Origin of the sequence: Billgrantia endophytica, assembly GCF_002879615.1 — a bacterium.
GTDB lineage: Bacteria > Pseudomonadota > Gammaproteobacteria > Pseudomonadales > Halomonadaceae > Halomonas > Halomonas endophytica.
In genome coordinates this window covers 1-54,069 of record NZ_PNRF01000009.1, presented here as the reverse complement: position 1 = coordinate 54,069, position 54,069 = coordinate 1, and the positions used below count along the sequence as shown (strand labels likewise).

Annotated in this window: 58 protein-coding genes and 2 pseudogenes; 32 read left to right on the top strand and 28 right to left on the bottom strand. The window is 62.7% G+C overall.

Annotated features, from left to right (window positions below; translation table 11 throughout):
- Both C1H69_RS03825 and C1H69_RS03820 read left to right on the top strand, forming a co-directional pair.
- Positions 1-156 (top strand): TAXI family TRAP transporter solute-binding subunit, encoded by a 156-nt coding sequence (locus tag C1H69_RS03825; RefSeq protein WP_276308744.1) that lies wholly within the window; start codon positions 1-3, stop codon positions 154-156.
- A 91-nt stretch (positions 157-247) separates the two neighbouring features.
- The gene (locus C1H69_RS03820) at positions 248-2,407 is read left to right on the top strand and encodes a TRAP transporter permease (protein ID WP_102652084.1); all 2,160 of its coding nucleotides are present in this window, start codon (positions 248-250) and stop codon (positions 2,405-2,407) included.
- Between the two features lie 72 nt (positions 2,408-2,479).
- Here the strand turns inward: C1H69_RS03820 and sodC are convergent, their stop codons facing one another.
- The 5 genes from sodC to C1H69_RS03795 all read right to left on the bottom strand — a co-directional run bounded on the left by sodC (position 2,480) and on the right by C1H69_RS03795 (position 5,449).
- On the bottom strand, positions 2,480-3,016 hold the full coding sequence (gene sodC / locus C1H69_RS03815; RefSeq protein WP_102652083.1) for a superoxide dismutase family protein: 537 nt from the start codon (positions 3,014-3,016) through the stop codon (positions 2,480-2,482).
- A gap of 79 nt (positions 3,017-3,095) precedes the next feature.
- Positions 3,096-3,935 carry a methylenetetrahydrofolate reductase [NAD(P)H] gene (gene metF, locus C1H69_RS03810; RefSeq protein ID WP_102652082.1) on the bottom strand — a complete coding sequence of 280 codons (840 nt, stop codon included), beginning with the start codon at positions 3,933-3,935 and terminating at the stop codon, positions 3,096-3,098.
- Positions 3,936-4,260: 325 nt separating this feature from the next.
- Positions 4,261-4,467: a hypothetical protein gene (locus C1H69_RS03805; protein ID WP_133154951.1), complete on the bottom strand. Its 207-nt coding sequence runs from the start codon at positions 4,465-4,467 to the stop codon at positions 4,261-4,263.
- Between the two features lie 29 nt (positions 4,468-4,496).
- Positions 4,497-5,060, bottom strand: a complete 564-nt coding sequence (locus C1H69_RS03800; protein ID WP_102652080.1) for a CBS domain-containing protein — start codon at positions 5,058-5,060, stop codon at positions 4,497-4,499.
- A 95-nt stretch (positions 5,061-5,155) separates the two neighbouring features.
- Positions 5,156-5,449 carry a hypothetical protein gene (locus C1H69_RS03795; RefSeq protein ID WP_133154950.1) on the bottom strand — a complete coding sequence of 98 codons (294 nt, stop codon included), beginning with the start codon at positions 5,447-5,449 and terminating at the stop codon, positions 5,156-5,158.
- Positions 5,450-5,737: 288 nt separating this feature from the next.
- On the opposite strand from C1H69_RS03795, the gene C1H69_RS03790 reads away from it, so the two are divergent.
- The 3 genes from C1H69_RS03790 (at position 5,738) to C1H69_RS03780 (ending at position 7,632) form a co-directional block, all read left to right on the top strand.
- The gene (locus tag C1H69_RS03790; protein WP_102652078.1) at positions 5,738-6,676 is read left to right on the top strand and encodes an AEC family transporter; all 939 of its coding nucleotides are present in this window, start codon (positions 5,738-5,740) and stop codon (positions 6,674-6,676) included.
- Positions 6,677-6,806: 130 nt separating this feature from the next.
- Positions 6,807-7,163 (top strand): DUF6152 family protein, encoded by a 357-nt coding sequence (locus C1H69_RS03785; RefSeq protein WP_165789411.1) that lies wholly within the window; start codon positions 6,807-6,809, stop codon positions 7,161-7,163.
- Positions 7,164-7,170: 7 nt separating this feature from the next.
- Complete coding sequence (locus C1H69_RS03780) at positions 7,171-7,632, top strand: hypothetical protein (RefSeq protein WP_102652077.1); 462 nt, start codon at positions 7,171-7,173, stop codon at positions 7,630-7,632.
- Between the two features lie 50 nt (positions 7,633-7,682).
- Here the strand turns inward: C1H69_RS03780 and ahcY are convergent, their stop codons facing one another.
- Together ahcY and metK are read right to left on the bottom strand one after the other, a co-directional pair.
- On the bottom strand, positions 7,683-9,092 hold the full coding sequence (gene ahcY / locus C1H69_RS03775; protein WP_102652076.1) for an adenosylhomocysteinase: 1,410 nt from the start codon (positions 9,090-9,092) through the stop codon (positions 7,683-7,685).
- Between the two features lie 317 nt (positions 9,093-9,409).
- The gene (gene metK, locus C1H69_RS03770) at positions 9,410-10,630 is read right to left on the bottom strand and encodes a methionine adenosyltransferase (protein WP_102652091.1); all 1,221 of its coding nucleotides are present in this window, start codon (positions 10,628-10,630) and stop codon (positions 9,410-9,412) included.
- Positions 10,631-10,942: 312 nt separating this feature from the next.
- On the opposite strand from metK, the gene tkt reads away from it, so the two are divergent.
- Entirely contained in the window at positions 10,943-12,946 is a 2,004-nt protein-coding gene (gene tkt, locus C1H69_RS03765; RefSeq protein WP_102652075.1) for a transketolase, read from the top strand.
- A 79-nt stretch (positions 12,947-13,025) separates the two neighbouring features.
- Here the strand turns inward: tkt and C1H69_RS03760 are convergent, their stop codons facing one another.
- Complete coding sequence (locus tag C1H69_RS03760) at positions 13,026-14,078, bottom strand: class I fructose-bisphosphate aldolase (protein WP_102652074.1); 1,053 nt, start codon at positions 14,076-14,078, stop codon at positions 13,026-13,028.
- A gap of 318 nt (positions 14,079-14,396) precedes the next feature.
- Between C1H69_RS03760 and C1H69_RS03755 the strand changes: the two genes are divergently transcribed.
- The 7 genes from C1H69_RS03755 (at position 14,397) to C1H69_RS03725 (ending at position 21,027) form a co-directional block, all read left to right on the top strand.
- Complete coding sequence (locus C1H69_RS03755; RefSeq protein ID WP_102652073.1) at positions 14,397-14,753, top strand: CidA/LrgA family protein; 357 nt, start codon at positions 14,397-14,399, stop codon at positions 14,751-14,753.
- Positions 14,746-15,468 carry an LrgB family protein gene (locus C1H69_RS03750; protein ID WP_240609799.1) on the top strand — a complete coding sequence of 241 codons (723 nt, stop codon included), beginning with the start codon at positions 14,746-14,748 and terminating at the stop codon, positions 15,466-15,468. Before C1H69_RS03755 ends, C1H69_RS03750 begins: the two co-directional genes overlap by 8 nt.
- Positions 15,469-15,529: 61 nt before the next feature.
- Entirely contained in the window at positions 15,530-16,555 is a 1,026-nt protein-coding gene (locus tag C1H69_RS03745; protein WP_102652072.1) for a type I glyceraldehyde-3-phosphate dehydrogenase, read from the top strand.
- A 37-nt stretch (positions 16,556-16,592) separates the two neighbouring features.
- Positions 16,593-17,756, top strand: a complete 1,164-nt coding sequence (locus C1H69_RS03740) for a phosphoglycerate kinase (protein ID WP_102652071.1) — start codon at positions 16,593-16,595, stop codon at positions 17,754-17,756.
- Between the two features lie 87 nt (positions 17,757-17,843).
- Complete coding sequence (gene fba, locus C1H69_RS03735; RefSeq protein WP_102652070.1) at positions 17,844-18,908, top strand: class II fructose-bisphosphate aldolase; 1,065 nt, start codon at positions 17,844-17,846, stop codon at positions 18,906-18,908.
- 208 nt (positions 18,909-19,116) lie between these two features.
- On the top strand, positions 19,117-19,470 hold the full coding sequence (locus C1H69_RS03730) for a hypothetical protein (RefSeq protein WP_102652069.1): 354 nt from the start codon (positions 19,117-19,119) through the stop codon (positions 19,468-19,470).
- A gap of 168 nt (positions 19,471-19,638) precedes the next feature.
- Entirely contained in the window at positions 19,639-21,027 is a 1,389-nt protein-coding gene (locus C1H69_RS03725) for an SLC13 family permease (RefSeq protein WP_102652068.1), read from the top strand.
- Between the two features lie 251 nt (positions 21,028-21,278).
- Here C1H69_RS03725 and C1H69_RS03720 read toward each other — a convergent pair whose 3' ends face one another.
- A complete protein-coding gene (locus C1H69_RS03720; RefSeq protein WP_102652089.1) occupies positions 21,279-21,551 on the bottom strand; it encodes a hypothetical protein in 273 nt (90 codons plus the stop codon).
- Positions 21,552-22,026: 475 nt separating this feature from the next.
- Entirely contained in the window at positions 22,027-22,296 is a 270-nt protein-coding gene (locus tag C1H69_RS03715) for a hypothetical protein (protein WP_102652088.1), read from the bottom strand.
- A 475-nt stretch (positions 22,297-22,771) separates the two neighbouring features.
- Between C1H69_RS03715 and C1H69_RS03710 the strand changes: the two genes are divergently transcribed.
- The 3 genes from C1H69_RS03710 (at position 22,772) to C1H69_RS03700 (ending at position 24,459) form a co-directional block, all read left to right on the top strand.
- Complete coding sequence (locus tag C1H69_RS03710) at positions 22,772-23,470, top strand: HAD family hydrolase (RefSeq protein ID WP_102652067.1); 699 nt, start codon at positions 22,772-22,774, stop codon at positions 23,468-23,470.
- Positions 23,471-23,645: 175 nt separating this feature from the next.
- Positions 23,646-24,020 (top strand): translation initiation factor Sui1, encoded by a 375-nt coding sequence (locus C1H69_RS03705; protein ID WP_102652066.1) that lies wholly within the window; start codon positions 23,646-23,648, stop codon positions 24,018-24,020.
- A gap of 52 nt (positions 24,021-24,072) precedes the next feature.
- The gene (locus C1H69_RS03700; protein ID WP_165789410.1) at positions 24,073-24,459 is read left to right on the top strand and encodes a YbaY family lipoprotein; all 387 of its coding nucleotides are present in this window, start codon (positions 24,073-24,075) and stop codon (positions 24,457-24,459) included.
- On the opposite strand, the gene C1H69_RS03695 is transcribed toward C1H69_RS03700, so the two are convergent.
- Positions 24,416-25,285: an NAD-dependent protein deacetylase gene (locus tag C1H69_RS03695; RefSeq protein WP_102652064.1), complete on the bottom strand. Its 870-nt coding sequence runs from the start codon at positions 25,283-25,285 to the stop codon at positions 24,416-24,418. The two genes, C1H69_RS03700 and C1H69_RS03695, sit on opposite strands and share 44 nt — an antisense overlap.
- A gap of 181 nt (positions 25,286-25,466) precedes the next feature.
- On the opposite strand from C1H69_RS03695, the gene C1H69_RS03690 reads away from it, so the two are divergent.
- Positions 25,467-26,381 carry a nuclease-related domain-containing protein gene (locus C1H69_RS03690; RefSeq protein WP_102652063.1) on the top strand — a complete coding sequence of 305 codons (915 nt, stop codon included), beginning with the start codon at positions 25,467-25,469 and terminating at the stop codon, positions 26,379-26,381.
- Between the two features lie 41 nt (positions 26,382-26,422).
- Here the strand turns inward: C1H69_RS03690 and C1H69_RS03685 are convergent, their stop codons facing one another.
- Both C1H69_RS03685 and C1H69_RS03680 read right to left on the bottom strand, forming a co-directional pair.
- Positions 26,423-27,202, bottom strand: coding sequence for a ribonuclease T2 family protein (locus C1H69_RS03685; protein ID WP_102652062.1), 780 nt, complete (start codon positions 27,200-27,202; stop codon positions 26,423-26,425).
- A 4-nt stretch (positions 27,203-27,206) separates the two neighbouring features.
- The gene (locus C1H69_RS03680) at positions 27,207-28,541 is read right to left on the bottom strand and encodes a deoxyguanosinetriphosphate triphosphohydrolase (RefSeq protein WP_102652087.1); all 1,335 of its coding nucleotides are present in this window, start codon (positions 28,539-28,541) and stop codon (positions 27,207-27,209) included.
- 180 nt (positions 28,542-28,721) lie between these two features.
- On the opposite strand from C1H69_RS03680, the gene C1H69_RS03675 reads away from it, so the two are divergent.
- Positions 28,722-28,901 (top strand): hypothetical protein, encoded by a 180-nt coding sequence (locus C1H69_RS03675; RefSeq protein ID WP_102652086.1) that lies wholly within the window; start codon positions 28,722-28,724, stop codon positions 28,899-28,901.
- Between the two features lie 99 nt (positions 28,902-29,000).
- Here the strand turns inward: C1H69_RS03675 and glnG are convergent, their stop codons facing one another.
- The 4 genes from glnG to glnA form a co-directional block, all read right to left on the bottom strand.
- Complete coding sequence (glnG, locus tag C1H69_RS03670) at positions 29,001-30,410, bottom strand: nitrogen regulation protein NR(I) (RefSeq protein WP_102652061.1); 1,410 nt, start codon at positions 30,408-30,410, stop codon at positions 29,001-29,003.
- The gene (gene glnL / locus C1H69_RS03665; protein WP_102652060.1) at positions 30,403-31,449 is read right to left on the bottom strand and encodes a nitrogen regulation protein NR(II); all 1,047 of its coding nucleotides are present in this window, start codon (positions 31,447-31,449) and stop codon (positions 30,403-30,405) included. Before glnL ends, glnG begins: the two co-directional genes overlap by 8 nt.
- A gap of 148 nt (positions 31,450-31,597) precedes the next feature.
- Positions 31,598-31,768 (bottom strand): hypothetical protein, encoded by a 171-nt coding sequence (locus tag C1H69_RS23520; protein WP_165789409.1) that lies wholly within the window; start codon positions 31,766-31,768, stop codon positions 31,598-31,600.
- A 62-nt stretch (positions 31,769-31,830) separates the two neighbouring features.
- Complete coding sequence (gene glnA, locus C1H69_RS03660) at positions 31,831-33,237, bottom strand: glutamate--ammonia ligase (protein ID WP_102652059.1); 1,407 nt, start codon at positions 33,235-33,237, stop codon at positions 31,831-31,833.
- Between the two features lie 582 nt (positions 33,238-33,819).
- Between glnA and C1H69_RS03655 the strand changes: the two genes are divergently transcribed.
- The 4 genes from C1H69_RS03655 (at position 33,820) to C1H69_RS03640 (ending at position 38,023) form a co-directional block, all read left to right on the top strand.
- Entirely contained in the window at positions 33,820-34,278 is a 459-nt protein-coding gene (locus C1H69_RS03655; RefSeq protein ID WP_102652058.1) for a hypothetical protein, read from the top strand.
- Position 34,279: 1 nt separating this feature from the next.
- On the top strand, positions 34,280-35,800 hold the full coding sequence (locus C1H69_RS03650) for a tripartite tricarboxylate transporter permease (RefSeq protein WP_102652057.1): 1,521 nt from the start codon (positions 34,280-34,282) through the stop codon (positions 35,798-35,800).
- 136 nt (positions 35,801-35,936) lie between these two features.
- Positions 35,937-36,902: a Bug family tripartite tricarboxylate transporter substrate binding protein gene (locus tag C1H69_RS03645; protein WP_102652056.1), complete on the top strand. Its 966-nt coding sequence runs from the start codon at positions 35,937-35,939 to the stop codon at positions 36,900-36,902.
- Between the two features lie 149 nt (positions 36,903-37,051).
- A complete protein-coding gene (locus C1H69_RS03640) occupies positions 37,052-38,023 on the top strand; it encodes a Bug family tripartite tricarboxylate transporter substrate binding protein (protein ID WP_102652055.1) in 972 nt (323 codons plus the stop codon).
- 69 nt (positions 38,024-38,092) lie between these two features.
- Here C1H69_RS03640 and C1H69_RS03635 read toward each other — a convergent pair whose 3' ends face one another.
- The gene (locus tag C1H69_RS03635; protein ID WP_102652054.1) at positions 38,093-38,626 is read right to left on the bottom strand and encodes a glycosyltransferase family protein; all 534 of its coding nucleotides are present in this window, start codon (positions 38,624-38,626) and stop codon (positions 38,093-38,095) included.
- Positions 38,627-38,977: 351 nt separating this feature from the next.
- Here C1H69_RS03635 and typA point away from each other — a divergent pair, with 351 nt between their 5' ends.
- The 7 genes from typA to C1H69_RS03600 all read left to right on the top strand — a co-directional run bounded on the left by typA (position 38,978) and on the right by C1H69_RS03600 (position 46,754).
- Positions 38,978-40,831, top strand: coding sequence for a translational GTPase TypA (gene typA / locus C1H69_RS03630; RefSeq protein ID WP_102652053.1), 1,854 nt, complete (start codon positions 38,978-38,980; stop codon positions 40,829-40,831).
- 178 nt (positions 40,832-41,009) lie between these two features.
- On the top strand, positions 41,010-42,266 hold the full coding sequence (locus tag C1H69_RS03625; protein ID WP_102652052.1) for a glutamate carboxypeptidase: 1,257 nt from the start codon (positions 41,010-41,012) through the stop codon (positions 42,264-42,266).
- A gap of 112 nt (positions 42,267-42,378) precedes the next feature.
- On the top strand, positions 42,379-42,702 hold the full coding sequence (locus C1H69_RS03620; RefSeq protein WP_102652051.1) for a hypothetical protein: 324 nt from the start codon (positions 42,379-42,381) through the stop codon (positions 42,700-42,702).
- Between the two features lie 167 nt (positions 42,703-42,869).
- On the top strand, positions 42,870-43,640 hold the full coding sequence (locus tag C1H69_RS03615; protein ID WP_102652050.1) for an ABC transporter ATP-binding protein: 771 nt from the start codon (positions 42,870-42,872) through the stop codon (positions 43,638-43,640).
- Between the two features lie 67 nt (positions 43,641-43,707).
- Entirely contained in the window at positions 43,708-44,412 is a 705-nt protein-coding gene (locus C1H69_RS03610) for an ABC transporter ATP-binding protein (protein ID WP_102652049.1), read from the top strand.
- Between the two features lie 30 nt (positions 44,413-44,442).
- A complete protein-coding gene (locus C1H69_RS03605; RefSeq protein WP_102652048.1) occupies positions 44,443-45,447 on the top strand; it encodes a branched-chain amino acid ABC transporter permease in 1,005 nt (334 codons plus the stop codon).
- A complete protein-coding gene (locus C1H69_RS03600; RefSeq protein WP_102652047.1) occupies positions 45,447-46,754 on the top strand; it encodes a branched-chain amino acid ABC transporter permease in 1,308 nt (435 codons plus the stop codon). The genes C1H69_RS03605 and C1H69_RS03600 overlap by 1 nt, the downstream gene beginning before the upstream one ends.
- Positions 46,755-46,851: 97 nt before the next feature.
- On the opposite strand, the gene C1H69_RS03595 is transcribed toward C1H69_RS03600, so the two are convergent.
- Positions 46,852-48,060, bottom strand: coding sequence for an ABC transporter substrate-binding protein (locus C1H69_RS03595; protein WP_102652085.1), 1,209 nt, complete (start codon positions 48,058-48,060; stop codon positions 46,852-46,854).
- A gap of 229 nt (positions 48,061-48,289) precedes the next feature.
- On the opposite strand from C1H69_RS03595, the gene C1H69_RS03590 reads away from it, so the two are divergent.
- Both C1H69_RS03590 and C1H69_RS03585 read left to right on the top strand, forming a co-directional pair.
- Positions 48,290-49,051 (top strand): dienelactone hydrolase family protein, encoded by a 762-nt coding sequence (locus tag C1H69_RS03590; RefSeq protein WP_102652046.1) that lies wholly within the window; start codon positions 48,290-48,292, stop codon positions 49,049-49,051.
- Positions 49,048-50,130, top strand: coding sequence for a C45 family autoproteolytic acyltransferase/hydrolase (locus C1H69_RS03585; RefSeq protein WP_102652045.1), 1,083 nt, complete (start codon positions 49,048-49,050; stop codon positions 50,128-50,130). Before C1H69_RS03590 ends, C1H69_RS03585 begins: the two co-directional genes overlap by 4 nt.
- 9 nt (positions 50,131-50,139) lie before the next feature.
- On the opposite strand, the gene C1H69_RS03580 is transcribed toward C1H69_RS03585, so the two are convergent.
- Positions 50,140-50,400 (bottom strand): hypothetical protein, encoded by a 261-nt coding sequence (locus tag C1H69_RS03580; protein WP_102652044.1) that lies wholly within the window; start codon positions 50,398-50,400, stop codon positions 50,140-50,142.
- Positions 50,401-50,561: 161 nt separating this feature from the next.
- Here C1H69_RS03580 and C1H69_RS24515 point away from each other — a divergent pair.
- Positions 50,562-50,867, top strand: a pseudogene (locus C1H69_RS24515) (DUF6746 family protein); the annotation flags it as partial.
- A gap of 53 nt (positions 50,868-50,920) precedes the next feature.
- Here the strand turns inward: C1H69_RS24515 and C1H69_RS03570 are convergent.
- The 8 genes and pseudogenes from C1H69_RS03570 to C1H69_RS24510 all read right to left on the bottom strand — a co-directional run bounded on the left by C1H69_RS03570 (position 50,921) and on the right by C1H69_RS24510 (position 53,729).
- Positions 50,921-51,505, bottom strand: a complete 585-nt coding sequence (locus C1H69_RS03570) for a DUF4202 domain-containing protein (protein ID WP_102652043.1) — start codon at positions 51,503-51,505, stop codon at positions 50,921-50,923.
- Positions 51,506-51,549: 44 nt separating this feature from the next.
- Positions 51,550-51,813 carry a NapC/NirT family cytochrome c gene (locus C1H69_RS03565; RefSeq protein ID WP_102652042.1) on the bottom strand — a complete coding sequence of 88 codons (264 nt, stop codon included), beginning with the start codon at positions 51,811-51,813 and terminating at the stop codon, positions 51,550-51,552.
- A 91-nt stretch (positions 51,814-51,904) separates the two neighbouring features.
- Positions 51,905-52,348, bottom strand: coding sequence for a molybdopterin-dependent oxidoreductase (locus tag C1H69_RS03555; protein WP_102652041.1), 444 nt, complete (start codon positions 52,346-52,348; stop codon positions 51,905-51,907).
- Between the two features lie 34 nt (positions 52,349-52,382).
- A pseudogene (locus C1H69_RS24575) lies at positions 52,383-52,475 on the bottom strand (type I-F CRISPR-associated endoribonuclease Cas6/Csy4); the annotation flags it as partial.
- The gene (locus C1H69_RS23170; RefSeq protein WP_422666878.1) at positions 52,439-52,708 is read right to left on the bottom strand and encodes a type I-F CRISPR-associated endoribonuclease Cas6/Csy4; all 270 of its coding nucleotides are present in this window, start codon (positions 52,706-52,708) and stop codon (positions 52,439-52,441) included. The gene C1H69_RS23170 and the pseudogene C1H69_RS24575, both read right to left, overlap by 37 nt.
- 228 nt (positions 52,709-52,936) lie before the next feature.
- Positions 52,937-53,350, bottom strand: a complete 414-nt coding sequence (locus C1H69_RS03545) for a type II toxin-antitoxin system HicB family antitoxin (RefSeq protein ID WP_102652040.1) — start codon at positions 53,348-53,350, stop codon at positions 52,937-52,939.
- A 46-nt stretch (positions 53,351-53,396) separates the two neighbouring features.
- A complete protein-coding gene (locus C1H69_RS24365; protein ID WP_102652039.1) occupies positions 53,397-53,549 on the bottom strand; it encodes a type II toxin-antitoxin system HicA family toxin in 153 nt (50 codons plus the stop codon).
- 30 nt (positions 53,550-53,579) lie between these two features.
- Entirely contained in the window at positions 53,580-53,729 is a 150-nt protein-coding gene (locus C1H69_RS24510; protein ID WP_338066160.1) for a hypothetical protein, read from the bottom strand.
- Between the last annotated feature and the right edge of the window lie 340 nt (positions 53,730-54,069).

Below are 54,069 nucleotides of genomic sequence, written 5' to 3'. Positions count from 1 at the left end.
ATGGAAAACCACGACCGCATGGTGCAGATCCACGGCGCCGCGGTCGAGACGCTGCCCGAAAACTTCGAATACAACTCCTTCCTGCCTTGGCACCCGGGCGCCGTGCGCTGGTTCGAGGAGCAGGGCTACGACATTCCGGAAGACCTGCGCGGCTGATCCTCCGCAACGCGACATCGACGCCGGTCTCCGGGCCGGCGTCAACGCCTCGCTTCTGCGCAGGCATCCGTAACCTCCTAGGCATTCCGGTATGACTCACGAAACCCAACCCAACGAAGCCGCTGCCAAAGTCGGCACTGATGGGGTTGCCGACATCCCCATCGCCCACAACGAGCGCGTGCTCTCGGGCCTGCTCGGCCAGACGGTGTTTGCCGCCTGTGTGCTGTTCACGGCCATGCACCTCTATGCGCTCAACGTCTCACCCATCGAGACCTGGACATTCCGTATCATTCACGTCGCGGGCGGCCTTGCCGTCGGCTTCGCCATCACCGCGGCCATGACGCTCGATCGCAGCCCCGGTGAGGTTCGTATCAACCGCGTCGAATGGTTCGCCCTGATTCCCGCGGTCGCTGCCATCGGCTACGCCGTCTTTTGCACGCTTTACGCCTGGTACATGCGCGAAACCGGCACGCCGCCCGCCAACTGGCTCGTCGTGCACCTGAGCTGGTCGCTGGCCGGCGCCACCGCCATCGCCCTGGTCAGCAGCTGGATATGGCGCAGCTCCAGCCGCTCCATCCACTGGGCCGACGCGATCCTGATCATTGCCTCGATCCTCGTTGCCGCCTATCTGGTTCTGGTACTGAATCGCTGGCGCATGGCCGCCGGCACCCCCTTTGCCGGGCAGACCGAATTCATGATCGCCGCCGTGGGTGTGGCCCTGATCATGGAATTGACCCGTCGTGTGGCTGGCTTGGCTCTGATCCTCATCACCGGCGTCTTCCTGATCTATGCCTTTGCCGGGCCCTACCTGCCGGGCCTGCTCGAACATCGCGGGTACTCCTTCTCGCGCTTCTTCACCTATCTCTACACCGACAACGGCATTCTCGGCCCGACCACCGCCGTGTCGTCGACCTATATCATTCTCTTCATCACCTTCGCCGCCTTCCTGCAGGCTTCCAGGGTCGGCGACTACTTCATCAACTTCGCGTTCGCCGCCGCCGGCCGTGCACGGGGCGGCCCGGCCAAGGTGGCGGTCTTCGCCTCCGGCCTGATGGGCATGATCAACGGTACCTCCGCCGGCAACGTGGTGGCCACCGGTTCACTCACCATCCCGCTGATGAAGAAGGTCGGCTACCATCCGCGCAGCGCCGGCGGCATCGAGGCCGCCGCCTCCACCGGTGGCCAGATCGTGCCGCCGATCATGGGTGCCGGCGCCTTCATCATGGCCGAGATCACCGGCATTCCCTATACCGAAATTGCCATTGCCGCACTGATTCCCGCCGGGCTCTATTTCCTTTCCATCTACATGATGGTCGATCTGGAAGCGCGCCGTGATGGCATGCTGGGCATGTCCAAGGATGAACTGCCGGTCTTCCGCAAGATGGTCAAGCAGGCCTACCTGTTCCTGCCCATCGTCATCCTGATCGGTACCCTCTTCATGGGTTACTCGGTGATTCGCGCCGGCACCCTGGCCATGATCAGTGCCGCCGTGGTCTCCTGGTTCACCCCGCACTGGATGGGCCCCAGGGCACTGCTCAACGCGTTGTCCCTTGGTGCGCGCATGGCGATCCCGCTGATCGCGGTATGTGCCTGTGCCGGTATCATCGTCGGGGTCATTTCGCTGACCGGTGTCGGTGCCCGCTTCGCCTCCATGCTGCTGGGTATTGCCGATACCAGCCACCTGATGGCACTGTTCTTCGCCATGTGCATCAGCATCCTGCTCGGCATGGGCATGCCCACCACCGCGGCCTACGCCGTCGCCGCCTCGGTGGTCGCACCCGGCCTGCAGCAGATCGGCATCCCGCCGCTGGTCGCCCACTTCTTCGTGTTCTACTACGCCGTGCTCTCGGCGATAACGCCACCGGTCGCACTGGCGGGCTATGCCGCCGCCGCCATCGCCAACACGGACCCGCTGAAAACGGCCCTGACCTCCTTCAAGTTCGGCCTGGCCGCCTTCATCGTGCCCTTCATGTTCTTCTACAGCCCGGCCCTGCTGATGGAAGGCACCTGGATGCAGATCCTGCGGGTTGTCGTCACCGCCGGGATGGGCATCTATCTGCTGGCCGCCGCCGTGCAGGGGTGGTTCCTCAACGGTGCGGCCAACCTCGTGCAGCGTGTCCTGCTGTTGGCAGCGGCCCTGTCGATGATCGCCGGCGGCTGGATGACCGACCTGGTCGGCCTGGGCATTGGCGGGCTGGTCTTCCTGTGGCAGTCGGCTTCCCTCAAGGCCAAGTCCGGGGTCTCTGGCTAGGTACTGCCCTGGTTCATGCTGCGGAAAGCAACCGCCGGCCTTCGGGCCGGCGGTTTTTTCTTTACCGTCACGTCAGAACTCGATGACTCCACAGGCCATGCGACCGCCGCCGCCGCCATCCTCAGGCTCGTCCGAGTAGGTGTCACCACCCTCGTGCACCATCAGGCTACGACCATCGACATCATCGAGACTGAGCCGCGGTGCCAGCACGGGTAGCGTTGCCTCACCGTCCTCATTGACTGCCAGCACCGGCAGGTCGCCAAGATGCCCTTCACCGTAGGGGCCCTGGTGAGTGTCGGTATCGTCGGGGTCATGATGCCCGCCCGCCTCACCGGCAGCGGACATCTCGCCATCTTCGTCCTCCCCCGCCTCACAGCTCGCGTTTTCATGTACGTGGAAGCCATAGATGCCGGGCGGCATGCCGCTCAGGTCGGGTTTCAACAGCAGGCCATGATCACTGTCTTCCAACGTGATAGTGCCGATGGAATCCTCGATACCATCGGCACTGACCCAGTTCATCTCGACGTCATGGCGTTCGTCGGCAAGGCTGCTGGCAGCGGCCAACAGCAGGGAGGCGGCCGCGACTCCCGGTAAGAATGCATGGCGCATAATAGCGTCTCCTGTTCCTGATTCCATGGACATGCAGGCATCAGGCTAGACGCTGACTCGTCAGGCCGCCAGCGGCCGCTCAAGACAGGTTGTCGAGGACTTTCAGGCTCGGCTCGGCCTGGTTGAGGGTATAGAAGTGCAGACCGGGCGCCCCGCCTTCCAACAGGCGCTCGCACAGCCGGGAAATCACCTCCTCCCCGAAGTCTGCGATGGCATGGCTATCGTCGCCATAGGTCTCGAGCTGCTTGCGGATCCAGCGGGGAATCTCGGCGCCACACGCATCGGAGAAACGCGCCAGCTTGGTGTAGTTGGTAATCGGCATGATGCCGGGCACGATGGGCGCCTCGACACCCAGCGCCCGGGCACGCTCCACGAAGTGGAAATAGGCATCGGCCGTAAAGAAATACTGGGTGACGGCCAGGTTCGCACCGGCCCTCATCTTGCGGACGAAGTTCTCCAGGTCCTTCTCGAAGCTCGGGGCCTGCGGATGGGATTCCGGATAGGCGGCCACGGCGATCTCGAAGTGGTCCCCCGTTTCCTCACGGATGAATTCGACCAGTTCATTGGCATAGCGCAGCTCACCGATGCCCCCCATGCCTGAGGGCAGGTCGCCACGCAGTGCCACCAGGCTGTCGATTCCCTCCTCACGATACTGACGGAGCAGGTCGCGAAGCTGGGACTTCTCACTGCCGATACAGGAGAGATGAGGCGCGGTCGTGATGCCCGACTCGCGAACCACCCTTACGGTATCGAGGGTACGGCTCTGGGTGGAGCCACCGGCACCGTAGGTCACCGAGAAGAATCGTGGATTGCGGCAGGCAAGGGCATCACGCACGCCTACCAGTTTCTCCCGCCCAGCGTCGGTATTGGGGGGAAAGAACTCGAAACTGATGCCCAGCGGATGTTCCTGCGTGCTCATCGATGAAACCCTCTTCGTTGCCTGGCGAGGCCTGCCACGGCGGCGCCTGTTTCAATGCACTCTGCTACGAGGCTCTTGGATAGTCTGCATTCTGCCGCCCCACCAATCGCCTGACCAATGAAAGTTTCGAGCCACCCCTATTAGTAACAATCATATAGACGGTATTTTGGGTATCGGAATATAAGGTTGATACCTTCTAGACATCACGTTGAGCCTGTCACGCTCTCACCCGATTGGTTGCTAGGGGTGGAGTGTTGTCGCTCATACGAGGCATACCGTGAATTCGGGCCTTGCTGCGTCTTCCCTCGAATAGAGGGAGGTGAACTCAGCAGAGTCGACTGCCGAGTCTCAGCTGGGCGGCGTCCAGGTTGTGCCAGCCCCACCACACCAGGGCCAGGGCCGCCGCGGTGAATGGTAGCAGGATGCCTCGACTCATGCCTCGGCACCACGGGGGTGCCGTACGCTCGACCGGCGCTTCGCTAGCGAGGCCGGCGAAGAAGCGGGCATGGAGGTGGGCGTTCATCCGGTCCATTGATGAACGCCCCTATCGAGGGAGCGTGCTCAGCCCCGGGTCCGCTTCAGCACCTCGAGAACGGAGTCCTTGGGCTTGAGCGACACGTTCTGGTGCAGCCGCTCGGAGAGTTCGTGCACCGAGATCAGCCCACGAATCTGCTGCTGGGCCCGATCCCGCACCAGGCTGTACGGCTCCCCGGCCTCGCACAGCGTGGCCACCAGATCGGCGACGGTGGCAGCCGTCAGGGTGTCATAGTCCAGCACGGGCATGGCGGAACGTGGCAACATCAGGTCGGACGCGGTCAGGCTGTCGAGGTCGATGCCTAGGGACGACCGGGCCGTCAGCAGGTTCTGCTCCGAGAGGCGCTCCCGGGTCAGCAGGCCGATGAGCTCCCGGCCGCTGTCGACCACCAGCTTGCCATCCACGCCCTCCGTCATCATCAGCTTGGCGACCCACTTGGCCGGAGCCGAAGCGATGACGGTATGGGGTTGATGCATCCGGAAGTCGCTCATCAGGCTCAGCGCGGGAGAGTGCATGTCGACGTCGGAGAATTCCTGGGGGGTAACCAGATGATCCGCGTGATCGAGTCGGGACAGGGGTAAGGTTTTCATAGGGTCAAGCCTCTGAAATATGCCCGTATAGGAATTGTATCGGGCAACGAGTCATGGCGGCTCACGGCGAGCCGAAACGTCAAATCGTCGAAGATTCAGAGGCGGTGCGGAGGCGCCCGCACGGGAGGCTGTTCGGCATGACGGCGGACGAATGCCGGAGCCGCCGGCACGATGCTGGTCGTCTGCGCCACCCAAGTCGTGGGAAGGCGCATGAGCTCGGCATCGTCGGCATCCGCGTCGAACAGGGGGGAAGAGAGGGGGATGGCATCCTGCGAGATGCCGGACGGCGCCTTGACGAGCTCATGCGCCCCTTCGCCGACTGCGCTGGCGGTCGACAGCTGAACCCCGCAGAGCAGGGTGATCAGAAAGGCAAGAAGGAGTCGTTGCATGAACACCATCTGAGAAGAGTGACAGGTCCGGATAGCTCGCGTATCCAATGACCTCCAAGCTAGCGCAATGGCTCCGGCGTCACAAGAACCGACGATGCGAAATATCGGCGCGGAATCTCTCCCCCGACGCTCAAGTGCCATCCTGCCAGGATGCGATGCCCCACAATCTGTGATCCGAAGGTTACAGCCCTGCTCTGCATCGGCTTCTACAACAACCTCCTTAAATATGATCGGAAAATCCTGCGGAAGCGGGCATGATAGTCATCTTTACATGCGGAAAACCCGATAGTGGAACTCGAACTCGGTGCCACCCTGCTGGCTCCCCTGTGGATGCTGCTTGCCTTCGTCGGCCTGGGCTGGCTCTGTGCCCGGCCGCTGGCCATCGACCCGCGACCCATCGCTACCCTGCTGATCTATATCATCGCCCCGCTGACCTTCTTTCGGGGCCTGACCCTGGGTGGACCCACTCCGAGCCATCTGCTGCTGACCCTGGGGCTTTTCCTGGTGGCCAGCTTGCTTGCCATTGCGGTAAGCCGCCTCGTCCGCCCCTTCTTTCCCGCCGAGGAGGCTGCCGTACTGGCCTTTTCCGCCGGCACCGGTAACACCGGCTACTTCGGGCTGCCCATAGCCATGGTATTGCTGCCCCCGGAAGGGGTGACCCAGTACCTCTTCTGCCTGCTGGGCATTACGCTCTACGAGTTCACGGTAGGTTTCTATATCAGCGCCAGAGGGCAGTTCTCGGTGCGCCAGAGCCTGGTCAAGATCACCCGGCTGCCACTGATCCATGCCTTCCTGGCGGCACTGCTGGTCAGTGGCCTCGGGGTCACGATGCCAGCCATGCTGATGGATAGTCTCGAGGTGTTTCCCTCGACCTATACCCTGCTGGGCATGATGATCATCGGCATGACCCTGGGGCGAGTCTCCATCAGGGAGATCGATGCACGCTTCGTCGGCGCTTGCGTGGCGGTGCGGTTCGGGCTGTGGCCACTGCTCGCCCTGGCGGCAGTGCTCGGCCTGCAGGCTCTTGTCGCACTGCCCGACGAACTGGCCATGGTGCTGTTGCTGTTGGGCGTGGTGCCCATGGCCGCCAACGTGGTGGTGGTGGCCATGGAGCTCTCGATTCGTCCGGAGAAAGGGGCAATAGCCGTATTGCTGACCACCCTTGCCGCGCCGCTGGTGATACCGCTCTACCTGGGTGGGCTGACGCGGCTCACCGGCCTGCAGTGAAGCATTCACCATCAACGGGTAAAGCCAGGCAGCCCTCATGGGTGGAGCGATAGCTTGCGTTGTCGGAAACCTTGCAGCCAGCGAAGCCATGACTAGCCTGATAGAGAAACCCCGGTGAAAGGAGTCGATCATGCGACGGCAAGTCTCATGGCTGGTAGCCGCCTTGGGCGTCTTGTTACTGGCCTGCACCTCGGCACAAGCACACCATGGCTGGGTCGGCGGCGAAACCATCGAAATCAGCGGTACCGTTACGGCAGTACGGCTAGGCAACCCCCACGGCGAACTCACCCTGGAGGTGGAGGGCGAAGAGTGGACGGTGGAGGTGGGCCAGCCCTGGCGTAACGAGCGCGCAGGGTTGGAGGAAGGAGACCTGGCCGAAGGCGTCGCGATTCGTGCCTCGGGCGAACACGCCGGTGAGCGCCTGCTGAAGGCCGAGCAGCTATGGATCGGTGAAGCGCACTTCGTCCTCTATCCCGGCCGCATCTGAACCATCAATGGAAGAGCTACTGACGAGACTGGCTGAAACGTCACTGGCACAATGGATGCGCCTGTCACGCTGGGGCTATGCCATCGTCAATACCCTGCATGTCGTCGGCATATCCCTGTTGATAGGTGCGATCACCGCCCTCGACCTGCGACTGCTGGGGTGGCGGCGCGAGCTTCCCCTGGCGGCCTTGGGACGTCTGCTGCAGGCGGTAGCAATCGGCGGGCTGCTGCTGGCAATCACCATGGGCGGCCTGTTGTTTCTCGCCGACCCTGCCGGCTACGCCGCCATGACGCTGTTCCAGCTCAAGCTGGGGTTGATCGGCCTGGCGGTGGTCAATGCCATGCTGATCAACCTGGGACCGGGGCTGGCCAATAGCTCGCCTCGGCGACTGCGTATCACGGGGGCGCTGTCGTTGGCGCTCTGGCTCTGCGCTCTGGCGGCCGGGCGCTTTCTCGCCTTTGTTGGCTGACCCGGCCGGCCTGAGTCGAAACCGTCACTGGGCCCTCATCCCGATTCCCGTCAATAGCGGTAGGTATCCGGCTTGTAGGGTCCTTCCACCGGCACGCCGGTGTAGTCGGCCTGGGCTTCGGTCATGCGAGTCAGTACACCACCGAAGCCTTCGACCATGTAGCGGGCGACCTCCTCGTCGAGATGGCGCGGCAGCACCGTGACTTCCAGCGCACCCCCCTTCTCTGCATCCGGCAGTTCGGCAAAACGCTGCCCGTATAGATGGATCTGTGCCAGTACCTGGTTGGCAAAGGAACCATCCATGATTCGTGAGGGATGGCCTGTGGCATTGCCGAGATTCACCAGGCGCCCTTCGGAAAGCAGTATCAGATAGTTGCGGCTTTCCGGGTCGAAGTGCCCCGGCTTGCTGTCTCGATAGACCTTGTGCACCTGGGGCTTGACCTCCTCCCAGTGCCAGTGTCGGCGCATGTAGGCGGTATCGATCTCGTTGTCGAAGTGGCCGATGTTGCATACCACGGCACCCTGCTTGAGAGCCTCGAGCATGGCGTCATCGCAGGCCCTGATGTTGCCGGTACAGGTCACCACCAGGTCGATCCTGCCAAGCAGGTCGCGGTTGACGCTCTCCTTGCCCCGATTGATGCCCGCGACATAGGGCGAGACCAGCTCGAAACCGTCCATGCAGGCCTGCATGGCACAGATCGGGTCGATCTCGGCGACCTTGACGATCATACCCTCCTGGCGCAGCGATGCGGCCGAGCCCTTGCCCACGTCCCCATAACCCACCACCAGCGCCTGCTTGCCGGCCAGCAGGTGATCCAGGCTACGTTTGATGGCATCGTTGAGCGAGTGGCGGCAACCGTACTTGTTGTCGTTCTTCGACTTGGTCACGGCGTCGTTGACGTTGATTGCCGGGACCTTGAGCGTGCTGTTGCGCAGCATTTCCTGCAGCCGGTATACCCCGGTCGTGGTCTCTTCCGAGATGCCGTGAACGGCATCGAGCCGTTCGGGTCGCTTGTCGTGCAGCAGTGCCGTCAGGTCGCCGCCGTCATCGAGCACCATGTTGGGGGTCCAGCCATCGGGCCCTTCCACCGTCTGCTCGATGCACCACCAGAACTCCTCCTCCGTCTCGCCCTTCCAGGCGAATACCGGTATGCCAGCCGCGGCGATGGCGGCGGCGGCATGATCCTGGGTAGAAAAGATGTTGCATGAAGACCAGCGCACCGTCGCGCCCAGGTCGATCAGGGTCTCGATCAGTACCGCCGTCTGGATGGTCATGTGAATGCAGCCGGCAATGCGGGCACCGGCCAGCGGCTGCTGTGCATGGTATTTCCTGCGGATTGCCATCAACGCCGGCATCTCGGTCTCGGCGATGCGGATCTCGCGCCGCCCCCAGTCGGCCAACGTGATATCGGCAACCTTGTGATCCTGGTCCTTCAAGGCAGATACGACAGCCTGGTTCATGCGTCACCCCTCCTTCGGAAATCGGTGACCTTCACTATAGGCCCAGCGACACCGCCCACGCCAAGTCTAGGCTCTGTCCGAAAACTGGCTACGCTCGGCCAGAAGGCGTTAAAAATCGACTCAAAGTACTCATTTACACCCCGTAAACTCCGTCTTTTCGCCGATTTTTGCCTTGTCTGACCTTCGCTCGCCGACTTTTCAGACAAAACCCAGCCGTCCACGCAAGGTACCGGACCATTCCCATGACCGTGACGGACGACGCCCGGCACAGGGCCGGGCGTCGTAGGCTGCGGGCAGTGCGTCCTGCCTGGGTCGTATTACAGGCCGGCGGCCTGGCGCAGCGCCTGGGCGCGGTCGACCCTTTCCCAGGGAAAGGCCGTGAACGTCTCGGTCTGCTCCTGCCCCCTGTCGTCCTTCCAGGTGTAGGAGGTCTCGAAGGGCTCGCGACCAAAGTGCCCATAGGCCGCCGTGAGCTGGTACATGGGGTGAAGCAGGTCGAGCATGCGGGTGATGGCGAAGGGGCGCAGGTCGAAGTGCTCGCGCACCAGCTCGATGATGTGCGCCTCGTCGACCTTGCCGGTACCGAACGTGTTGATCGCCACCGACGTGGGCTGGGCCACGCCGATGGCATAGGAGACCTGGATCTCGCACTTGTCGGCGAGCCCCGCGGCGACGATGTTCTTCGCCACGTAACGACCCGCATAGGCGGCGCTGCGGTCGACCTTGGAGGGATCCTTGCCGGAGAAGGCCCCCCCACCATGCCGCGCCATGCCGCCGTAGGTGTCGACGATGATCTTGCGCCCGGTGAGGCCGCAGTCCCCCACCGGCCCACCGATGACGAACTTGCCGGTCGGGTTGATGTGGTACTGAGTGGCATCGGTGAGCCACTCCTCGGGGATGACCTGTTCGATGATCTCGTGCTTGACCATCTTGCGCAGCTCTTCCGGGTCGATCTCCGGGTCGTGCTGGGTCGACAGAACCACCGCCTCGACGCCGCAGGGCTTTCCGCTCACGTCGTAGCGGAAAGTGACCTGGCTCTTGGCGTCCGGGCGCAGCCAGGGCAGCAGGCCGTGCTTGCGCAGCTCGGCCTGACGCTCCACCAGCCGATGGGCATAATGGATCGGCGCCGGCATGAAGGAATCGGTCTCGTTGGTGGCATAGCCGAACATCAGCCCCTGGTCGCCAGCCCCCTGGTCCTCCGGCTTGCTGCGATCGACGCCCTGGGCGATGTCCACGCTCTGCTTGCCGATCAGGTTCAGCACGCCGCAGGTTTCGCCGTCGAACCCCACTTCGGAGGAGGTATAGCCGATTCCGGTAATCACATCCCGTACCAGCGCCTCGAGATCGACCCAGGCGGAGGTGGTGATTTCGCCGGCGACAATGGCCACGCCGGTCTTGACCAGTGTTTCGCAGGCCACACGGGCATGCTTGTCACGGGCGATGATCGCGTCCAGCACGGCATCGGAAATCTGGTCGGCTATCTTGTCCGGATGCCCCTCGGACACGGACTCGGAAGTAAATAGGGAGTATTCGCTCATGGCATCCTCGACCATCTGTGTAACGGCAAAGCGCTGCAGCGCAGTTGAAGCCAGGATAACAGCCCCTGTCGGTACAGGTGGAACCGATACGGCGGGAAAATGCAATCAACCGTTTTCGGGGGCACGAGTTTACACGCTGGTACCTTTGGAGACACCCGTCATTTGATGACCGGGGGCAAGTCGGCGACAATAGGCGGCCGAATTCCACCGCGCCGCGCTCTACCTGCGGCGCCCAGTCAGGAAGCACACCCGGCAGGCCCTTGGGCGCCGCGTGGACTTGCCCCATTCTGCCGCAGGCGAGGAGCTAACCCAATGCCGTCCCGTTTCGAACTGGCCAATGCCATTCGCGCCCTGTCCATGGATGCCGTCCAGAAGGCCAAGTCCGGCCATCCAGGCGCTCCCATGGGCATGGCTGACATCGCCGAAGTGCTGTGGAACGACTACCTGAAGCATAACCCCAACGACCCGAAATGGCCCGACCGCGACCGCTTCGTGCTCTCCAACGGCCACGGCTCGATGCTGCTCTATTCGCTACTTCATCTAACCGGTTACGAGCTCGATCTCGAGCAGCTCCAACTCTTCCGTCAGCTGCACTCCAAGACCGCCGGTCACCCGGAATTCGGCTACGCACCCGGTATCGAGACCACCACCGGTCCACTGGGCCAAGGCCTGGCCAATGCCGTGGGCATGGCCATTGCCGAGAAGACGCTGGCGGCGCAGTTCAACCAGCCGGGACACACCATCGTCGACCACTACACCTACTGCTTCCTGGGTGACGGCTGCATGATGGAGGGGATTTCCCACGAAGTCAGCTCGCTGGCCGGCACCCAGGGGTTGGGCAAGCTGATCGCCTTCTACGACGCCAACGGCATCTCCATCGATGGGGAGGTGGAAGGCTGGTTCACCGACGATACCGCCAAGCGCTTCGAGTCCTACGGCTGGCATGTGGTGCCCAACGTCGATGGCCACAGCCCCGAGGAAGTGAAGGCCGCCATCGAGCTGGCCCGCAGCGACGAGGATCGTCCTAGTCTGATCATCTGCAAGACCATCATCGGCTTCGGGGCTCCCAACAAGCAGGGCAAGGAAGAGAGTCATGGCTCGCCGCTGGGTGATGACGAGGTTGCCGCAGCCCGCAAGCAACTCGGCTGGCCCCACGCGCCCTTCCACGTGCCCGAACCCATCTACCAGGGCTGGGATGCTCGCACGAGGGGTCAGTCCGCACAGGACGACTGGCAGACCCGGTTCGATCGTTATCGCGAGGCTCATCCTGAGCTGGCGCGGGAATTCCAGCGCCGCGTTCAGTGCAAGCTTCCCGCGGAGATCACCAGCGAAGCGATGGTCGAGAAGGCTCAGCAGCAGGGCGAAAGCATCGCCTCACGCAAGGCATCCCTGGCTTGCCTCAACGAGCTGGGCCCGCAGTTGCCCGAGCTGCTTGGCGGCAGCGCCGACCTAGCCCCCTCCAATCTGACCTTCTGGAGCGGGGCCAAGGCGATCTCCAAGGAGAACCCCGGCGGCAACTACCTGCACTACGGCGTTCGCGAGTTCGGCATGGGCGCGATCATGAACGGCATCGTGCTGCACGGCGGCTTCATTCCCTACGGTGCCACCTTCCTGATCTTCATGGAGTACATGCGCAACTCCGTGCGCATGGCGGCGCTGATGGGCAAGCGCGCCATCTACGTCTTCACCCATGACTCCATCGGCCTGGGCGAGGACGGCCCCACCCACCAGCCCATCGAGCAGCTGACCAACCTGCGCACCACGCCCAACCTGTGCACCTGGCGCCCCTGCGATGCGGTGGAGACAGCGGCCGCCTGGGACGCCGCGATCAAACGCAACTCCGGCCCCACCGCGCTGGTCCTGTCGCGCCAGAACCTGCCACACCAGGAGCGCACCAAGCAGCAGCTGGCCAGCATCCAGCGAGGGGCCTACATCCTCAAGGATTGCGACGACACACCGGAGCTGATCCTGATCGCCACCGGCTCCGAGGTCGGCCTGGCCATGGGCGCCGCGGCCGAGCTGGAAAGCCAAGGGCATGCGATTCGCGTGGTCTCCATGCCTTCGGCCTACCGCTTCGACGGCCAGGATGCGGAGTATCGCGACAGCGTACTGCCGAAGGGCGTGACCAAGCGCATCGCCATCGAAGCCGGCCACGCCGACTACTGGTACAAGTACGTCGGCCTGGACGGCCGGGTGATCGGCATGCGCACCTACGGCGAATCCGCCCCCGCGGAGGACCTGTTCAAGCACTTCGGCTTCACCGTCGACAACGTGGTCAAGCTGGCCGGTGAACTGCTGGGCCGAGAGTACGCGTAGCCGACTCTCGGGTTCAGCCAAAAAGCGAAGGGCACGGCAATGGCCGTGCCCTTCGCCTTGCCTGGCCATCCGCCGCCGTCTAAGCCACCGTCACCTTGTCGTCCAGATAGACATCCTGGATGGCCCGCAGCAGCTCCACCCCTTCGGAGACCGGCTTCTGGAAGGCCTTGCGGCCTGATATCAGGCCCATGCCTCCGGCACGCTTGTTGATCACCGCGGTGCGCACCGCCTCGCCGAGATCCGAGTGGCCCTTGGAACCGCCGCCGGAGTTGATCAAGCCAGCGCGTCCCATGTAGCAGCACGCCACCTGATAGCGGGCCAGGTCGATGGGGTGATCGGAGGTCAGCTCTTCGTACACCTTGGCGTGAGTATGGCCAAAGCCGACATCGCTGTAGCCACCATTGGTTTCCGGAAGCTTCTGCTTGACGATATCCGCCTTGATCGTCGAGGCCAGGTGATTCGCCTGCCCGGTGAGGTCGGCTGCCACGTGGTAGTCGCTGCCATCGTGCTTGAAGGCCGGGTTGCGCAGATAGGCCCATAGCACCGTGACCATGCCCAGTTGATGGGCCCGCTCGAAGGCCTCGCTTATCTCCATGATCTGCCGGCGGCTTTCCGGTGAACCGAAATAGATGGTCGCCCCAACCGCGGCACACCCCATGTCATGGGCCTGCTCCACCTCGGCGAACAGTGTCTGGTCGTAGATCGCCGGGTAGGTCAGAGTCTCGTTATGGTTGAGCTTGAGGATCATCGGAATGCGGTGGGCATAGCGCCGCGCCACCGATGACAGAACGCCAAGCGTCGAGGCGACCCCGTTGCAGCCGCCTTCAATGGCCAGCTCGACAATGTTGGCCGGATCGAAGTAGCGCGGATTGGGCGCGAATGAGGCGCCGGCGGAGTGCTCGATGCCCTGGTCTACCGGCAGCAGGCTCAGGTATCCGGTGCCCGCCAGACGGCCATGGTTGAATAGTGCCTGCAGATTGCGCAACACGGCGGGGCTGCGATCGCTGTCGGTCACCACGCGATCGATGAAGTCGGGGCCGGGCAGGTGGAGCTGCTCGCGGGGAAATCCACGACAGCGGTGATCCAGCAGGTAGTCGGCGGCGTCACCCAATAATTGGGGAATATCGGTCATGTCTCTCCTCTCCTTGGTTTCTCGGTATCAATTCCCCTAGCGTAGTGGAAACCGTACCGAGCGAGTGTCTCGCTTGCAAACCCGGGGCAAGCGCCCCGGGTACGGTATTCGAATCTCCGCCCGAGCCGCTTCAATCGGGGCGCAGGGCACCGCTCTTCCTGGCGTCGGGACCCCGGCCCAAAGGCAGGCCTCCACGTCATCGGCTGACAGGGCTGCCGCAAAGGCCTAGACTCGCAACGCATCATCGATACGAACGCAAACGCTACTGCTCTGGGCAAGCAAGCCCTTCGATCCCGCTGTCTGTTACCAAGGTTCGATATGTCATCCGTGCGTGGTTTTCTCTGGCTGGTGGGCTTTCTGCTGTTGGGTGAAGCGCTGGTATGGCTGCTGCCGCTGCCGGTCTCACCGGGCGTGGTGGGAATGCTTACCATGACCCTGTGGCTGATGCTGAGAGGCCGGGTCGGTGAGGATATCCAGGCCGCCAGCCAACCGCTGATTGCCGTACTGGCAATGCTGATCATGCCCGGCGTGGTGGGGGTGTTCTTCGTCACCGACGAGTTTGCCGGTCAATGGCTCATCATCGGCGTGGCCCTGGTGCTCGGCACCCTGCTCAGTGTCGCCACCACGCTGTGGTTGATGCAGCGCTTCATGCCGAAGGCCGATCCCGGTGAGTGACGGCCTGGCCGGGCTGCGAGCGGAATTGCTCAGCACGCCGATGCTGGCCATCGGCCTGACGCTAGCCGCCTTCCTGACCGGGAGCCGCCTTTTCGTCCGGCTCGGCAGGCCAGGCTGGTGCCCGGCGGTCCTGATCGCCGCCATGATGCTGGCCGCGACCCTGGCAATCACCGGCATCGACTATGACGACTACCGCGCTGGCGCCGGGTGGCTGATGCTGCTGCTAGGCCCTGCCACGGTGGCCCTGGGCGTACCGCTCTACCAGCAGTTGCCACGCATCAGGGAGCTGTGGCGACCGATCCTGTACACCCTCCCCCCGGCGGCCATGCTGGCCTCGCTCTATTCGGTCGGCCTCGCCTGGCTGCTTGGTGCCTCACCGGACGTGCTCGCCTCGCTGGCCCCCAAATCGGTGACCGCGCCGATTGCCATCGGCATTACCGAACAGCTCGGCGGTGTGATCCCGCTGATGATGGGGGGCTTGCTGATCACCGGTGTCATGGCCACCGCCTTCGTCGGGTTGTTGTCTCGCCAGTTGGGAATCCGCGATGAGCGCATACTGGGCTTCGTCCTGGGAGTCAACGGCCACGTGATCGGCACGGTACGCGCCTTCGAACACGGCGCTACCGCCGGTGCCTTCGCGTCGCTGGGCATGAGCCTGACCGGCATCTTCAGCGCGCTGTTTCTGCCGCTCGCCTGGCGACTGGTGGGCCTCTAAGCCACAAATGCGCTAGAATCGCGTGCTTGTGTTTCACGCTTCAGGAGTTTCAGGCAGCCCCATGGCCCATCGCATCGCCATCAATGGTTACGGCCGTATCGGCCAGTGCGTGCTGCGTGCCCTGGAGGAACGCAATGCGCCCGAGCTGGAAGTCGTGGCGATCAATGAGCTGTCCGACCTGGACACCATCGCCTACCTGACCCGCTACGACACCACGCATGGCCGCTTCCCCGGCAGCGTGACGGCGGAAAGCGGGCGGCTCGTGGTCAATGGCCGGCCGATACGGATTCTCTCGGAAGCCGATCCAACACGCCTGCCCTGGCGGGCGCTGGACATCGATCTGGTTCTCGAATGCTCCGGCAGCTTCAAGGATCGTGCGACCGCCGAGCGACACCTCGAAGCCGGCGCCAGCCGCCTGTTGTTCTCCCAGCCAGCGGAGAGCGACGTGGACGCCACCATCGTCTGCGGTATCAATGACGATACCCTGGCACCGCGCCACCGTATCGTCTCGGCGGCCTCCTGCACCACCAACTGCCTGATCCCGGTGCTCACCGTGCTCGACGAAGCCCTGGGCATCGAGCACGGCGTCACCACCACCGTGCACTCGGCGATGAACGACCAGCCGGTGATCGACGCCTATCACCAGACCGACCTGCGGCTGACCCGCTCGGCAATGCACTCCATCGTCCCGGTGGACACCAGCCTGGCACGCGGCATCAACCGCTTGATGCCCCACCTGGCAGGCCGCTTCGAGTGCCTGCACATGCGGGTGCCGACCATCAACGTCTCGGTCATGGACCTGTCGATCTGCGTCAGGCGCGATACGTCGGCGGCCCAGGTCAACGCCCTGTTGCGCCACGCCTGCCAGGAACGATTGACCGGTCTGCTCGGCTACACCGAGGAGCCCATGGCCTCCAGCGACTTCAACCACGATCCGCGCTCGGGTATCGTGGACGCCACTCAGACCCGGGTGGCGGGTGGTCGTCTGATCAAGCTGCTGTGCTGGTTCGACAACGAATGGGGCTTCGCCAATCGTATGCTCGACGTGAGCGAACGCCTGGCCGCCTTGGCCCCGGCCACCCCATGAGACCTGCTTCGGTTCTCCAGATGAGGAAGACGCTCCGATGAACGTGCTCAAGATGACCGACCTCGACCTGAGTGGACAGCGCGTGCTGATCCGCGAGGACCTGAACGTACCCGTCAAGCACGGCAGGGTGAGCAGCGACGCCCGCCTGCGGGCCTGCCTGCCCACCATCCAGGCCGCCGCCAAGACCGGCGCCAAGGTGATGCTGATGAGCCACCTGGGCCGCCCCACCGAAGGCGAGCCCGCCAACGAGTTCTCGCTGGCCCCGGTCGCCGAACACCTGGGTGGGCTTCTCGGCCGCCCGGTAACGCTGATCCGGGATTACCTGGAAGCATCGCTGGACCTGGCCGACGGCGAAGTCGTACTGCTCGAGAACGTACGCTTCAATGTCGGCGAGAAGAAGGACGACGAGACCCTGTCCAAGCAATACGCCGAGCTGTGCGATGTCTTCGTGATGGACGCCTTTGGTACCGCCCACCGCGCCCAGGCCTCCACCCATGGCGTGGCACGCTTCGCCCCGACGGCCTGCGCCGGCCCGCTGCTGGCCGCCGAACTCGACGCCCTGGAGCAGGCCCTGGCCACGCCGAGGCGCCCCATGGTGGCGATCGTCGGCGGCTCCAAGGTTTCCACCAAGCTCGATGTGCTCAATGCCCTTTCCGAGAAGTGCGACCAGTTGATCGTCGGTGGCGGCATCGCCAATACCTTCATCGCCGCAGCCGGCCATAACGTCGGCAAGTCACTTCATGAAGCCGATCTCGTCGGCCAGGCCAAGGCATTGATGGCCAAGGTGGACATTCCCACGCCCACCGACGTGGTCGTCGCCACCGAGTTTTCCGACTCGGCGGAGGCCGTGGTCAAGCCGGTCGACCAGGTGGAGGATGACGAGATGATCCTCGACATCGGCCCCGAGACCGCCGCTCATCTGGCGGGTATGCTCAAGGATGCCGGCACCATCCTGTGGAACGGCCCGGTCGGCGTGTTCGAGATCGACCAATTCGGTCGCGGTACCGAGGTGATCGCGCGCGCCATCGCCGACAGCCAAGGCTTCTCCATTGCCGGTGGAGGCGACACGCTCGCGGCCATCGACAAATACGGCATTGCCGAACGCGTCTCTTATATCTCCACCGGTGGCGGCGCCTTTCTCGAGTACGTGGAGGGCAAGACCCTGCCGGCGGTGAAGGCCCTGGAAGACGCCGCACGCTGACATGCCGAACCGGCGTCCCTCATCGGCGTGGCCGCTCCGGCCGCGCCGTCATTGCTTAGTTGGATTGGATAGAGAACAGGTGAATACATGGCACTGATCAGCATGCGCCAAATGCTGGACCACGCCGCCGAGTACGGCTATGGCGTCCCGGCCTATAACGTCAACAACCTCGAGCAGATGCGTGCCATCATGGAAGCCGCCGATGCCACCGATTCCCCGGTCATCGTTCAGGCTTCCGCTGGTGCGCGCAAGTACGCCGGCGCTCCCTTCCTGCGCCACCTGATCCTGGCCGCGGTGGAAGAATTCCCGCACATTCCGGTGGTCATGCACCAGGATCACGGCACCAGCCCCGCGGTGTGCCAGCGCTCCATCCAGCTCGGGTTCTCCTCGGTGATGATGGATGGCTCGCTGGGGGAAGACGGCAAGACCCCGATGGACTACGACTACAACGTCGACGTTACCCGTCGCACCGTTGAGATGGCTCACGCCTGCGGCGTCTCGGTGGAGGGCGAGCTGGGCTGTCTGGGCAGCCTGGAAACCGGCATGGCCGGTGAAGAAGATGGCATCGGCGCCGAAGGCAAGCTGGACATGGAGCAACTGCTCACCGACCCGGAAGAGGCCGCTGAATTCGTCAAGGCAACCCACGTGGACGCCCTGGCCATCGCCATCGGCACCAGCCACGGCGCCTACAAGTTCACCAAGCCACCTACCGGCGACACCCTTTCCATCCAGCGCATCAAGGAGATCCACGCCCGCATTCCCGACACGCACCTGGTGATGCACGGCTCTTCCTCGGTGCCCCAGGAGTGGCTGGCGATCATCAATGAGTTCGGCGGCGAGATTCCCGAAACCTACGGCGTGCCCGTGGAGGAAATCGTCGAGGGCATCAAGTACGGCGTGCGCAAGGTCAACATCGACACCGACCTGCGCCTGGCATCCACCGGCGCAGTGCGCCGCTTCCTGGCCCAGAATCCCTCCGAGTTCGATCCGCGCAAGTTCCTCAAGGAGACCGTCACGGCCATGCGCGATGTCTGCATTGCTCGCTACGAGGCCTTCGGCACCGCCGGCAACGCCAGCCGGATCAAGCCGATCAACCTCGAGGAGATGTTCCTGCGCTACGAGCGCGGCGAGCTGGATCCCAAGGTGAAGTGATGGATGGTTGCCCTCGACTGCATGCGGCCGACAAGGATGCCTTCCGGCCATTGATCGATGAGCGTTACAGAGCCCCCGTACTGGGTACGGGCAGGCTTCATTCGTCCTCACGGCAACACAAGTTGTTGCGCTGCAGCATGAGATGGCCTCACACTGTCTCGTGACGCGGCACAGACCGCATTCCGTCACCCCGACAAGGAGGTTCGCCATGAAGAACTCTGCTCCTTTTATCATCATGCCCCAAACGCCCGCTGCGATGATGGATGTCTGGAAGCTAGGTGTGATGGCGTTCGAGCTATGGTCAACTTCGCTTTCCACCATCGTCATGCGCAACAGTCTCTGGCATACCCAGGCCCCGACCAGTGCCCGGATGATCAAGGAGAATCAGCGCATGGTAAGCGAGAAACTCGAGGCCAGCCTGGAAACCGCCTTCGAGATCCAGAAGGCCATGCTCGGCATGGCGTTCGGCCAGGTAACCCCCTGGTGGGTCACCGGACGTCGGACCATGACCCCTTATCATCGTCGCAGCAGTGCCAACTCCCGCCGCCTTTCCAGGGGCTGAGAGCAACGCCGGACGGGGGCTCGGCTCGCAGTACGCATGATGAGCTAATGACGATGCAGCCCTGATGCAAAGGGTGGCCTGGTCCGGCCACCCTTTTGGTATACCCCATCCCAAGTAGGTCATTCGCCTGCTAAACTCTGCGGCTGTCCCGACCAGCCCGGAGCCGCCATGCCTGCCAGCGCCGCCAGAACGCTGCCCACGCCTCGCCATTGGATATCGCTCGTCGCCATCGTGGCGACCACGCTGTTTTTGCTGGGTGGGCCAGAAGCCCCCTTGCTCATTCGAGCGGGAGTGGTGATTGGATTATGTATCGGCCTCTGGGCCACGGGTTGGCTGCCTCAATGGTTGACGGCCCTGGTGTTTTTCACGCTCTGTACCGTGGGAGGCGTGGCCCCGGCGGAGACGGTGTTTGCCGGCTTCGGTTCAGCAGCCACCTGGCTGGTATTCGCGGGGCTGGTGATCGGGGCTGCGATCCAGTACACCGGGCTTGGTAGCAGCCTGGCACGAGGCATCGGGCCATGGCTTGCCGGCTCATACCGCAAGGCGCTGATCGGGGTGATCCTGCTGGGACTGGCGATGGCATTCTTCATGCCCTCCGGCATGGGACGTATTCTGCTGATGGTGCCAATTCTCACCACCCTGGCCGATCACCTGGGCTATACCCCGGGTGAACGAGGACACACCGGATTGATTCTTGGCGGCATGATGGGCACGTTCCTGCCCACCTATGCCATCCTGCCAGCCAATGTGCCCAATAACGTTCTGATGGGGGCAGCGGAAGCGGTACTGGGTACACCGCCTACCTACAGCGATTATCTGCTGCTGCATTTTCCCGTACTGGGGCTCCTCAAGACGGGCCTGCTGATCGTCGTGATGCTATGGCTCTATCCCGACCACGCGCCAGACGAGACCAACGAGCCAGCCACGTTATCGCATCTCACAGGCCCCGAACGCTGGCTGGCGGTGCTGTTGTCGTTTGCGGTAGTACTTTGGATGACCGATGCCTGGCACGGTATTTCCCCCGCCTGGATCGGCATGCTCGTGGCGCTGATTTGCCTTTTCCCCGGCAGCCAGCTCCTGGGCCACAAGCCCTTGCAGTCGATCAGCCTCGACTCCTTTATCTATGTGGCGGGAATCGTCAGTCTCGGCGCCCTGGCCTATCAAAGCGGGCTGGGCGAGCTGGTCGCAGGTGGGTTGCTAGCGGTGTTGCCGCTTGGCGATGCATCGGATGCAGCGGCATTTGGCATGCTATCGGGGCTCGCCATGGTATTGGGAACCCTGGTTACGCTGCCGGGAATCCCGGCCATCCTCACCCCGATGGCGCCGGGCCTTGCCAATATGACCGGCTGGACCCCAGAAGCGGTCTACATGACTCAAGTGGTAGGCTTCTCCACGGTGCTATTACCTTACCAGGCGCCGCCGCTGATCGTCGGTATCCTGGCGGCACGCATTTCGCTTCGAGAGACGGCCAGGCTATGCCTGATCACGGCAGTACTGAGTGTCATCATGCTCTGGCCGCTCGATTATCTCTGGTGGCAATGGCTAGGCTGGCTGTAACTGTCGCCATAGCAGCAGAGAAATAAAAAACCGCCCCCGAAACATCGGGGGCGGGCGAGGTCGTTGGCGATTTCAAACCAACTTGGGATGGCGTCACCGCCCATCCTTGGCAGTGACCGTCCTTCCCTGGACTGCGTCAGGCATTACCAACCCTGGTCGCCATCCGCGTCCTCTTCCATTCCAAGTCGAGGGTCGAGGCGTCGGGCTGGCCTCGGGCCGCCACTCCATGGCAGCTCAGCAAGGAATCAGCCTTACCAGGCGTCTTCGTCATCCTCGTCAGGAGTCTCCCACTCCTCTTCTTCATTTTCTTCTTCGTAGTCGAACTCTTCTTCCTCGTTCTCTTCTTCCGTGGTGTCGTAGTCGACACCCGGCTCGGTGTTGCCATCCGGACCAGCATCTTCCATTGGCGCCGGATCCGGTTCCTGCTCTTCCTCGTGGAAGTCGGCAAAGGCCAACGGGCTGGCGGTCAGGCCAAGTGAAATACCGACGATACCGAGCTTCTTGAGAAATTCCTTGGACATCATGATCACACCTCCAATGGAGTCTGAGCTTGAAGTGTCTTCCTTGGTGAAGCCTTTGGCTTCTCGTCATTCCGGTCAGGCTCTTGCCGATTTGCTCGAGCGCTACATCCGAATGTCTTGCTCACACTGAGTGGTGCATGGTGCGGGCCAACTTAGGTCAGTTTAAAATTTTCCGTTTATTATCAATAGTATATTGGCACAAAGCCGCGCTCATCAAGCCCTCGTAAGTACCGGAAGCAGTGGCGATATCTGGCACATGGGCCTGATGTAGTCTCCTGACACGGCTGGCCTGATGCGTTGCGCCCGGCTCAACCCAGCGCTGGAGAAGAGACGGTGGGAAAGAAAAGCATGCCATAAAAAATAAACCGCCCCCGGCATGCCGGGGGCGGTGAGCGAGCTGATCCAGTCTGTATCAACTCAGGAAGAGGCCGTCACCTTCCCTGTGAACGATCACCCTCCTTGGGTCAGGGGTAAGGAATTACCAATCCTGGTCGTCTTCCTCTTCCCACTCTTCCTCTTCGTTCTCTTCTTCCCAAGTATCTTCGTCCCACTCTTCCTCTTCGTTTTCATATTCGGTGTCAGCGCCACCGTCAAAATCGCCACCGGCTTCGCCTTCAGGAACGGTTTCCTGCGGAATCGGCTCTTGCTCCTCTTCATCATGAAAATCGGCAAAGGCCAGCGGGCTGGCGGTCAGGCCAAGTGAAATGCCGACGATACCGAGTTTCTTGAGAAATTCCTTGGACATCATGGTCATACCTCCAATGGAGTCTGAGCTTGAAGTTTCCTTGTGAAGCCTGAGGCTTCGCTCGTCATGCTGGTGAGGGTCCGTTGCCCTGGGGCTCCGAGGTCTCGATTAGCATGTCTTGCTCCCCCAGAGAGGTGCAGAGACCAGGCCAAGGCGGGCCAACATCAATAAAATCACTTTAAAAACATGTGATTGAGAAAAAACAGAATCGCGTCCCGATCGACTCAGGGCCCTTGATCGGGTGATCCGAACTGACACATGAGACGATGTAACTCTGCCATACCCTTGCCAGAAGCGATGCCTCCAGGCCGCCCGGCTACATAATGTCACCGGTTTACTTGAAGGAATTGGCAGAACGCGCAATACTGTTTGGAAACAGCGTTCGCAAAGGCATGCCAACCCAACTTCCCGTGAGCATGCCGCTAGCTTCAATATGGTTGTTTTCGACAATCCTCTGACTTGCGAGGGATGATCGGCAATGATGCAGCCCCTCTGCCTACTTTTTGACTGTGATGGCACCCTGGTCGACAGCGAGCCACTGCTCGCCGCCGAAATGGCCATCAGCCTGACCAGGCTGGGCTTGCCCTTCCAGGCCAGCGACTATATCGGTGAATTCCGGGGCAGCCGCTTCCGCAATATCGTGACGGTCCTGGAAAACCGCTACGGTAGCGTGGACCCTCTGCGCCTGGCCGAAACAGAAACCGAAATGCGCAGCAACCTCAACCGCCGACTGGAAACCGAACTGGTTCCCATTTCCGGTGCTGCCGAAGCTCTCCAAGCGCTGGTCGACTATCCTTGCGGCGTCGTTTCCAACGGGCCCGAGAACAAGATTCTCACTTCCCTGAAGGCAATCGGGCTGGCTGACCGCTTCGGCAAGCACCTGTTCAGTGGCTATACCGCCAACTGCTGGAAGCCCGACCCCCGCCTTTACCTTCACGCCGCCAACCTGATGGGCTTCGATGCCGAAGACTGCGTCGCCATCGATGATGCGTTGGTCGGTGTGAAGGCCGCGCTGGATGCGGGCATGACTGTCATCCACCTCAATCGCTTCCCCGATGTGGAGGAAACACCGGAGGGGGCCATCATGATCACCAGCATGTACCAGTTACCCACGGTTATCGGCCACTTGACCCATGAACGTATCATGGACAGCAAGCAGGCCGTACACAGCCGCTGATCGTCTCTATAACGGCTGTTCGCAAGGCTCTCTGCCGGCACCATTGCCCGCTTCCGAGGCTCCCGGCCCGTTGGCACCCTCTCGGTCCAGCATGTTGCATACGACAGGCATGCAACGCGGCACGACGAGCGTTATCATCAGGGGCCACCCATTGGCACTCGGAAAGGAGCCTGTCATGGCCTCACTGCAGAACCAGTTGCGTGGCCTGGTCTATTCCACCGAGCACGGCGATATCTGCCCCGGCTGTCGATACCCGCTGGCGGAGTGCAGCTGTGCGGCTCAGGTTGAGCAGGCGCGTATCGAGGCGCTCGATGGCATTGTACGCATCCGTCGGGAAACCAGCGGCCGCAAGGGAAAGGGAGTCACTACGGTTTCGGGCGTCCCGCTACCGGAGGCGGAACTCAAGAGCCTGGCCAAGGATCTCAAGAAACGCTGTGGTACCGGCGGGGCGGTAAAAGACGGTATCATCGAGATTCAGGGCGATCATCGCGAGACACTCATGGCCGAGCTGCAAAGCCGCGGCTACGGCGTCAAACTGGCCGGTGGCTGAACAGGGAGACGGTATGCCGATAGATGCCGCTGTAAATCGTACGACGACTGCCATGCGCCTCATGCTGACGCTGCTTGCCATGCTGGTTCTGGCCGGCTGTGCCGGTACCCCTCAATTCACCGAGCTACGCACCAGCGTGACACCCCCGGCCGAGCTGGAGCCCAGCGCCGATGCGGAGCTCAGTGTGCGCCTGCACGACGCCAGCGGCACCTTGGCGGAGACCTCCCTTGGCCAGTTGAGCAGCGGCCCTTGGCCGGTGGTACTGCGGTACGACAGCCGAAGTCTGGAAGAGGCTCGAGCGCCTCAGCTCAGCGCCGAACTACGTCAACAGGGCCGCCTGACCCATGTCACCGAGGAGCCGGTCTTGCTGAGGGCTGATGCATCGGATGAATCCATTACCCTGCCGCTTTCTCCACGTCCAGGAACCTCTCCGCCATAAGGGCCAGGACATCGCCGACCGGCAGCTCCAGCTTGAGGGTATAGAGCGCATCGGCTCGGGTATGTCCCAGGTTCAGGCAGGCGATGGGCTTGCCGGACTCGGCTGCCTGCCGTGCGAAGCGATACCCCGAATAGACCATCAGCGACGAACCCACGACCAGCAACGCATCGGACTCCTCGACGAGCGTCCTGGCGCGCGCCACCCGCTCGCTGGGGACGCGGTCACCGAAGAACACCACATCGGGTTTCCAGATACCCTGGCCGCAACGCAAGCAGTCAGGTATCTGGAAGTCTGAAAAATCCATTTCCAGATCGGCATCACCATCGGGTCGGGCACCACCTTGCACGGTCAGCCATTGCGGGTTGCACTCGGTCAGCTCGGCGTGAAGGTCATGTCGCATGCGTAGGGCACCACACTGCATGCAGCGCACCTGCTCCGCGCGGCCGTGCAGGTCGATGACCCGGCGTGAGCCGGCCCTCTGGTGCAGGCCGTCAACGTTCTGGGTGATGATGCCAGCGATTCGTCCCTGGGCCTCCAGGCGTGCCAGCGCATCATGAGCAGGCCCCGGACGCGCCTGGTGCAGCGTGCGGTAGCCGACCAGGGCACGGGCCCAGTAGCGCTGTCGCGCCGCATGGCTGGTCATGAACTGTTGATGCTGCATCGGAGGCGAACATTTCCAGGCGCCATGGGCATCCCGATAGTCGGGAATGCCGCTGTCGGTGCTGACGCCGGCCCCGGTCAGCACCGACAGGCGCGGGTAGCGCGACATGAAGTCCATCAGCCTGTTGAAATCCATCGTCTCCTGCGGGTGTCGAGGGTCGCTCATTGTCTCTCCCGGGTCTGCTGACAGCCGGCCTCGATGGCCTCGCAGCGAAAAATTGGGCGTCTGGTCTCGGCCGGTTCGTCGAACCACTGCAAACAACTGTCATTGAACATGGCCCTGACAGGGTCAGGTTGTCTAGAATGTAATGCTTACGTGCCCCTAAACAGGCAAGGACGGACCCCCGATGGCCTGGCTGGAATTCCTGCTTCCTCTCATCTTCCTGTTCCCACTCGGGGCGATGGCGGTAATCGTGATTGCCCTGCGTAACCTTCACGACGCACGGGTACGCTCTCCCTTCAATGCTCGTCCCCTGCGCGAGCCGGGGCAGGCCCTGCGCGACAGGCTCGACCGAGCCTTTGCCAACCTCTTCCTGAACGGAGCCCTGGGGCCCATCGTCACCTTGGCGCCGCTGGTCTACGGTATGGGACGCATGCTCTTCGCCAGCCGTCAGAACTGGCTGGAATGGGCGCTCTACGGTGCGCTCAGCACCGTGCTGGTACTCATCTACTGCTTCCTGCTGATCCGGGATTTCCAGCACATCCGCCGCATCAAGCTGGGCCTGGCCTGCGAGCTGGCCGTGGGCCAGGAGCTGGAGCGCCTGATCCACCCGGAAGCACACCCCTACTATGTCTTCCACGACGTACCGACGGATACCGATACCATCGACCACGTGGCCGTGACGCCCTTTGCCGTCTTCGTGGTGGAGACCCGTGCCCGTACCCGTCCCTTTACGGCAGATGGCCGGGAAATCAACGTGGTAACCGTAGAACCACAGCGCCTGCGCTTTCCGGGCTGGAGTGAACACCGGCCGCTCGTGAAGACCCTTCGAGCCACCCGCTGGCTGGCCGAATGGTTGGAAAACCGATGCGATACGGCGGTTCCGGTCCGTGGCGTACTCGCCCTGCCCGGCTGGGACATCACCTGCGCCGGCACACCCGACGGGCTGATGGTGGTAAGCGGCGAGGGCCTGGCCCAACTGCTCAGCGAAATAAAGCCCGGCCATCTCGACGACGAGTTGCACGACAAGGTGATCGCCGCCTTGATCGAACGCGCGGCCGAGCTGGAGAAAAACACCCCCTTGAATGAACCGTCGGTCTAGCCGCATGTAGCACATGGGCCAACGATGCCGAACTCTCTCCTTCAATCGAAGGTGGCAATGGTGACCCGGGTGGCGCATCGCCCCCGCTCCTGGCGCACGAAACTCTCGCCATGAGGGAAATCCTGCAAGCGGTCGGCGGCAATTCCGATGCGCACTTCCGTCAGGGTACGGTTTCCTCTTCCGCGACACTCCAACCGCAGGGCACGGCCGGCTCCCTCGCCAAAGGCGGCCTCAAAGGCACCGATCAGGTCATTGCGCCCCACCTCCCCACCTTGATTGAGCGCCACGAACGCGCCAAAGGCGCTGTCATTCACCCTGTCGACAAGGCGTACCGACATGGCGAAGTAGGCCTGCTCGGGCAGGTCCAGACAGGCGGCATGCTTGGCGAACTGGTAGCGATCCAGACAGCTGGCCCTCCCCGGCATGGCCCTGTTCAATGTCACGGCCAGTTCCTCTTCCAGGTCGAAGGGAGGATGCGCCCGGCAGAAGCTGCCATCGGCCCTCGGCTGCTCGAGAAAGCAGCCCTCCTGCCACCAGCGCTGGCGATCGATGCCCTGCCTGGCGAATCGCTCCGGCAGCGAGGGCCACAGGCCGTGCAGCACGAAACCTTGCGACACTCCTTCACGCAGCGAGGCGTCACGGCATTCCCGTGGCGGATCGGAACGGGTGGAGCAGAAGCCGGCATGCCAGGTCAGGGCCAGGGTGTAGTGATCGAAGCCATCCTGTTCGAGGCGTGTCAGCGGCTCGTCAGCCAGCCCCGCGGTTGAGAGCAGCAACCCCGCCAGCCCAATCAGCCAGACTTGCCTCCAGCCGCGCCGCATTTGCTCAGTCTCTCCTCAGCCGGCCACCCATTTCCTGCGCCAGATCCACCGCGTAGTGGTCGGTCATGCCCCCGATGAAATCGAGCATGCGCCGGTAACTGTCGTAGAGCGACCAGGAGGGGCGCGGGGTGTTTTCCCCCACCAGTGCCAGCACCCGTTGGTGCTTGAAGCTCGACTCTCCCGTGTAATGCAGCTCATGGGCAGCACCAATGAAGGCTTCCAGCAGGATTCCCAATGTGGTGTAGGCACCGATCTCGAGCTTGGCCTTGCGTTCGTTCTGGAAGATACGTTCACGGGCCAACTGCTTCGCCGCCGCCACCCCCCAGCCCAGATCGGGGTGGCACAGTTCAAGCAGGTCGCTGGTCAGGGTGCCGTTGAGCAAGGCCGTTTCATGCTCGACGAAGACCGCGCCCACGTCGTTGACGGCTCGCTCCATGGCAGCTCCCCGCAGCGCCGCGATACGTCTCCTCTGGGAAACACCGTCACGTTCCATGCCGGCGTAGTCCGGCGGCGCATCCCCGGCTATCTGCAGCAGCACATCCGCCACCTCGTCGAAGCGCAGGATGCCCATCTCCAGCCCGTCCTCCAGGTCCAGCAGCGCATAGCAGATATCGTCGGCGGCCTCGACCAGCCAGGCCAGCGGGTGACGGCACCAGCGCCCTTCTCCACGTGGCAGCAGGCCCAGGCGGTCCGCCACCTCGGCCAGCAGCGGCGTTTCCGACTGGTAGCAACCGAACTTGCCGGCGCTGCCGCCATGCTCCACGGTCCAGGGATACTTCAACAGGGTACCCAGCGTGGCGGTGGTCAGACGCATGCCGCCGCGGAACTGGTTGTATTCGATCTGGGTCACCACCCGAAACCCCTGGGCGTTGCCCTCGTAGGTCAGGAGATCGGCCCGCTCCCGCTCGCTCAAACCCTTCAGGAGCCCGCTGCCATCCGCCTCGGCACGCTTGAACCAGTCCCGGATGGCGTACTCGCCGGCATGACCGAAAGGTGGGTTGCCGATGTCATGCCCCAGACAGGCGGCCTGCACGATCACCCCAAGATCCGCCGGGGTGATCCAGTCCGGCAGTCGTTCGCGCAGCAGTTCTCCCACGATCATGCCAAGCGAACGTCCCACACAGCCGACCTCCAGCGAGTGGGTCAAGCGCGTATGGATATGGTCGTTATCGGTGAGCGGATGGACCTGGGTCTTGCGGCCCAGACGGCGGAAGGAGCCGGAAAAGACGATCCGGTCATGATCCTTGTGGAAGGGACTACGCCCGATCTCGTCGCGTCCGGCCCGTCCACCATAGAGTCGTGAGGGGTCCAGTAGCCGTTTCCAGGTCATCTGGGTCATGGGCATTCTCTCTCCTGAAGAAGGCTATTCTGGCATCAGCATACGAGGGATTGCCACGTCATGCGCAGACAAGTCAAGCCGTTCCAATACCCGTACCGCTTGTTGGACCAGCTGGGGCTCGCCTACCTTGAAGGAAAAGAGACGGAATTCGCCAAACCCCTAACCAGGAGCGAGACGACGATGACCAAGAAACCGGATACGACACGTCCCGAACAACCGGGAGACCAGGCCCCTCCAGGCACTCCCGGGACCGGGCAGAATGTCTGCCGTGCCTGCCAAGGCAGCGGCCGAATAGAAGGGGAAGAATGCCCCGACTGCGGCGGCACCGGCTACGTCATTGAAGGTATCGGAGGCGGCTGAACCCTTGGCGGGCCCACCGCAACAGGCCGAACCCGAAGGTTCGGCCTGTTGCTTGTCATGGAGGGTTCCAAGAAGCCGATGATCCGTGTCGCAAGTGGGTCAATCCTCCGCCAGTGCCGGCAACAATACCTTGAGCTTGCGGGTCAACGTGTTGCGCCCCCAGCCCAGCAGCTCGGCCGCCTCGCCCTTGCGCCCGCCGGTATGCTTCAGCGCCGTCTCGATCAGGATCTTCTCGAAGTCCGGCACCGCCTCTTCCAGGAGGTGGGTATGGCCGGCGGCAAGGGCACGGTCGGCCCAATTGCGGAACGCCGCACGCCAGTCTCCGTTGGCACTGTCCACGGCCTCTGGTTCGCGTAGCTCCGGCGGCAGATCCTCGACCAGAACTTCTCGACCGGAAGCCATTACCGTCAACCAGCGGCACGTGTTTTCCAGCTGACGCACGTTGCCCGGCCAGGGCAGGCGAGTGATATGCGCCTCGGCGTCGGCGGTCAATACCTTGATATCGGTAGAAAGCTCCTTGGCCGCCTCGGCCAGGAAGTGCCTCGCCAGCCGAGGTATGTCCTCACGACGCTCCGACAGCTTCGGCAGGTGCACCCGGATCACGTTGAGACGATGAAACAGGTCCTCGCGGAAGCGGCCATCCTCCACCAGGGTCTCGAGATTCTGGTGAGTGGCGGCGATGATGCGCACATCCACCTTGACCGGGGTGTGTCCACCGACCCGGTAGAATTCGCCGTCGGCCAGCACGCGCAACAGGCGGGTCTGGGTCTCGGCCGGCATATCGCCGATTTCATCGAGAAACAGCGTACCGCCATCGGCCTGCTCGAAGCGACCCTGCCGCTGGGCAGCGGCTCCGGTAAAGGCCCCTTTCTCGTGGCCGAACAGCTCGGACTCGATCAAGTCGCGGGGTATCGCCGCCATGTTCAACGCAATGAAGGACTTGCCGACCCGCGGGCTGTGCTGATGCAGCGCGCGGGCCACCCGCTCCTTGCCGGTACCCGACTCGCCGTTGATCAGTACCGTGATATGGGAATGCGACAGGCGGCCGATGGCACGAAAGACCTCCTGCATGGCCGGTGCCTCGCCGATGATTTCGGCATCCAGACCCTCGGGCACGCTGACCGGCCGCTTGCGCTCCCGGGCGTGGGCAACGGCACGCCGGACCAGCGCCAGCGCCTCGTCCACGTCGAATGGCTTGGGCAGATACTCGAAGGCGCCCCCCTGGTACGAGGCCACGGCACTCTCCAGGTCGGAGTGGGCCGTCATGACGATTACCGGAAGGTCGGGGTGAACTTCCCGCACCCGCGACATCAGGTCCAGGCCATCGATACCTGGCATGCGAATGTCGGTAACCAGCACGTCGGGTGGATCGTCCAGCAACCGGCTCAGTGCCAGGTCGCCCCGCTCGATACTTTCGACGTCGAGGTCGGGCTGAGCCAGGGCGCGCTCCAGTACCCAGCGAATGGCACGATCATCGTCAACGATCGTGACACGTGCGACATCAGTCATGGCGCCTCTCCAGCGGAATAAGCAGTCGGAATTCGGTATGGCCGGGGCGTGATTCGCCTTCGATCAAGCCCTGATGTTGATGCAGAATGCCTTGGGCAATGGATAGTCCCAGTCCGCTGCCATCGGCTCGGCCCGATACCATGGGGTAGAATAGGGTTTCCTGCAGGCCCTCGGGGACGCCGGGCCCGTTGTCGATCATGGCCACTTCACAGACCAGGCGATGTCTCTCCGCACCCAGCGTGAACTGGCGACGCGCACGGGTCCTCAGCAGCAGGCACGGCTCCGGGGTCCCGGCCTCGACCATGGCCTCCATCGCATTGCGTGCCACGTTGAGCACCGCCTGGATCATCTGCGCCTCGTCACCGGGAAAGTCGGGCAGACTGGGATCGTAGTCGCGTTCGACATGCACGCCCGGTGTCTCGGCAAGCAGCAGAGCCCGCACTCGCTCCAGCACCTTGTGGATGTTCAACGGTTCGTGACGCACCAGTTGATTCGGCCCCAGCATGCAGTCCACCAAGTCACGCAGGCGGTCCACCTCCTCGATGATGATCGTGGTGAACTCCACCAGGCTGGGGTCGTTGAGATCGCGCTCCAGCAGTTGGGCGGCACCACGAATTCCCCCCAGCGGGTTCTTTACCTCATGAGCCAGCCCCCGGGACAACACCTTGATCGCCTCCTGTCGGTTCAGCAGGGCTTCTTCACGAGAGATCCGCAGAAGGCGATCGCGGGGCTCCATCTCTACCAGCAACTCGTTGGCGGAAAGCGGCGTCACCGTATAGTCGATGGTCACGGTGGCCCCGGTCACCAGCGCCAACCGGACCTCACGCTGCGTAAAGGGGTGACCATCGTCACGTGACTTGGTCAGGACCTCGTTCATGCCGTCGCCCTCGGTGACCAAAGCCGAAAGCCTCAGTCCCTTCACCCGCCCCAGACTGACAGCCAGCAACGCCTCAGCCGCCGGGTTCATCCAGCTCAGACGCAGCCTGCCATCCAGCAGCAGCACCGCAGTGGTGAGATGTTCCATCAAACGTCGGTACATTGGGCTTTCCTTGGTGAAAGCGTGCACCCGCAACGCGCCAGCCGACGCAGCACAGCACGGCCACATTCTCTATCACATAGCATAAGCAAGAAGCGCGCCAACCCAATAAAGGGCGATATGGCGCCGTTTCAGGGCAAAGTGACAAACCTTAGATGCACATCAATGGTGCATCGAGGGCATATTTGCCGGCAGCCAACACGCCAGCAGCAGACAGAATGGCAGGCAACGAGCTGAAACGCACCGCGAAGGCGCGCCAGATTGCACGTCTTGGCACCTGGCGTGTCTTTCCAAGGCGTAAGATAAAAAAGGGCTCCACCATGGCGGAGCCCCTTTCGCATTCATGTACCCGAGCGCTGACTCGCCGCTCGTGGCCTGCCATCGTTAGCAGGAATAGTACATGTCGAACTCGATCGGGTGGGTGGTCATGCGAATACGCTCCACGTCTTCCATCTTGAGCTCGATATAGGCATCGATCATGTCATCGGTGAAGACGCCCCCTTCGGTAAGGAAAGCACGGTCGGCATCCAGTGCCTCAAGGGCCTGATCCAGGCTATGGGCCACGGTCGGCACGGCCTTGCCCTCTTCCGGAGGCAGGTCATACAGGTTCTTGTCCATGGCATCGCCAGGGTGGATCTTGTTCTTGACGCCGTCGAGACCGGCCATCAACATGGCCGCGAACGCCAGGTAGGGGTTGGCGGTCGGGTCGGGGAAGCGGGCTTCGATGCGCTTTCCCTTGGGGCTGGCGGTGTAGGGAATGCGGATCGATGCAGAACGGTTACGAGCACTGTAGGCCAGCATGACCGGCGCTTCGAAGCCCGGCACCAGACGCTTGTAGGAGTTGGTCGAGGCATTGGTGAAGGCGTTCAAGGCACGGGCATGCTTGATGATGCCGCCGATATAGTACAGCGCCATTTCCGACAGCCCGGCGTACTGGTCACCGGCAAACTGGTTGACCCCATCTTTCCAGAACGACTGGTGAACGTGCATGCCGGAACCGTTGTCACCAACCAGAGGCTTGGGCATGAAGGTAGCCGTCTTGCCATAGGCGTGAGCCACATTGTGGATGACGTACTTCATTTCCTGAACTTCGTCGGCCTTCTTCACCAGGGTGTTGAACTTGATCCCGATCTCGTTCTGGCCGGCGTTCGCCACCTCGTGGTGGTGCACCTCGACGCTCTGACCAATGGCTTCCAGTGTGTTGCACATGGCGCCACGGATGTCGTGGAAGCTGTCCACCGGGGGCACCGGAAAATAACCGCCCTTGACCCGGGGACGGTGCGCCAGGTTACCGCCCTCGACCTGGCGGTCGGTGGACCAGGCGCCCTCTTCGGAAGAAATCTTGTACATGGAGCCTTCGATATCGGACTTCCAGTGCACCTCGTCGAAGATGAAGAATTCCGGCTCCGGGCCGAAGAAGGCGGTGTCGCCCAGGCCGCTGCTCTGAAGGTAGGCCTCGGCGCGCTTGGCGATGGAGCGCGGGTCACGCTCATAACCCTGCATGGTGGCCGGCTCGATGATGTCGCAGCGCAGCACCAGGGTGGAATCTTCGGTAAACGGGTCAAGGAAGGCGGTGCCGTCTTCCGGACGCAGAATCATGTCGGACTCGTTGATACCCTTCCAACCGGAAATCGAGGAGCCGTCGAACATCTGGCCGTTCTCGAAGAATTCGTCGTCCACGTCACGGGCGGGAATGGTGACGTGCTGCTCCTTGCCCCGGGTGTCGGTGAAACGCAGATCCACCCACTTCACATCGTGTTCTTCGATCAGGGCGAGAGTCTTGGCAGACATGATGTCCTCCGTTTGAGCATTGGCTCGATTCATTGGCTAATGACCCACTAGCGCTGGTTCGTCCAGCACATGTTGTAGCACGCGGTGAGCAGGGATGCCCACGATCACCATGCACGAGCATGGTGAGCTGCCAAGTTAATGCAGGCCGCGTGCCAATAATGCACCACCAGCACTCAGAGTCTTCTTTTCTCTCTGATATGACGGACATTTTTCATTGCTAGACTTGCACCGCCCTGAAACAGCCGGACCATGCAAGGTGGCAAGCAGTCGCCAGAACCCTTACTGGCGCACCAATAGCGTGCGAAAAAAATTATCCTCGCACCATAAGAAAGCAAGATCGCCGCGACTTCGCCCGGCGATGCCATGAGTCAGCAAGAACAGGCCGAACAACAGCGTTGACGCTTCGTCAAATGACAGGATTGAGTCGCTCCGTCACAGAAGATACTGTCCGTTCTCACTGGCTTGCGCAGCAAAACAATACTTTCAGCAAGCATGGATTCAAAAAAATTCTCTGCGCGGCCGCCACAATCGGCCATTTTGAGCCTCCTACCCATACATACAACATCCAATAACGTACATGCCATGACCGATACACCACGCAAGAACTTCTGGTCAGGTCTCGGTGTCGCCACGGTTTCGGTGGTGCTGATCACCTGGATCATCCCGACCTACGGTGGCAGCGGTTTCGCCTTCGGCCTGCCCCCCCAACTGCTCGCCACTCTGGGTGCCTGGCTGATGCTCGCTTGCGCTGCCGCACTCTCCATCGTCAGCTTCATTACGCTGAAACGCGACGGCAAACCGCTGATCGCCTTTCCTGAGTTCGGCCACTTCTGGCACCAGACGTGGCCGTTTCTCTATGTGTTGGCCTTCATCGTGCTGGTCGACCGCTTCCCGCTGACCTGGACAGCCCCCTTCATGATCGGCGCCCTGCTATTGATTCTCGGTGAGCGACGCTGGCACGTGGTTGTCTTGTCATCGATCATCCCCGCCGCCGGCCTCTACGGGCTGACCGCCCACCTGATGCGCATCGGAGTGGTATGACATGATCGGATTCGACGCCATTCTCAGCGCCTTCATTGCCGCCCTCCACTATGAATCGATTGCCATCATTTTCGGCGGCGTGCTGCTCGGCTACATCGTCGGGGTCATTCCCGGCTTGAACCGGGCGGTGGCAATTGCCATTGCGATTCCACTGACTTTCTACATGTCCGCCTATGCGGCCATCGCCTTCCTGATCGGCCTGTCCAAGGGCACCGCCGCCGGCAGCGCCGTGTCGGCGATCCTGCTCAACACGCCCGGCGAGCCTTCTTCGGCGGCCACCTGCCTGGATGGCTACCCCATGGCCAAGAACGGCAAGCCTCGCAAGGCGCTCAAGGTCGGTCTGCTGGCCTCGGTGATCGGCGACCTGCTGGCCACCTTGCTGCTGATTGCCGTAGTGATTCCCTTTGCTTCGGTAGCGCTGAAATTCGGGCCCTATGAACTCACTGCCATCCTGGTCTTCGCCCTGGTTTTCGTCGCCGGCATGGCGGGTGGCTCGTTCCTCAAAGGGCTGGCGGCTGGCGGCATGGGCATCATCCTCGGCACCGTCGGCCTTGACCCGGAAACCGGTGCCGCTCGCCTCACCTTCGGCTACGCCGAGCTGATGGAGGGCGTGCCCATCCTGCCGCTGGTGATCGGCACCCTGGCCCTGGCCGAGATGTTCGCTCAGCTTGATGAGCATCGACGCAACAAGGGTGCCAGTGTCATCAAGCTGGGCAAGAGCAGTGAAGACAGCCTCTCCTATCGGGAGTTCAAGAGCACCCTGCCGACGATATTCAAGAGTACCGGCGTGGGCGCTTTCGTCGGAGCCCTGCCCGGGCTCGGCCCCACTGTCGGAGCCTTCATGGCCTATGGCTTGGCCAAACGCACCGCCAAGGACCCCGACAGCTTCGGCAAGGGCAACCCCAACGGCATTGCCGCCGCAGAGTCCGCGGACAATGCGGTGATCCCGGCCAGCTACATCCCGCTCTTCGGCTTGGGGATCCCCGGCAGCGTATCGGCAGCCCTGCTGGTGGGGGCCTTCATGATCCACGGCATCCAGGTCGGCCCGCTAATGCTGCGCGAACACCCGGAAATGCTGTTCACTCTGTTCTCGGGGATGATCGTGGCGAGCGTACTGATGCTGGTGGTGGGCTGGTATGGCCTACGCATCTTCGCCAAGGTCACCAACGTGCCACCACACATCGTGATTGCGATAGTCATCTTTCTCTGCCTTGCCGGGATTCAGGTACAGGGCTATGGCACCTTTGGATTGGCCACCGTCTTTGTCTTCTCGATCTTCGGCTACTTCCTGAAAAAATTTGACTACTCCTTCGTCACCTTCCTGGTCGCCTTCATCGTCACGCCGATGCTGGAAATGAACCTGCGTCAGTCTGTGATTCTGTCGGGCGGCGACATCGGCATCCTGCTTCAGCGGCCCATCGCCCTGGCCTTTGTCGTCTTCACGGCTCTCATGGTGCTGCACCTGGCCTGGACCGCCTATCGACGCTGGCTGGGCGATCGCCTGAAGGCCAGGCAATCCTGATCCGGGCCCGGCCCCGAGGGCCGGGCCCCCTAGCCGTGCCGCTGCGGCACGTTCCGGCAGCCATGCCATTCATCACGTAAAACCACAGCTGTCTCACACAACAATCACACATCAGCACCAAAGAGGTTAAGACACCATGAAATTGAAACTGCTGGGTACTGCCATTCTTTCCTCCGCCATGGCCTTCGGCGCCGCGGGCCTGGCCCAGGCCGACGACTTCCCGAGCAAGCCCTTGACCCTGGTGGTGGGTTTTGGTGCCGGCGGCAGCACCGACATCCAGGCCCGTGTCCTGGCCAACGTTCTCGAGGAAAACCTAGGCCAGCCGGTCAACGTGGTCAACCAGCCCGGTGCCGGGGGCGGCGTGGCTTTGGCCCGCCTGGCCAACAATGCCGACGAGGGCTACACCGTCGTCTTCGGCACGTCCATGACCATCACCTTCGGCCCGCTCTCCACCGAAACCACCTATGAGCTGGATGACTTCCGCTACGTGGCCGGCGTGACGCTGGGCCAATCGGCCATCGTTACCGGGGAAGACCGTGCCTTCGGTGACACCTGGGAAGGCCTGATCGAGTACGCTCGTGAAAACCCGGGTACCAGCTACGCCACCCAGACCGCACTGGACCGCATGATCATCGAGTACATCGCCCGTCAGGAAGGCCTGGACCTGCGCATCGTGCCGACCTCCGGCGGTGCCGGCATGGCGCCGCTGATTCTCTCGGGTGACGTCGACTTCGGCTACAGCGGTGGCACCCACTCAGGCTATGCCGATTCCGGCGAGATGCCGGTGTTGCTGAGTCTGGCCGAGGATCGCCTGGTCGCCTTCCCCGACGCCCCGACCCTGCCGGAGGCGGGCTACGACATCAATGCCGCCGAGATCCGCGTGGTGATGGTGCCAAAGGACGTACCGGACGATCGTGTGGAGCGCCTTGCCGAGGCCCTGGAAGCCGCCACCCGGGACGAGCGTTTCATCGAGATCACCGAAGAGCGCATCCTGATGCCCGTGACCTACATCCCCGAGGATGAAGTGACGCAGACCCTGCGTGATCAGATCGAAGGCTACAGGACCCTGCTGGAAGAGCTAGGCGGCGTGCCGGAGGATTGATCCCTCTGACGCCAACGGTTTCCGCCGCTCCTGGCGCCAGGAGCGGCGGCAACGGCGAGCCCGCGGCAGGCGCTGACCGAGCGCCTGCTCTCGCCACACTCTGTGCCTCGCGCCATCCGCAGGCCAATAACGCAATGAGAGGTTCAACAATGAAAATGAAACGGCTAAGCACTGCCATCCTTTCCGTCAGCATGGCCTTTGGTGTCACCTGTCTGGCCCAGGCCGACGAGTTTCCGACCAAGCCGCTGACCCTGGTGGTCGGCTTCGGCGCTGGCGGCAGCACCGACATCCAGGCCCGAGTCCTGGCCAACGTGCTCGAGGAAAACCTCGGCCAGCCGGTCAACGTGGTCAACCAGCCCGGCGCCGGTGGCGCGGTCTCGCTGACTCGCCTGATGAACAACCAGGATGAGGGCCATACCTTCATCTATGCGGGTACGAATGGCACTCTCACCTTCGCGCCCCATGCCCACGATACCGATTTCACACTGGACGATTTCCGCTACGTGGCCAGCATCACCACCGTCCAGCACGCTATCGTCACCGGCGAGAACCGTCCGTTCGGTGACAGCTGGGAAGACCTGATCGAGTATGCACGCGAGAACCCGGGCACCAGCTATGCCACCCAGCATGCCCTGGACCGCCTGGTCATCGAATACATCATGGAGCAGGAAGACCTCGACCTGCGCATCGTGCCGACATCCGGTGGCGCCGGCATGGCGCCGCTGATCCTCTCGGGTGACGTCGACTTCGGCTACAGCGGCGGCACCCACTCCGGCTACGCCGAAACCGGTGAGATGCCGGTACTGCTGAGCATGGATGGCGAGCGCCTGTTCGCCTTCCCGGATGCACCGACCGTGATGGAAGCCGGGTACGACATCGACACCTCTGACTTCCGCGTGGTGGTAGTGCCCAAGAACACGCCGGATGCCCACGTCGAGCGCTTGGCGGAAGCCTTGGAAGTGGCAACCCGGGACCCGCGCTTCATCGAGATTACCGAAGAACGCATTCTGATGCCGGTGCACTTCATCGGTGAGGAAGACGCCACCGAGATGCTGTACTCCCAGTCCGAGAACTATCGTCGGCTGCTCGACGAGATGGGTGGGGTTCCCGAGGACGACTGAGCTCCTTGAACCCAAGCCTCACCAGCGACTGCCTCGCGCGGGCGCTGGTGAGGCTTGACCATCGCAGGATCAAGCACTCCCAACCAACACCCTGGCCTGGCAGGCGTGCAGACGTTCGAGCAGTTCCGGCACCGCCTCAGCCTCGAGACCCGGATCGAAGCCGCCGATGCGCTCGAACCAGTCACGGGTCACGCAGAAGGTGTCGGTCGGCGAGACTCTCAGCAGCAGCCCCCAAAGCCGGAATAGCACGCTCTGTCGTCGCGCCGGGAGAATGGCGACATCCCAGGCCCCGTGCTTCACATCACTGATCATGTCGTCCAGCCAGTGATAGGAACGGCGTGCAACCAGGCCGGGAAAGAGAAGCAGATCGCCCTGGCTTGCGCCCACGGCAGTGTTCATGCGGTTACCCAATGGGGCTGGCGCACAAGGCAACAGTCTGACGCCATAGCGACTCGCCAGCGCCGGCAAGCGCCCATCCAGGGTGTCGTCCACGATCAGCAGCTCGTATCCTTTCCATGATTGCGAAGCCTTGTGCAGGGAACTCAGCTGGCGTGGCAGCTGGGCACCGGACGAGCGGGCATCAAGAAGGACGCTGATTAACATGACGGGCCGGACTCCGCGAAGCTGACCACAAGAACGCACCAGGCGAGACGAGAAAGGCTACAGAACCGTATCAAAAAATTTCAATGAGTGTATAAAGATATCCAAGTGTGTATACAGACTGGTTTTTATCGCATCGCCCACCCCAGTTTCGTCCTGTTCAGGTAGTGGGGAGCTCATCCTCCGACACCGAGGCTGGCTGCCGTCAACCTGCCCCGTCAGCACGATGATGGAGGTTCTGCTATTCCCCTACCTTTCTAGTCTGTACAATGCGCCTCCACTTCCCTACCCCCGCGCCTAGGGTACTTTTCAAGACGTGTACATAGGTGCGTACATGATGACGAGTCATAACCTATGAGCACAGCTGTAACCCCCTCTCAGATCGAGAGCCTTCGCAATATTGCCATCATTGCCCACGTCGACCACGGCAAGACGACCCTGGTCGACAAGCTGCTCAGCCAGTCCGGTACGCTGGACCGCAAGGCCGAGGGGCAAGAGCGCGTCATGGACTCCAACGACCAGGAAAAGGAACGCGGCATCACCATCCTGGCCAAGAACACCGCGATTCGTTGGCAGGCGCCTGATTCCGATCAGGTCTATCACATCAATATCGTCGACACCCCGGGGCACGCCGACTTCGGCGGCGAGGTCGAGCGCGTCATGTCCATGGTGGATTCGGTGCTGCTGCTGGTGGACGCCGTCGACGGCCCGATGCCGCAGACCCGCTTCGTGACCCAGAAGGCCTTTGCCCAGGGTCTGAAACCGATCGTGGTCGTCAACAAGATCGACCGCCCCGGCGCCCGCCCCGACTGGGTCATCGACCAGATCTTCGACCTGTTCGACAACCTGGGAGCCACCGACGAGCAGCTCGATTTTCCGATCATCTACTGCTCGGCGCTCAACGGCGTCGCCGGCATGGACCCGGATGCGCTGGCCGACGACATGACGCCGATGCTGCAATCCATCGTCGATATCGTCGAGCCGCCGAAGGTCGAGCTCGATGGCCCCTTCCAGATGCAGATCTCGGCACTGGACTACAACAGCTACGTCGGTGTCATCGGACTTGGCCGCATCAAGCGCGGGAGCGTGCGACCCAACCAGCCGATCACCGTGATCAGCACCGATGGCTCCACCCGCAAGGGCAAGATAGGCCAGGTGATGACCCACATGGGTCTGGAACGCGTACAGGCCGAGCGTGCCGATGCCGGGGATATCGTCTGCATCACCGGCATCGACAACCTTTCGATCTCCGATACCCTTTGCGACCAGGCCGTCGTCGAGGCCTTGCCGCCGCTGTCGGTTGACGAACCCACCGTGTCCATGACATTCCAGGTCAACGACTCGCCCTTTGCCGGCCGTGACGGCAAGTACGTCACCAGCCGCAACATCAAGGAGCGCCTTGAACAGGAGCTGATCCACAACGTGGCGCTGCGTGTCGAGGCGGGCGATACCCCGGAGAAGTTCAAGGTTTCCGGCCGTGGTGAACTGCACCTGTCGGTGCTGATCGAGACCATGCGTCGCGAAGGCTTCGAGCTGGCCGTGGGCCGCCCCGAAGTGATCATCAAGGAGATCGACGGCGTCAGGCAGGAGCCGTACGAAGAGGTGATCATCGACTGCGAGGAGCAGCATCAAGGCGCCATCATGGAGGAGCTCGGCTACCGCAAGGGCGAGCTGACCAACATGAACCCCGACGGCAAGGGCCGCGTGCGTCTGGACTTCATGATTCCCGCACGCGGCCTGATCGGCTTTCGCGGCCAGTTCCTGACCCTGACCTCGGGCACCGGCATCCTGACCAGCCGTTTCGACCACTACGGCCCACTGAAGCCCGATGCCTCCATCGAGCGGCGTAACGGCGTGCTCGTTTCCATGGTGGATGGCAAGGCTCTTGCCTACGCCCTGTATGCCCTGCAGGAACGCGGCAAGCTGATCATCGACCATGCTACCGAGGTCTACGAAGGCATGCTGGTCGGCATCAACAATCGCGCCAGCGACATGGTGGTCAACCCCACCAAGGGCAAGAAGCTCGACAACATGCGCTCCACGGGTAACGACGAGAACATCGTCCTGACCCCGCCGGTGAAGTTCTCGCTGGAGCAGGCCATCGAGTTCCTGGATTCCGACGAACTGGTCGAGATCACCCCCAACCACATTCGTCTACGCAAGAAGTTTCTCAAGGAAAACGAGCGCAAGCGCGCCAGCAAGGCGTAACGCCCGAACCAGTCACAGAAGAGCCCACCGTCCAGGTGGGCTTTTTCTATCGGTGCCAGCCCGCCTGCTCATTGCGTTCGCCGCCCCCTGCCCTAGACTTGGTATGCGCTTCGCCCGAAAGGCCAAGCAAACCCCAAGCAAGTGAGTGACGACAAGCGATGACAAAAAGGAACCTGCCATGAATGGATTCCCCTTCAAGCCGTTGCTGTTTGGCGCGGGCCTGGCCGCCCTGACCAGCGCCGCGCCTCTCGCCGCCGAGCCCCGCCAGGAGATCCTCGACGCCGCCGAGCGCCATGAAGCGCCGCTGCTCGAGACGCTCGAGACACTGGTCAACATCGACTCGGGCACCACCTTCGAAGCAGGGCTTGCCGAGGTCGAAGCGATTCTCGAGGAGCGGCTGCAAGAATTGGGCGCCGAGATCGAGACCCACCCCTCCGAAGAGCTCGGCGGCAACACCCTGGTCGGCCGCCTTCAGGGCAGCGGCGAACGCGACATCATGCTGATGATCCACTATGACACCGTGTTCGGCGAAGGCACCGCGGCCGAGCGGCCGTTCCGCACCGAGGAGGGTCGCGCCTACGGCCCCGGCGTGGGCGACGCCAAGGGAGGCGTGGCGGTCATACTGCACAGCCTGGCCATGCTGGAGGAGTTGGACTTCGACGGCTACGGCACCCTGACGGTGGTCTTCAATCCCGACGAGGAGCAAGGCTCGCTGGGCTCGCGCGACCTCATCCAGGAACTCGCCGGCAAGCAGGACGCGGTTCTGGTCTTCGAACCGACCCTTGGCGTGGACGGGGTCTCTTCGGTCACCACCGTGACCAAGGGCATCAACTACGCCTTCCTCGAGGTCACCGGCCGCGCTTCGCATGCTGGCGGCGCCCCGGAGGAAGGCCGCAACTCGGTGATGGAACTCGCCCACCAACTGCTGCAGCTCGACGACCTCGACGACCCCGACAAGGAGACCACCCTCAACTGGACGGTGATCGAGGGCGGCGGCACACGCAACATCATCCCCGAGAGCGCCCGAGCCGAAGGCGACATGCGCTACTTCGATGCCGACGAATACGATCGCGTGACCGAAGAGGCCAACGAGATCATTGCCGACCGGCTGATCGAGGACACCGACGTGGAATTCCGGCTCGAGCGCGGGCGGCCACCACTGCCGGAGAACCCCCAGACACAGGCGCTGGCCGAAGCCGCACAAGCGATCTATGGCGAACTCGACCTCGACCTGGAAGCCGTCGAAATCGGCGGCGGCACCGATGCTGCGTACGCCTACCAGCCTGACGCCGAACATCCCGCCGTGCTCGAATCTCTTGGCCTGGTGGGCGGCCGTTATCACAGCAGCGACGAGTTCGTCGAACTCGACAGCGTAGTACCGCGCCTCTACCTGGCGACACGGCTGATCATGGATCTTGCCGAGGAGAGCCCCTGAAGGCGGTATCGCGCCACCCAGATAGGGCCCACCGCAATGGTGGGCTTTTTTCGTGGCGGTAACGCCGTCTATGCTTCATGGAGCAAACGAACGTTCGATATCAGGAGGCAAGATGCACAGACACGTGGAATGGGACGACCCCGGCGCGAGTAGCGTGGCACGTCACTTCGAGAAGCACCCCACCGGGCGCTCCGATCCCGGGCCGGGCGATATTCTCTCGGCCCGCTATCAGGGTCTGGTAGTCCGCATCCGGGTCGAAGCCTACGTCAATGGCACCAGCATCGGCAATGTCGTCGCGCTGATCGATCCAGAGAGCGGGGAACGGCACAAACTGGCCGGCAAGCTGGCCACGGGCGACACCGTGCGACTGCCGGATGAAAGCCGCGCCTTCGAGCCCTCCGCCCGCGACGACAACGATGAGGAGGAGCCGGTGTGACACTCATGAACGGAAGCCCCGGTCATCAGTTGTTTCCAACGTATCCTTAACGTTTTACCACTGGCCAAAAAGCAGGGTTCTGTCGCAAAGTGTAGGCGCCGCTGGAACCGCCATAACAATACTCCGGGCGCCAGAGACACACCGGACGGAAACCGAGCATAATCGACATGTCAGCCATCATCGACGTCAGGCACGTCCACAAGGCCTTTGGTGGCCTCAACGTCATCAACGACTGCTCCATTCAGGTAGAGGAAGGCTCCATCACCGGGCTGATCGGCCCCAACGGCGCCGGCAAGTCGACTCTCTTCAATATCATTGCCGGCGCCCTGCCGCTGGACAGTGGCCAGATACTGCTCGACGGCGAGGACATCACCAACCGCCCCGCCAACGAACTGTTCCACAAGGGCCTGCTGCGTACCTTCCAGATCGCTCATGAGTTCTCCCAGATGACCGCTCTGGAGAACCTGATGATGGTGCCACCGGCCCAGGCCGGCGAGAGCCTCTTCAACGCCTGGCTCAAGCCGGGCGTGGTGCGCGAGCAGGAAACCGAAGTACGCCAACGCGCCCTGGAGGTGATCGAGTTCATCGGCCTGCACCACGTTCGCAACGAACTGGCCGGCAACCTCTCCGGTGGCCAGAAGAAGCTGCTCGAGCTGGGCCGCACCATGATGACAAACGCCTGCGTGGTACTGCTCGACGAGATCGCCGCCGGTGTCAACCGCACCCTGCTCGGCGACCTGATGACCAACATCGAACGTCTCAACCGGGAAATGGGCTACACCTTCCTGGTCATCGAACACGACATGGACATGATCGCCAGGCTCTGCGATCCGGTGATCGTGCTGGCCCAGGGCAGTGTGATGGTCGAGGGCAGCATCGAGGAAATACAGAACAACCCCCAGGTGATCGAGGCTTACTTCGGGGCCGGTGCCGCCTGATAACCGCTATTGCCCGGCACCAACGGACAACAAGCAGAACCGTCACGACAGCGCAGAGATTCCAACGATGCCATTACTCGAAGCACGCGACGTGCACGGCGGCTATGGCGGCATGAATATCCTCAACGGGGTGAACATGTCGATCGAGGCCGACGAGATCGGAGTGATCGTCGGCCCCAATGGCGCCGGCAAGTCGACCATGCTCAAGGCCATCTTCGGCCTGCTCACCGTCAGCCAGGGTGAGATCCTGCTGCGGGGCGAACCCATCCACAACCTGCCCCCCAACAAGCTGGTGCAGAAGGGCATGGGCTTCATCCCCCAGGAGAAGAACGTATTCCCCAGTCTCACGGTGAAGGAAAACCTGGAGATGGGCGCTTTCCTCAAGCCCCACAACGTCAAGCGCATGCTGACGCAGGTCTACGACTTCTTCCCCCCGCTCCACGACAAGCGCCACCAGCCGGCCGGCGAGCTCTCCGGTGGCCAGCGCCAGATGGTGGCCATGGGACGGGCCCTGATGGCCGAGCCCGAGGTACTCCTGCTCGATGAGCCCACCGCCGGCCTATCACCGCTCTACATGAATGAGATTTTCGAGCGGGTGAAGCAGATCAATGCCGCCGGCGTGGGCATCCTGATGGTGGAACAGAACGCCAAGCAGGCACTCGCCATTGCCGACAAGGGCTTCGTGCTGGCCGCCGGCCAGAACCGTTTCACCGATACCGGCGCGGCGCTGCTCGCCGACCCGGACGTCGCCAAGAGCTTCCTCGGTGGCTAGCCCTGGCGCCAGTATCTGGAGAGTAATGTCGTGAATGAACTGGTCTTCTTCATCAACAACGTGGTGATCGCTGGCAGCGTGACCGGCTCGATCTATGCCATCGGCGCCATCGGCGTGACGCTGGTATTCAGCATCATGCGCTTCGCCCACTTCGCCCATGCCGACATGATGACCTTCGGCGCCTTCATGGTGCTGCTGTTGACCCTGGCCTTTCCGGGCGTGGGAGCCGTGGTCGGCCTGCCCACACCCGTGGTCATGCTACCGCTGGCCATGGTACTCACCGCGTTACTGGCCGTGGGAATCGACAAAGCCTTTTACAAGCCACTGCGGGCCCACGGCGTCAAACCCATCGTGCTGGTCATCGGCTCGCTGGGCGTGACCCTGATGCTGCAGGGGCTGATTCGATTGTTCGCCGGTACCAGCGCCCAGAGCCTCTACATCGGCGAGCGCAAGGAGATCTACCGACTGGACCTGCCCTTCGAACTGGCCACCCGGCCGGTGATCGTCACCGAGCCGCAGATCATCCTGTTCATCCTGACCATCACCGCTGTAGTGAGCCTGCATCTCTTCCTCAACCGCTCGCGGCTGGGCAAGGCAATGCGCGCCATGTCCGACAACCCCGACCTGGCCCGCGCCTCCGGTATCAATACCAATACCATCGTGGCGGTGACCTGGGTGATTGCCGGTGGCCTGGCCGCCGTTGCCGGCACCCTGCTATCGCTGGACGTGACCTTCAAGCCAGATCTCAGCTTCTTCCTGCTGCTGCCGATCTTTGCCGCCGCCATCGTGGGCGGTGTCGGTCACCCCTATGGAGCGATTGCCGGCGGCTTCGTGGTCGGCTTCGCCGAAACCCTGGCTGTCTTCAACTGGACGGTGCTGCTGCGACCGGTTCAGCACCACTTCCCCGAATGGCTGGAACTGCCGCGTAATCTCGCCTTCGTCGGCACCGAGTACAAGATCGTGGTGCCCTTCTTCATCCTGGTGGCCATCCTGGTGTGGCGTCCCACCGGCATCTTCAAGGGTAAGGTGATCTGATGAACAGTCCTGCTCCCTCCCCGGCCAAGCCGACGACCACCCGCCGCTTCCCGGTACGCGAAGTCATACTCTTCGGCGCCCTGCTGGTCGCCATATTGGGTGTCTATGCCGTCATGGGCGCCGCCTACAGCACTCGCATGCTGGTGGAAGCCTCCTGCTACGCCATCCTGGCCCTGGGCCTGACCATCCAGTGGGGGTATGCCGGCCAGTTCAACGCCGGCGTGATGGGCTTCGTGGCGATCGGCGGGTTCTCCGCCATGCTCTTCAGCGTGCCGGTCAACGACGCCTTCTGGGGTACCGAACTGCCCGGCGAGCTGGGCCGCGTGCTGCTCTACCTTATCGGCTCGGTGCTGCTGGTGATAGGTGCCACCAGGCTTCACCGCTTCGGGGTGCCGAAGAAGCTGCGCACCGTCATTGCCGTGGTGCTGGCGGTGGTGCTCTACCTGGTCGTGCTCAGCATGCTGCGCGGGGTCACCGGCGAGATCCAGTCCCGTGCCGGCTTCATCGGCGGGCTGGGGCTGCCGGCCTGGACCGGCTGGATCGTCGGCGGCGCGCTCGCCGGCAGTATCGGCTATTTCATCGGCCATATCTGCCTTGGACTGCGCAGCGACTATCTGGCCATCGCCACCCTGGGGATTGCCGAGATCATCAAGGCGTTCCTCAAGAACTCCGACTGGCTGACCCGCGGTACCGCCACCGTCTCGCCGCTGCCCTGGCCCACCCCCGGACCCAGCGAGCTGGGATTCACCCTGGCGCGGGCCCTCTACCTGTCGGTCACGGCAGCCTTGATCGCGGTGATCTTCTTTCTGCTCCACCGCGCCTATCATGCCCCCTGGGGGCGCATGATACGCGCCATACGGGACAACGAGGTCTCTGCCGCAGCCATGGGCAAGGATATCAACAGGCGCCGCCTGGAGATCTTCGTGCTGGGCTGCATCCTGATGGGCATCGGCGGCGGAGCCCTGGCCTCCTTCAACAGCCTGTTCGACCCCCAGGGCTATCTGCCGCTCAACCATACCTTCCTGGTTCTGGTCATGGTGATCCTGGGCGGCCCCGGCAACAATCTGGGCACCCTCTTCGGCGCCGTGGCGGTCTACATCATCTGGCTCATGTCCGAGCCCCTGGCACTGTTCCTGATGAACATGGCGGTCTACGTGGGAGAAGGCGTCTTTGGCTGGGAGCCACCCGGCAACCTGGACAGTCGAGCGCTGCAGGCCCGGGTATTCGTGATCGGCCTGCTGATCACGCTGGTGCTGCGCTTCGCGCCGCAAGGACTGCTGCCGGAGAAAATCAAGCATCACGACTGACAACGTCGGCCACGACGCAAAAGCCCCGACGATGCTGCCCGCCGGGGCTTCCTTCTTACAGGCTTTCTTTCAGCCTTTTGGCATGGGTAACAATCGCCTAGAGATCGACCTGGCCCTTGCCGACGAAGGCGCCATCCTCCACGACCATCTCGACCACGACGCCGGGTACGTCGCCGTTCTCGTCGAACTCATGGCTACCGGACGCCCCTTCGTAGTTGATCTCCTCGCCTGCGGCGATCAGCTCCACGGCCTTCTCCCACTCGCCGGGCAGGATCACTTCACCCGGCGCGCTGGAAACGCTGCGCAGCGCCTCGGACAGCCCTTCGCGCTCGGCGCTGCCGTTCTGTTCGATGGCCAGCGCCAGCAGGAAGGCGGCGTCGTAAGATTGGGCCGCGAATACCGCGCTGGGGTCGAAGCCCGCTTCCTCGGCTGCCTGGTTGAAGAGTTCGGTACCGGGAAGCTCGGGGCTGCCCGGGCGGGTAGCGATCATGCCCTCGAGGACATCGGCGCCCACCGCCTCGACCAGGGCGGAGCCCACCATGCCGTCGGCACCGGCATATTGGGTGAACATGCCGCTTTCATAGGCCTGACGCAGCACGGTCTGACCGGAGCCATCGGCATAGGCCAGCACGACCAGCGTTTCGGAGCCACTGGCAGAGAGCGAGCCCAGCTCGGAGCGATAGTCCGCACGACCATCCTCATGGGCCAGATTCTCGGACACGACGCCACCGCCGGCCTCGAAGGACTCGACGAAGGCATCAGCCAGGCCGCGGCCATAATCGTTGTTGACGAAAGTCACCGCGACATCATCGAAACCCTTGTCAAGCATCAGCCTGGCCAGGATGTCACCCTGGAAGGAGTCCGAGGGCACGGTACGGAACACCAGATCATTGTCGTCCAGATCGGTCACGGCGGGCGCCGTGGAAGCTGGCGAGACCATTACCACGCCACCGGGAATCGCAGCATTGTTGGCCGCGGCAATGGTCGCACCGGTACACAATGCCCCCACGATGGCGGTCACGTTCTCGGTGTTCACCATGCGGTCCGCTGCGTTGGAAGCCGCCGAGGCATCGCTGCAGGTGGTATCCGCGCTGGGCATCACCAGCGTCTGGCCCCCCAGGATCCCACCCTGCTCGTTGACATGCCTGACCGCCAGTTGGGCGCCTTCATAGATCGGAGGGGTCAGGCTTTCGATCGGGCCGGTGAAACCGCCCAGGAAACCAATCTTGACTTCAGCCTGCGCCGCACCGGCGAACATCAGGCTGGATGCCGCCACTGCCATCGCCAAAACGCGTTTTTTCATGATTGTTCTGCTCACTCTGGTTGCAAAGAAAGTGCACCCCCTAAATCTGGAAGGCTCGCGGCTAAAACACAAGCCCCCCTGCCAACGTAAGCTCAGGCGAATAGGCCGTCAACTCATTGATCATACTGGCCGAAGCCCTTCAGCGAGCGGGACGTCGCTTCAACGCTCAGGCTCGCTTCGGCCAGGAGCATCTATACTGGAAGCCCACTGCCGATCACCCAAGGAGCTTCCCATGCGCCCGTTGATCCTGTCCGCTCTGCTGCTGGCCCCTCTTGGCCTGGCCGCCGGGACCGTCCACGCCTTCGTACCCGCCGGCCAGGACGTGACCTATGAGCATGACGAGGAAACCTTCGAAGGCTATCTTGCCAGCGCGGAGGGCGAAGCCCGCGGCACCGTGCTCATCATCCACGACTGGGACGGACTCGACGACTACGAGCGCCAGCGCGCCGACATGCTGGCGGCCGAAGGGTACGATGCCTTCGCCATCGACCTGTTTGGCCAGGGCAATCGCCCCGAGACGACCGAAGACCGTCAGGCCGCCACCCGCGCCCTCTATAGCGACCGTGAGCGCATGCGTGCCCTGACCCTGGCCGGCCTGGCCGAAGCCCGCGAGCAGGGTGCCGCCGACGCCACGGTGGTGATGGGCTACTGCTTCGGCGGCGCCGTGACGCTGGAGCTCGCCCGTTCCGGCGAGGCCGAGAACATCGCCGGCTACACCAGCTTCCATGGCAGCCTGGGCACACCGGAGGACCAGGAATGGCCAGAGGACACCCCGCCACTGCTGATCGCCCACGGTGGCGCCGACAGCTCCGTCACCATGGAGGACGTCGCCACCCTGGCCGAGGAACTCGAAGCGGTAGCGCTTACCTACGAGATCCAGGTCTATTCCGGCGCCCCCCACGGGTTCACCGTATTCGGCGATGACCGCTACCAGGAGCGTGCCGACGAGAGGTCCTGGGCGGCCTTCCTGACCCTGCTCGAGGAGGTACTGTGACCCCAGTCGATACCGCATGCTTCGCCAGCCTAGCCGTGACCGAGCTTGCCGGCAACCGTCACATTGTCGGAGAGGCCCACGGCAGCACTCATGCAAGGCTCATCCAGCACAGCCTCGAGGTCTACGACCGGCTCTTCCATGATTTCGTCGGCATCGCCTGGGAGGAGGCGCGCCAGGAAGCCGTTCGCTTCCAGCCCATGATCGAACGTGGCTTCCCGGCGATCATCGAGGAGATGGAGGGCATCGCCCGTGGCGCCGGCGTCGACTTCCTCGATATCCTGACCCTCAACTGTCGCAGCGAGATCGCCCTGACCCGTTCCAGCGGCGGCTGCTCGGCCTTTTCCCTGCGACGCCACGGCCAGCAGTGGCTGGCCCAGAACTGGGACTGGCGTAACGACCAGTTGCATAACGTGGTGGTATTGAGGATAGAAGGCACCGGTACGACCCCGCTGATCAGCGTGGGAGAAGCGGGTATGGTGGGAAAGATCGGCATGAATGCCAGAGGGATCGGCGTATGCCTCAATGCCATCCGCTCGCAGACCTGTGGCGAGGGACTGCCGATCCACGTTGCCCTGCGCAAGATCCTGGAGAGCCCCGACCTGGAAAGCGCGCTTCGCGTGGCCACCCATGACCGAATCTGCTCGCCGGCCCATTTCCTGCTGGCCAGCGGCGACGGCCAGGCACAGGGGATGGAAGTACAGCCCGGCGAACCCGGCCGCCTGACGCCCGAAGACGGCGTGGTCACCCATACCAACCACCTCTACGCCCTGCCCACCACCTGCCCGGTGGAAGACTACCCGCGCATCGACTCACGCCCACGGCTGGAGAGGCTCGACACCCTGATACGGGAAGGGCTGCCCGTTGACGCCCGTATAGACGAAACCACCCTGTTCGGGGCCCTCAGCGACCACGACAACGCCCCGATGTCGATCTGCCGTCACTTCAACCCCGACCAGCCCCCCGACGAGCGCATGGAAACGCTCTTCTCCGTGGTCATGAACCTGAGCGAGCGGCGCCTGACCCTGCGACATGGCAAGCCGTGTGAAACCACCAGCGGCCTGAGCCTGGCTCTGGCCTGACGAGTCAGCTCATCTAGCGCGCGTGCGGGGCTGCCCGGCGGCGTCCAGCTCACCCTTCAGGTACTGCTCGGTCGTCAGCAGGAAACGCCGACGGAGCAGGTTGTGGGTCGCTTCTTCACGACATAGCTGCATCAGTTCCCGATCCTCTTCGGAAATATCCGGTGCCTGACGCTGATGCTCCCAGGCCAGGCGCACCGAACCCGACGTGGCATCACATATCTGCAGCGTGGGACCCACCCCCTTGAACGCGGTATTGATGCGGAACGACATGGAGACCTCCAATAGATTTTATTAATGATAACGATTATCATTGCCATAAGAATCTAGTTCCCTCCACCGCTTCCTGTCAAATCCGCTTTGCGCAATTCGTTGCCACCTGCCTGCCGCCAGGCCGCAATGGCAAACGTTGCTTGTGACATACCCTCGCCGATTCAAGGCCCGCCCACTTCAAGGGCGAACCCGCGGAAACCCTGACCGACGCGGTCACGAATTTTTCGGCGTACAACCAGCAACTGGCAGCACTGCTGGCCCAGGACGAGCTGAGCATGACCGATCTGGGCACCATCCATGAGCTGACCTATACCCTGGAAAACGCCCTGGAAACGATCACCGAGGAAGTGGAAGCCATGGCCTTCACCCTGGAAGAGGTACACCAGGGCTCGGAAACCGGGGATATCGAACGGGTGAAAAGCAACGGCGAGGCCTACCTGGAAGCCGCCCAGACACTGGTCCCGTAAACCGCCTGGGCATCGGCAGGCTCTGCCTGAAATCGGCGGGGAGCCGGCAGAGCCTAGCCCGCCAGGGCCTCCTCCACCAGCCCACGCGCCTCATCGCTCATGGGCAGGCTCAGCGCCAGCTCACGAGCCCGTGGCGACATCTTGCCCCAGGTCTTCCGCACGATACGGATCAGGTGGTCGTGCTCCACCTGCTTCGAAAAGTCACCGAAATAGTTCTCCAGGAACACCAGGCAGGCGCAGTCCTCCACCGCCTGGGTACCCTCATCGCGGCCCAGCCCCTGCTTGCGGATCATCTGCGCCACCCGCGCGCCATCCTCCGGCGAATAGCCGCACTCCTCCATGACCCGCGCCGTGGTCTCGCCTGCCCGCTTGCCCTGGTCGCGACGCCAGGTCAGGTACCCTACCCGCCCCTCGGGATACTCGCTGCGGGGGACCTGCCAACGCTGCATGTGCTGCGAACGCACCGCAAGCTGCGTCAGCTCGTCCGGTGACTCCACCACCTGTTCCAGCCAGGCGCTCATGCGCCCCGCATGCCACAGCTCCAGCGGCAACGACTCACCGTCGACCTCCACCCGTCGCGGATCCTCCGCATGGAGAGCATCGAGGGCGGTGATGGTTTGTTGGAAGACAGTGATCATGGCGAAGCTCCGGCATGGGGTTCAGAAGACAGCATAACCGTAAATCACCCCTCATTCTGCAGCCCGCCGGGCGCCACGCTGGGATCCAGTTCGCTCATGTCGGGCAGCTTGTGCGCGACGCCCTTATGACAGTCAATGCAGGTCTTGCCCTCCGCCTCGCCCTGTAGATGACGCTGCAGGGCGCGTTCACTCTGATCCATGTAGTCCATGTATTCGAAGTCGTGACAATTGCGGCATTCGCGGGAGTCGGTACGCTCCATGGTGCGCCACACGCGCTGCGCCAGTTCAAGCCGTTTGCCCTCGAACATTGCACCCCCTCCCCGTTGACTCGGGCATCGGCATCATGCATGTAGAGAAGCGCGTTCGGCTGGGCACGATGCAGCTCCGGCACACGGCGGGTCATGCTGCCGGTATGCCAATGCTCCAGTACCCGGCCGGTGCACAGCCACAGGTCATACCCGTCGTCCGGCACCTCGTCCAGCAGTTCAGCTTGCCATCTTTGAGCATGCGACTCTGCAGAACGGCGTGATAACCTGGTGTCTCGGGAATGGTGCCTTCCGGCAGCTGCCACATCCGCTCGGCGAACGCGCGGTGTTCGGGATCGGTCACCACCATATCGGAGGGCAGGCGATGGGCGAACGTGCCCACTTCACGGGCGGTGCCACAGGCGGAAGGCTGCCCCGTCAGCGAGAACGAGCTATTGCCCGGTTCCGATATCTTGCCCATCAGTAGATGCACATTGTAGACCAGACCGTTGACCCATGTGTCCCGGGTATGCTGGTTCATGCCCATGGTCCACAGCGACATCACCTTGCGATTGGGGTCGGCGTAGGCCCTGGCCATGCTCGATGAATAGAGCGAAACGCTGCCCGCTGGAACGGCTACAGACCTGCACGAAAGGCAGAGCGACCTGCCGCGCGGCAGGCGTTTCCATCAAGCGCTGAGCTTCTTCGATTTCGACGCCATGCCGCTGGGCATAACACTTCGCCCGGCTAGGGCTCCCAGTGTTGAGCTGTCGATGCCGAACGGCCGGTGACGCGCCTCGGCAAGTACTGGCTGAATGGCTGCCAATATTACGTGGTCATGCATGCCGGTGAGCCACGAAATCGACATCAGCTGCTCAAGCCGAGCCTGTTGCCTATGTAGCCGAAGATGATCGAGGGTGATGTGCTGGTGGTGAATGAGGCAAGGGTGGCGCAGCATGCCGATCTGGTGATGGTGGATTAGGATGGCGAGCAGAGACTTTTTCACAGTCATAGGATTGGCGGGCAGTTGCGGTTGATACCGCCGCTCGATCGGATTGGGCATTTGCGGTGCGGCAGCGCGATGTGCGCGGCATGGTGGTGAGCCAGGCGCGGCGGTATGGGTGGTGATAGGAATTTAGGAAAGCGTCAGAAGAAAGCTCCCCGGCCATTGGCTGGGGAGCTTGCGTTAGGGCGCGCAGCGCTCCAGTTCATGTAGTGCCGCTTCGGCCAGAAAGCCTGAGCGTGTCTTGTAATCGCTGTTCCTTGCCACGGTGGTGTCGATACGCTTGATGAGCAGCTCCGGCAGCGTGACGTTGATCTTGTGGCTTTTGCCCAGGTAGGGCGCCATGTCGATCTCGACCGCTGCCCAGATCCAGCCCGCGAACTCGGGATTCGCCACATGCTGCTCGAGACTCTTGGTCATGGGAATCGGATCGCCGTGCTCGGCAAGCACCTCAAGATGACCTTCAATGGCCTCACGGGCGTTGGCAATGGCTTCGTCGAAGGTATCGCCGGCGGAGAAGCAGCCGGGCAGATCGGGAACGACGACGCCATAGGCGTGCTGCTCGTCGCCGATCTCGATAGCGATGGGGTAGTGCATGGTTATCCCTCCTATTGAGCCGAAGGTGGCAAGCCAAGCGCCGACCTCACGCGAGGCCAGCCTGTTTCCTGATCGCCTTTTCCACCCCTATTTTCACATCCTTCTTCGGGTGAGGCACTGTGATGGTGACGGGCTTGCCACCTCCAGCTCCTTTCTGTCTGTTAATGGGGTTATAGCAACTCTTATGAGAAATGTGCAAATTCTAATAACCCCAATAACCCCGCACTTATCAATAGGGCACGGCTTGGTCGGTGTTGCGCGGCTCGAGCTCGAGCATGAGCGAGATAGGCCCAGCCCGCTTGCCCTGGTCGCGACGGTACTCGTTGCGGGGGACCTGCCAACGCTGCATGTGCTGCGAACGCACCGCAAGCTGCGTCAACTCGTCCGGCGCCTCCACCACCTGCTCCAGCTAGGCACTCATGCGCCCGCATGCCACAGCCCTCGCTGGCGCCGGCAGGTTTCTATCCACGCGGCCGTGCGGACCGCGACCCAGCCCGGCTGCCAGCGCATCCTTGGCGGTATGTTTCTATCCGCGCGACCCGTGCGGGCCGCGACCGCTGTGCTGGTACTGATCATCTCGCTCTCGGCTGTTTCTATCCGCGCGACCCGTGCGGGCCGCGACGCAATAGCCACCTGGGCAACTGAATTCCCTGCTACCAGTTTCTATCCGCGCGACCCGTGCGGGCCGCGACTCGCCCACCACGCACTACCCATGCCCG

Coding starts and splice junctions, on each gene's coding strand:
- C1H69_RS03740 (WP_102652071.1), top strand. CDS start 16,593: ATGAACGTGCTCAAGATGACCGACCTCGACCTGAGTGGACAGCGCGTG.
- C1H69_RS03760 (WP_102652074.1), bottom strand. CDS start 14,078: ATGACCGATATTCCCCAATTATTGGGTGACGCCGCCGACTACCTGCTG.
- C1H69_RS23170 (WP_422666878.1), bottom strand. CDS start 52,708: ATGCTGCGCCACCCTTGCCTCATTCACCACCAGCACATCACCCTCGAT.
- C1H69_RS03715 (WP_102652088.1), bottom strand. CDS start 22,296: ATGATGTCCAAGGAATTTCTCAAGAAACTCGGTATCGTCGGCATTTCA.
- C1H69_RS03635 (WP_102652054.1), bottom strand. CDS start 38,626: ATGTTAATCAGCGTCCTTCTTGATGCCCGCTCGTCCGGTGCCCAGCTG.
- C1H69_RS03570 (WP_102652043.1), bottom strand. CDS start 51,505: ATGATCACTGTCTTCCAACAAACCATCACCGCCCTCGATGCTCTCCAT.
- C1H69_RS03825 (WP_276308744.1), top strand. CDS start 1: ATGGAAAACCACGACCGCATGGTGCAGATCCACGGCGCCGCGGTCGAG.
- C1H69_RS03690 (WP_102652063.1), top strand. CDS start 25,467: ATGGCCTGGCTGGAATTCCTGCTTCCTCTCATCTTCCTGTTCCCACTC.
- glnG (WP_102652061.1), bottom strand. CDS start 30,410: ATGACTGATGTCGCACGTGTCACGATCGTTGACGATGATCGTGCCATT.
- glnL (WP_102652060.1), bottom strand. CDS start 31,449: ATGTACCGACGTTTGATGGAACATCTCACCACTGCGGTGCTGCTGCTG.
- C1H69_RS03580 (WP_102652044.1), bottom strand. CDS start 50,400: ATGTCGTTCCGCATCAATACCGCGTTCAAGGGGGTGGGTCCCACGCTG.
- tkt (WP_102652075.1), top strand. CDS start 10,943: ATGCCGTCCCGTTTCGAACTGGCCAATGCCATTCGCGCCCTGTCCATG.
- C1H69_RS03600 (WP_102652047.1), top strand. CDS start 45,447: ATGAACAGTCCTGCTCCCTCCCCGGCCAAGCCGACGACCACCCGCCGC.
- C1H69_RS23520 (WP_165789409.1), bottom strand. CDS start 31,768: ATGGTGGAGCCCTTTTTTATCTTACGCCTTGGAAAGACACGCCAGGTG.
- C1H69_RS03705 (WP_102652066.1), top strand. CDS start 23,646: ATGGCCTCACTGCAGAACCAGTTGCGTGGCCTGGTCTATTCCACCGAG.
- metK (WP_102652091.1), bottom strand. CDS start 10,630: ATGAGCGAATACTCCCTATTTACTTCCGAGTCCGTGTCCGAGGGGCAT.
- C1H69_RS03650 (WP_102652057.1), top strand. CDS start 34,280: ATGATCGGATTCGACGCCATTCTCAGCGCCTTCATTGCCGCCCTCCAC.
- C1H69_RS03795 (WP_133154950.1), bottom strand. CDS start 5,449: ATGCAACGACTCCTTCTTGCCTTTCTGATCACCCTGCTCTGCGGGGTT.
- C1H69_RS03800 (WP_102652080.1), bottom strand. CDS start 5,060: ATGAAAACCTTACCCCTGTCCCGACTCGATCACGCGGATCATCTGGTT.
- C1H69_RS03745 (WP_102652072.1), top strand. CDS start 15,530: ATGGCCCATCGCATCGCCATCAATGGTTACGGCCGTATCGGCCAGTGC.
- C1H69_RS03785 (WP_165789411.1), top strand. CDS start 6,807: ATGCGACGGCAAGTCTCATGGCTGGTAGCCGCCTTGGGCGTCTTGTTA.
- sodC (WP_102652083.1), bottom strand. CDS start 3,016: ATGCGCCATGCATTCTTACCGGGAGTCGCGGCCGCCTCCCTGCTGTTG.
- C1H69_RS03725 (WP_102652068.1), top strand. CDS start 19,639: ATGCCTGCCAGCGCCGCCAGAACGCTGCCCACGCCTCGCCATTGGATA.
- C1H69_RS03730 (WP_102652069.1), top strand. CDS start 19,117: ATGAAGAACTCTGCTCCTTTTATCATCATGCCCCAAACGCCCGCTGCG.
- C1H69_RS03680 (WP_102652087.1), bottom strand. CDS start 28,541: ATGACCCAGATGACCTGGAAACGGCTACTGGACCCCTCACGACTCTAT.
- C1H69_RS03625 (WP_102652052.1), top strand. CDS start 41,010: ATGAATGGATTCCCCTTCAAGCCGTTGCTGTTTGGCGCGGGCCTGGCC.
- C1H69_RS03640 (WP_102652055.1), top strand. CDS start 37,052: ATGAAAATGAAACGGCTAAGCACTGCCATCCTTTCCGTCAGCATGGCC.
- C1H69_RS03645 (WP_102652056.1), top strand. CDS start 35,937: ATGAAATTGAAACTGCTGGGTACTGCCATTCTTTCCTCCGCCATGGCC.
- typA (WP_102652053.1), top strand. CDS start 38,978: ATGAGCACAGCTGTAACCCCCTCTCAGATCGAGAGCCTTCGCAATATT.
- metF (WP_102652082.1), bottom strand. CDS start 3,935: ATGAGCACGCAGGAACATCCGCTGGGCATCAGTTTCGAGTTCTTTCCC.
- C1H69_RS03655 (WP_102652058.1), top strand. CDS start 33,820: ATGACCGATACACCACGCAAGAACTTCTGGTCAGGTCTCGGTGTCGCC.
- C1H69_RS03805 (WP_133154951.1), bottom strand. CDS start 4,467: ATGGACCGGATGAACGCCCACCTCCATGCCCGCTTCTTCGCCGGCCTC.
- glnA (WP_102652059.1), bottom strand. CDS start 33,237: ATGTCTGCCAAGACTCTCGCCCTGATCGAAGAACACGATGTGAAGTGG.
- C1H69_RS03590 (WP_102652046.1), top strand. CDS start 48,290: ATGCGCCCGTTGATCCTGTCCGCTCTGCTGCTGGCCCCTCTTGGCCTG.
- C1H69_RS03620 (WP_102652051.1), top strand. CDS start 42,379: ATGCACAGACACGTGGAATGGGACGACCCCGGCGCGAGTAGCGTGGCA.
- C1H69_RS03755 (WP_102652073.1), top strand. CDS start 14,397: ATGTCATCCGTGCGTGGTTTTCTCTGGCTGGTGGGCTTTCTGCTGTTG.
- C1H69_RS03700 (WP_165789410.1), top strand. CDS start 24,073: ATGCGCCTCATGCTGACGCTGCTTGCCATGCTGGTTCTGGCCGGCTGT.
- C1H69_RS03820 (WP_102652084.1), top strand. CDS start 248: ATGACTCACGAAACCCAACCCAACGAAGCCGCTGCCAAAGTCGGCACT.
- fba (WP_102652070.1), top strand. CDS start 17,844: ATGGCACTGATCAGCATGCGCCAAATGCTGGACCACGCCGCCGAGTAC.
- C1H69_RS03780 (WP_102652077.1), top strand. CDS start 7,171: ATGGAAGAGCTACTGACGAGACTGGCTGAAACGTCACTGGCACAATGG.
- C1H69_RS03555 (WP_102652041.1), bottom strand. CDS start 52,348: ATGGCCAGGGCCTACGCCGACCCCAATCGCAAGGTGATGTCGCTGTGG.
- C1H69_RS03685 (WP_102652062.1), bottom strand. CDS start 27,202: ATGCGGCGCGGCTGGAGGCAAGTCTGGCTGATTGGGCTGGCGGGGTTG.
- C1H69_RS03720 (WP_102652089.1), bottom strand. CDS start 21,551: ATGATGTCCAAGGAATTTCTCAAGAAGCTCGGTATCGTCGGTATTTCA.
- C1H69_RS03675 (WP_102652086.1), top strand. CDS start 28,722: ATGACCAAGAAACCGGATACGACACGTCCCGAACAACCGGGAGACCAG.
- ahcY (WP_102652076.1), bottom strand. CDS start 9,092: ATGAACCAGGCTGTCGTATCTGCCTTGAAGGACCAGGATCACAAGGTT.
- C1H69_RS03545 (WP_102652040.1), bottom strand. CDS start 53,350: ATGCACTACCCCATCGCTATCGAGATCGGCGACGAGCAGCACGCCTAT.
- C1H69_RS03565 (WP_102652042.1), bottom strand. CDS start 51,813: ATGTTCGAGGGCAAACGGCTTGAACTGGCGCAGCGCGTGTGGCGCACC.
- C1H69_RS03695 (WP_102652064.1), bottom strand. CDS start 25,285: ATGAGCGACCCTCGACACCCGCAGGAGACGATGGATTTCAACAGGCTG.
- C1H69_RS03615 (WP_102652050.1), top strand. CDS start 42,870: ATGTCAGCCATCATCGACGTCAGGCACGTCCACAAGGCCTTTGGTGGC.
- C1H69_RS03710 (WP_102652067.1), top strand. CDS start 22,772: ATGATGCAGCCCCTCTGCCTACTTTTTGACTGTGATGGCACCCTGGTC.
- C1H69_RS03610 (WP_102652049.1), top strand. CDS start 43,708: ATGCCATTACTCGAAGCACGCGACGTGCACGGCGGCTATGGCGGCATG.